This window comes from Tabrizicola sp., from assembly GCF_034366665.1.
Classification (GTDB): Bacteria; Pseudomonadota; Alphaproteobacteria; order Rhodobacterales; family Rhodobacteraceae; genus Tabrizicola.
Genome location: NZ_JAXMMF010000015.1, coordinates 1 through 57,671 on the forward strand (window position 1 = coordinate 1; position 57,671 = coordinate 57,671).

A 57,671-nucleotide genomic window follows, 5' to 3' on the forward strand; every position below is an offset into this window, starting at 1 on the left:
ACACCTCACTCCTAAACGATCTCAATACCGGTTCCACGCACTCCACAGCGCGGAACAACCCTGGCGCGGGGTGGAGCAGCCCGGTAGCTCGTCAGGCTCATAACCTGAAGGCCGCAGGTTCAAATCCTGCCCCCGCAACCATCGTTACTTGCCGAAAGCCCGCACCAACCGTGCGGGCTTTGGCATTTGTGGCCAAGCTCCCGTCACACAACGAAAATATCGCCGCGAGTTCTCCATAGAGCTCGATCGTATGTCCGTGCTGCGCCTCTTGGTCGGGACGCAGGATGACCTTCTCAATCAGGCCGCGCAGGAGATCTGCAGCTTCGGCCCGGGTGCCTTCTTCATTCAGGGCTTCTGCCAGGTCTGACACCTTGCCGGCATAGATCCCGGCGAGGCCGGGATGGAGCGCCACGGGTTCGGGCTCCGGGACTGCGCCGAGGGCCGCTTCCAACCTCGTGCGATCCGCCTCCAGTATGTCCATCTTGGCATTCATCGACGGGTGATACATCCCGTTGGTGATCGCTGTCAGCAAAACTCCGATGCCCTTGCGCACCTTGGTGAGGCGATGCTCGTTCTCTCCCCGCTCCGAAACGGCAGAGAGCCGCTCTTGTTGTATCTCCCGCTGAAACTCGCTGATGAACTCCTTGATCAGATCGGGATGAATCAGTCGCTCCTTCAATCCCCCGAGGACGCGCGTCTCCACATCCTTGCGGGCGATGGTCTTGCGATTGCTGCAGGTGCCTGAGTTGCGGGCAGCCGCACAGCCATAGCGGTCAGCACTGATCATGATGTAGTCCGATCCGCAGCAGCCGCAGTGCAAGAGGCCCGACAGCAGATAACGCGCACGTCGCCCAACCTCTGACTTGGGCGCGTGCGGATTGGCGGTGCGCTCGGTCAGGATTATCCTGCCGTACGGCCCCCTGTCGTTCTTTGACGCGCTGCCACAGCGCGTCGTCGATGATGCGCAGATCCGGGACCTCTTCGGTGATCCAAGCGTCCGGTGGATTTGGCCGCGCCTGGCGTCTGCCGGTCTCGGGGTTTTTGATGAACCGCTGGCGGTTCCAGACTAACTTGCCGATGTAGAGTTCGTTGTTTAGGACGCCGGTGCCGCGCTTCCAGTTCCCCGAAATGGTCGAGAACGACCAGGAAGCAGCTCGTGCGCCCTTGCTCAGGCGGGGGTGGGGCGACACCCTCCCGGTTCAGCTCGATAGCGATGGTGCGCGCACTCTTGCCTCGGGAATAGTCTTCGAAGATCCGGTGGATCGTGGCGGCTTGTGCCGCGCCGATCACGCGATCGCCCGTTGTCAGGGTGCCGTCTGGCAGGATCTGGCGGTCCAGCCGGTAGCCGTAGCTGATACCGCCTGCTGACTTACCGGCTCTTACGCGGCCTTCGAGGCCGCGATGGGTCTTCTGGGACAGCTGGCGCAGGAAGAGTGCGGACATCGTGCCGCCGAGGCCGACGTGCAGCTCGTTGATCTCGCATTCCGACCTGGTGACAATCCTGACGCCAAGATAGGTCAGGCGCTTGTAGAGCCCGGCAATATGTTCCTGATCGCGGGACATACGGTCGAGCGCTTCGGAGACGAGCACATCGAAACCGCCGGCCATGGCGCGCTGCGGCATCTCCTGGAAGCCGGGACGCAAATGTGTGGCTCCGCTGACGGCTTCGTCGGCAAAGACAATCCGCGACCGACCAGCCCTGCTCCTTGCAGTGCCTGCGGCAGAGGCGGACCTGATCCGGAATGGATGCCGTCGACTGATGGTCAGAAGAATACCGGGCGCAGATCGCGGCGCGCATGGTCAAATTCTCATCTTCGAAATCTTTGCTGCCTTCCGGCGCTTAAGCACTATGTCCTGCAGCTCACGCCCGGCCTCGATGGCGCTGGCCTGATTGTAGTGACGCTCGGAGGTGCGGTCCGATGCATGCCCGAGGATCGCCCGAATCCCGCGCGCGTGCTCTGCCGATGAAAGCGCCATCGTTGTCGCGGCGCAATCCCTGAAGAAATGCGGAGGGATCGCCACGCCGATGAGCTGAAACGTCAGTTGTTTGATCCACACGCCCATGTGTCCCTGCTTGTAAGGCGTTCCCCTGTTCGTCAGCCAGAGGCGACGTTCATCTTGCGCGTTCGGCACAAGAAGGCAGGGGCGAACGACATCGACATAGTGCGTGAGGAGGCTGGCCGTCGGCTCCGGGACGCGGGCTTCCCAATACTGCCCGCTCTTAAGGTCGGAGGCTTCCAGCAACACGCGCCAACCACCCGGGCTGCGCTGCACACTCCGACCAAGCTCAAGATTGGTGAAGGGGCGTCGACGCAGATCACCGGTGCAACCAAATCCTTCGGCACCAATACGGTGGTAAAGGGCTTCGATCTGGAAGTGCAGAAGGGCGAGTTCGTCTCGTTCCTCGGTCCATCGGGCTGCGGCAAGACCACGGTATTGCGGATGATCGCCGGATTTGAAACCCCGACGATGGCTACGTCGGCGCGGGCGGGCTGGGGCAGGAACTGCGCACCGCCATTTCGCTGCAGGAATACACCAACCTTTCCGCCCTGTTCCTGATCATCTTCGCCACGGTGATCGTGATCGACTGGGTATCGGAACGCATCCGCCACCGCATTATCGGGATCGTCGCAGCATGACCCCTTCACAATCAGAGATCGACGTACTGAAAGCCCAGATGCCCCTGGCATTCCGCGCCGCCCCCGAGGTGCGCTTTCGCCGCGCACTGGCCTGGACGGTGCTGGCGCTTTTGACAGCCTGGTGCCTTTACACCTTCGACTTCTCGCCCTTGCGGATATGGGAGGGTCTGGCGCGACTGGGCACGGTGCTTTCGTTCATGTTCCCGCCGCACATCCACTTCAATCTGGTTTCACGCCCGCTCAGTGAAACCGCCAGGCCGTTCCCAATCATGTTCAACCCCTTCGTCTGCTCATACAGAACCGATCAAGGAGGGAACCTAATGGACTTAAGTAACACAATTGATGGGGCCACCCGACCTGATTGAGCCGGAACGGCGGGCCGCTGCCTCGCCCCGGTCGGCAAGATCTCCGGCCCTGAGCACGAACTCGTCATCGCCATGGTCGCGCTGGATCACGGCAACGGCCTCGGCGGTGCGCGCACCAGTGTCGAGCCCGATGACCGGTTGGCCCGGCGCTGAGAGATGAAAGCTTGAACTACTACGAACCTCATTCCGCAAGTCCCATCGCCCTGAGGTGGGCAGCCGAAGGAAGAACGCCCTCCTTGCCCCTCAGTTCTAGGATCAGTCGCGGATTTGCGCATGTATGGGCAATGGCGGCAAAGACAGACTGCCACAGGATCGTGCCATGTCCGATCTGCCAGTGCCGGTCGACAAACCCGTCGGCGTCCTGCAGATGGATATGGCCCAGCCGCGACCCAGCACGATGACGGGGGCACGCCTCAGTTTGCCCCGTCGTCCACTCGGTTCCGTGGCTCAGGCGGCAGGCGCGGACGTTGGCTTGCGCTTGCGGCGGGCCGGCTTTGCCGGTGCTTCCGCGAGAGGCTCGGCCGTGGGGACAGCGTCCGTGGCGTCGGTCTCGGCAGCCGCGTCGATCGGGGCCGCGGCCTCAGCGACGGGCGAGTGCTGGGCGACCCACTCCCGCATGAACCGGCGGATTTCGCGCGCGGCGGTGGTGTCCAGTTTGTCGCAGAGCTTAGCGAAAGCGTCACGCTCGCCTTCCTCGATCCGGATCACCAACTGACTGGATTTCTTCTTCTTTTTCTTTCCGTCGGACTTGCCTTTTCGCATCCCCATCTCTCTTTTGCATATGCAAAGTATATGCATTTTTTGCACAAAGAGGCTCTGCAAGTCAACCGCCCGGCATAGTCGTCACAGTCTGACATCGGACCGCAAAGAAACTGTCGTCGAGATGTGACCTACAAGTCCTACCCAGATGTCGAAGATCGCGACTGGTTCCGACCCATGCTCTCCAGGCCAAGTGATGTCTCGCTGCCTCCCCTGTCGCCTCGGCTGTCAGTGGTGGTTCCACTGCATAACGAGGAAGGCGCGATCGACGATCTGGTTGCCGATATCTCGGCAGCCCTGACAACCTGGTCCTACGAACTAATCCTTGTCGACGACGGGTCGACCGACACCACTCGGGCGCGGTGCCTGGCACTGGCGGCGCGGGATGCACGGATCGTGGTCCTTGGTCATCCCAAGTCTGGCGGTCAGTCGGCGGCGCTGCATTCCGGTGTCCTGGAAGCCCGGGCGGCGATCGTGGCAACGCTGGACGGAGACGGGCAGAACCCGCCCGCGAACCTGCCAAGGCTGGTCGCACCGCTGATCGGCCCGACCGCAAGCCCGATCTGCGGACTTGTTGCGGGACAGCGTGTCGGGCGGAAGGACAGCTTGTCGAAGCGGCTTGCCTCGCGGTTTGCCAATGGCCTGCGCGCGACGGTGCTTCGGGATGGGACACGAGACACCGGGTGCGGGCTCAAGGCGTTCCAGCGCGAGGCCTTCCTCGCCCTGCCTTACTTCAACCATATGCACCGCTATCTCCCTGCGCTTTTCGCCCGGGATGGCTGGCAGGTGCAGCTTGTCGACGTCACGCATGCCCCGCGCCGCACTGGCCGGTCAAAGTACGGTAACCTTGACCGTGCGCTTGCTGGCATCCTGGACCTCGCGGGTGTGGCCTGGCTGATCCATCGCCAAAAGCGGGTGTTGGCCGAACGTTTGGCCTCTCAGCCTGCGCACCGGCCGGTCGATGTCCCGGCTGCCCTGACCCCGGCCCTGAAAGGCAAGATCGATGCATGAAACCCTCTGGGCCTGGCTGCATGTCCACAGCTGGACCGAGTTTACCTGGGTCCTGGTCGGCCTGTCCGGCCAGCTTCTCTTCACGGCGCGTTTTCTTGTGCAGTGGATCGCGTCCGAGCGGGAGAAGCGGTCCGTGATCCCCGTGGCGTTCTGGTACTTCTCGATGGCGGGGGGCCTGGTTCTTTTCGCCTATGCGGTCTGGCGGCGGGACCCGGTGTTCATCCTGGGCCAGTCGATGGGACTGGTGATCTACATCCGCAATCTCTGGCTGATCCATGCCGAACATCAGCATCGTCCGGCCAGCGCAAGGAACTGAGCGCAACTGCGGCCCGGCGAATACAGACTAGCCCGACCTGGGCTGCCTTGGTGCACAATTTCAAAGGATATCAGCGAATGACCCTGCAACGCCTGCTCATCGCCTACCTGATGGTCGTTGTCTTGGTGCAGGCGCTGTTCGCGGCCTTCCCGGGGATTGACCTTGCCGTCTCTGCGCTTTTCGCTGACGGAAGCAGGGGGTTCGCCTGGGCCGAAGGCGTTGCACCCACGGTCAATCTGTTGGTGCGCCGAATGGGAGAGCTGGCTATCTTCCTCCTGCTTGCGGGCATCCTCTATGGGGTGATGACCGGGAAGGCGCGTGGCGACGATCTGCGGCTCATGGCCTATCCGCTCCTGTGCATCACCGTCGCCTGCGGTCTTGTGGTCAACTACATTCTGAAGTCCCACATCGGCCGCGCCAGACCCGACACGCTTGCCGAATTCGGCGGCTCGGCGCAATTCACGCCGTCCTGGCAGGTCGTCGCGGAATGCGTGCGCAATTCTTCCTTCACCTCGGGTGAGGCGTCGATGGCCGCAAGCCTGGCCATTCCCGCCGTGGCCATCCTCTGGCCACACCTTTCCCGGACCCGTGGCCGTGTGCTGGCGGTTCTGGTGGCAGCGGCCTATGTCGCCTTCACCTCGGTCCTAAGGATCGGACTTGGCCGCCATTTCCTGAGTGACACAGTCTTCTCCGTCCTTTTCGCTGCGGGATTTGCACTGGCATTGTATCCGGTCCTGGGCATCGCGCGCGCGCGGAAGCACCTGCCCGTTCTCTCCCCCCGTAGACGGGCGCTGGAACTCGCTGAACAAAGGGGTGTCTTTTGACCCTTTCGCTTCCGGCCCGAACCACACAAATCGGCGTGACCAGCGGCTGGCTGGCCCTGATCCTGTTCGCTCTCCTCACGTTCCTGCCAGCTCTGTCCACCCTGCCAGTGGTAGACCGGGACGAGGCGCGCTTCGTCCAGGCCAGTCGCCAGATGGTAGAAAGCGGCGACTATGTCGATATCCGCTTTCAGGACGAACCGCGGCACAAGAAACCGGTCGGGATCTACTGGCTGCAAAGCGCCGCCGTTCTTGTTTGGGGCGAGGGGCCGGATGCCCCGCTTTGGGTTTACCGGTTGCCATCGATCTTGGGGGCCGTCCTGTCGGTGCTATTGCTGGCCGTCGTCGGAACGCCGCTTTTCGGCAGGCAGGTGGCCCTTCTGGGCGCCGCGGTCTTTGCCGCAGGGCTGGTGATCGGCGGCGAGGCGCGGATCGCCAAGACGGATGCGGCACTTCTGGCGACGATCCTTGTGGCGCAGGCGGTTCTGGCGCGGCTTTACCTGCAGCGGACCGGCGGGCCGCAGATCGGCGGGCGCGCCGCAGCCTATGCCTTCTGGCTGGCTATCGGAGCGGGCACCCTGATCAAGGGACCGATCGGCCCCATGGTGCCGGCCTTGACCATCCTGGCGCTGATTGCGGTCGACCGAAAAGCGGACTGGCTGCGCCCGCTCTGGTCGCCCTGGCCGATCATCGTGGCACTTGTCTTGGTGCTGCCCTGGTTCGTTGCCATTACCTTTCGCAGCAACGGGGCCTTCTGGCTCGGCTCGGTCGGGGCCGACCTCTTGCCGAAGATCGCCTCGGGACAAGAGGGCAAGGGCGCACCGCCCGGCAGCTACCTTGTCCTTATGTGGCTTACCTTCTGGCCCGCGACGCCCCTGCTGCTTCTGTCGCTGCAGTCGATCTGGCGGGCACGGACAGACCCTGCCACACGGTTCTGCCTTGCCTGGGCCATACCGGTCTGGCTGGTGTATGAGGCTGTTCCAACCAAGCTGATCCATTATGCCCTACCGGTCTATCCTGCACTTGCCCTGTTGGCCGTGGCCCACCTGCCCGCCGGTCTGGCAGCCCACTCGCGGCTTCTCCGCGGGCTGGCCGCCCTGGCGATCTTGCCGGGACTGGCGCTGGGAGTTGCGGTCGCTGCCTTTGCCCTTCAGCAGGATGCCTTGCCGGCCGCCGGGCTGGCAGGGGCCGGGCTGGCAGGGGCCCTTGTCACCACCGGCTTCGCCGTGCGCTCGGCCCTTGGATCGTCGCCCTGGACGCTGGCCGCACGGGCAGCACTTGCGGGGGCGATCCTCCATGCCGGGCTGATCTCTGCCGCTGCCCGCATTCCCGCCCTCTGGCCCACCGATTCTGCCGTGTCCGTTGCGCAGGAAATTGCCGCCGCACAGGGTTGCGACCACCCGATCGTCTCGGGCTGGGGTTACGGCGAACCGTCGCTTGTCTGGCACGGCGGGCGGGACACGGACCTTTTCCCCGCCTCGGCCTCCGCGTCCGAGGTTGTCCACCTGGGTGCCTGCCAAGTGGTCGTGCACGCCCGCGAATCCGCTACGGCGCCGATCCCGTTGATCCGGGGATGCAGGCCAGCCCGGACCATCACCGGCCTAGTCATTGGGGCGGGCCACTGGGTCACGCTTGACGTGCTGGACTGTCAGGGGGAGCCATGAAGCACGCCGGGTCCCAGGACGCTCTCCTTGCCCGTCTCAATGCGGAAGCCACAGGATTATCCTCGCGCCGGAGGCTAGCTGCCGTGGTCCGGCGGCAGAGCAACCTCTCCTGGCTTGGAACCTTCGCCTGCGCAATTCTGCTGGTTGCCGTCGTGGCGGACGCCCCGGTGCGCGACCTGGCGCGGTCGCTCGACCCGTCGGTCGTTGCGGTCCTGCGGGTGGTCACTCAGTTCGGAAACTCGGCCTGGCCGCTGGGCATTTCGCTGCTGCTTCTCGGCGCCGTTACGGTCGTCGCGCGGCAAAGCAACCCGTTTCCCCCGGATGCGCTGCAGAACCTGCGGTCGGCCCTTATTCTGGTGATCGGGTCGGTGGCCATCAGCGGCACGATCGCGAGCCTGACGAAGAACATGATCGGTCGCGCACGGCCCTCGACAGGCGACCCCCAAGTGTTCGAATTCGCCTTCATGTCCTTCCGCGCCAGTTGGGCCGCCTTCCCGTCCGGCCATGCGACAACAGCAATAGCCTTCGCAGTTGCATTGGCCATCGCGTTTCCCAAACAAGCCATCGCATGGTTATCCATCGGGCTGATCGCAGCCCTGTCCCGAGCCTTCATCGGTGTCCACTGGCTATCTGATTGCCTGGCAGGAATGGCACTTGGGGCCTTGGTCAGCCTTGCCTTGCGCCAAGGCATGGAAAGACACGGGCACGCTTTCCAGACTGAATTGACCCTGTCAGCAAAGGTTCTGGTCAAGGGAGGAATCATCTGTCTTTCCCAGGCATGGCTCGTCGTTACGTCAGTCGTGAGACAGGCAAATGTCAGCGTCCGTCGGCAGTTACTTTCTCGGAAGTCATGACGCCAACACCTCGGCAGACGTTATCCAAAATGCGCAGATCTAAGCGTTTGACCGCCTCCAGCCAGAAACGGCGTCGTGTCGGTGCAAAACTGGTCCACGGCAGACCGTCGCATTGACGTTGAACATACACTGTCGTGTCAGTTTGGACCGACGGTAGTGAAGGTTGGATTCAAGGACTAGCACCGCCAGCAATCGTGGTTGGTGGAGACCACAAGTTATGGTTCAACAAAGCTGCCTTTAACATCCTTCATGCCTACCGTCCGCTATGGGCCGAAAGCAACCCCGCGGGCGCGTCGAGCCAGTTCCCGACTCCCACTTTGCGGGTTGCGAACTGCTTAAACCAACAGCTTTCAGTGGGGGCCGTACTTTACGTCACACAAAGCACTTTAATGTTGGCAAGTTTCGGCGGTTGCATGTCCCCGAAACCAAAAGTGCCGGTGTTATCAAAAACTTCAAAGCCGAGCCCAAAGCTCGGCCTTTGCCGTTTCAAATTCTTGTCAGCCCGCAAGAAAACTGCGAACCCCGCCATTTCCGGGAGATCATTTTGCAGTTTGAAGGCACGGTCAGGCCGACGTGCAGGACTTGCAGCAATGCCTTGGGAAAGGTCCCAGTAAAGGAAGCCCGCCGCCGGGACCTCTTCGCCGGATCGGTCGATGAGGCTGCGCTTCTTGTAGACGGCCGGCCAGCAACGGGAATGACCTCATCCCGAACCAGTCGCTAAGGCCGGCGGAAACTCTCTCAGTCGCGAAGCCGCATCAGCCGATCGAGTTCACGGAAAGCCGAAGGCACGTCCGAGAAGACCAGGTCGATATCCACCAGGTTCCGCAGGCGCTCGGCATCGACGTTTGAGGAAGAGGCGACGCCGATGATGGCGCCGGGCATCACCAGGCGGATCGCAACCACCAGCCGGACCAGAGCACCCAGCCTATGCTCGGTGCTAAAGGAAAGACCGATGATGTGCGGCCGGGTCATTTCGACATGAGCGACAAGCTCGTCATGCTCGGTGCCCGTTTCCAGGTCGATTTCCCATCCTGCCTCGCGGAACATGTCCGCGGCGACCGTGATGCCGACACCGGGCTCTTCGCCCGGAACTGTCGCAAACAGCGCGACCCGGCGGTTGTCGAACTTGTGGTGGGCAAAGGAGATCTCGGACCGCAGCGCCCGCATCAGTGCATATAGGTGGCCGGTTCCGCAGGTGACCTGCAGGAACGAAAGCTCGTCCCGTTCCCAGCGTTCCCCAAGGCAGCGGGCGCCCCCCGAGATGTAGCCGAGATAGACGCCCGACAGCGAAGTGCCCTCGGCGCGGCGGTCTTCGATGAAGCGCAAGGCTGCGTCGGGTTCGGTCTGTATCAACGCATCGCAGAAAGCGACCACGCTTTCTTCAGGGATCGGCCGAGAGTCGAAATCCGGCCCGCGTGTCGTCGCCTGCGCAAGGCGTCGGACGATATCGCTTGCCACGACTTCGACCGCTTCCGGGGGCAAGGCCGCACGCTTGGCCGAAAAGATCGATGCGGTGCGCGCGAATACCTCGGTATCCAGTGAAGCCAGCTGTCGTTTCATGGATGTCCCCCCGCTGCGCAAGAGTAGCTCAGTCAGCCCAGCGATCAAGACGGTATTCCACGGTATTCTGCGTCCGGCGTGCCGCAACGCGCATGCCAAGGGTGGCTCGGAAGGTCAGGCCGACAGTAGCGGCCGAGGCGGCATCGACGCGGATTGGTTCGTCAGGGGAACCAATCCGCTTCATGAGCGTTGCGTCCGGGCATTGATTTACACAACTTCGGGGGGCAGCCATGTCAGACAGGTCGATCAGGACGGTCATCATTCCGGCTGCCGGACTTGGCTCGCGCCTGTTGCCTGCCACCAAGGTCACGGCGAAAGAGCTTCTGCCTGTTTACGACCGGGTGGTGCTGGATTTTGCCATGGACGAGGCGATCGGCCTTGGCGCAGAGCGGATCATTGTGGTGATCAGCGCGGCCAAACGGGCGATCCAGGCCTATCTTTCCGGTCGCGGTCCTCAGGACACTCCCCTTCTGTCGACTGATCCGCAAGAGATCGGCCCCGAGATCGTCTATGTCTTCCAGGACCGTCCGCTTGGCCTTGGGCATGCCGTTCTGTGCTGCCGGGATGTCACTTTGCCCGGCCCGTTCGCCGTGCTGCTTCCGGACGACATCGTCATGGGGCCGAACTGTCTGGCGGAAATGGCATCGCACTACACCCAGGGCCACATGATCGCGGCGATGCAGGTCAGTCCCGAAGAAGCCTCGCAGTACGGGATCTTCCGGCTTAGCGGTCTGCCCAGGGACAAGTGCCTTCCGGTTGTCGGCATGGTCGAAAAGCCATCGTCGGGCACGGCTCCGTCGTCGTTTGGCGCGGTGGGGCGCTACATCCTTGACCCGATGATCTTTGACGTCCTGGAAAACACGGCCAGCGGCAAGGGGGGCGAGGTCCAGCTGACCGACGCCATCACGACGGCCGGGCGGTCCGTTTCCCTTGTCGCCTTCAAGTTCAGCGGGACGCGGCATGACTGCGGCAACCATGACGGACTGCTGGCCGCCGGGGCGGCGCGCCAGGCTGCAGCCCGGCAGGAAAGTGCCGGGTTGGGCTTCGGGCTGGCGCATTCCGCTACCCCGACGGCCCCCGCTCATGCTATAGTGGCGAGATAGGAAGAGTGTTCTGGCTCAGCGAATTTTCGGCTGGCAGACAACGCATCGCCAACCACCAGCGGCGCGACATGCGGCAGGTCCGATCCGGGCCTCCGATCTGCCTGTCATGCAACGATTGCGATCAAAGCGACCGACGTGACGCTACAGAGGGGCCGCGCTTTGGCGTGCGTCCTGCGGTCACGTCCCTCTGTGGGCACTGCCATGACCCCGAAAGGACACGACACATGAAATGGGATCAGATCGAAACCAAATGGGCGCTGATGACACGGCGCATTCGGGCCGACCTGTGTGACGATCACAGAGACGCCGTCAGCGCTCGTTCGCTGAAACGTTCCGACCCGATGCAAGCCACCATCGCGGAAAGCCAGAAGGCCGTCATGAACGACCCAAAGTTCAAGACATCCGCTAAGTGACGGGCTGGAAAGGCAAGCTTGCAGGCCTGCAAGGGTCGGTCCGTGCAGGGTTCACTACGGTCCCCGGCGTCTGGCAGGATAGCGCGCCGATCCGGGGCGACCTTTTCGGAACCGAGCGGCTTGAGCATCACGCCATCAGTCTTGCCGCGGCCCAGCCGGTCACTGCGGGCCCGTCGCTGCGCGTCCAGCCGCTCAGCCGCCGGGTCAATGAGAATGCCGACGTCCTTTTGGCGGCGTATCGGACCTGTGCGGGTGCGCTGCAAGCGGGCCAGGTGATTGCGCCGGCGGCCGAGTGGCTGTTGGACAACTTCCATCTTGTCGAGCAGCAGCTGCGCCAGATCCATGACGATCTGCCGCCCGGCTATTACCGGCAGCTTCCGAAACTGGCCGAAGGGCCCTTCGAAGGCTATCCGCGGGTCTTCGGGCTGACCTGGGCCTATGTCGCGCACACCGACAGCCTGATGTCCGGTCCGGTCCTGCAGCGCTTTGTCCAGGCGTACCAGCAGGTCCAGCCGCTGATGATCGGCGAGCTTTGGGCCGTGGCGATCACGCTGCGGATCGTCCTGATCGAGAACATGCGCCGACTGGCCGAGCAGATCGTCGACGGGCACGCCCTGCGTCTGGAAGCGGACGCCATCGTCGACGCGGTGCTGGGCGATTCCGGCAGTTCATTCTCGGTGATGCAGCGCGCGGTCGCGCGGTACGAGGCTGGCCCGCTGCCCGAAATCGTTGCCAGCCAGATCGCCAAACGGTTGCGGGGCCTTGACCCGTTGCAGACCCCCCTTCTGGGCTGGCTGGAGGACCGCCTCTCCCGTCAGGGCACGTCGGTCGAAGAGGTGATCACCAACACGCAGACCCGGCTTGGCGCGTCGAACGTGACCATGCGCAACATAGTCACCTCGATGCGGCTGGCGTCCGAGATGGACTGGGCCGACTTCTTCGAAGAGGTGAGCCTGGTCGATGCGCGCCTGCGCGACAGCCCCACCTATGCTGCGATGGATTTCACGACGCGCAACAGCTACCGGACCGAGATCGAGATCCTGGCCCAGGACGCGCCGCTGTCCGAAGGCGAAGTGACCGACGCAGTCCTGGCGCTTGCGGCAAGCAGCGACCAGGGGCATCGACGGGACGCAGGCTACTGGCTGATCGGCGAGGGTCGGCGCGACCTGGAGGCCCGGATCGGTTTCCGTCCCCCCGCGCGGCTGGCGCTTTATCGGCAGATCGGCCGGTGGGGATTGCGTGGTTATCTGGCGGCAATCGCGCTGGTGGCCGTGGTCATCTTCATCCCGCCGCTGCTGGTGATGGCGAACGCCGGGGCAGGGAGGCTGAGCCTGCTGTTCCTTGGCCTTCTGGCGCTGTGGCTTGCCGTGGACCTGGCAACGGCGATCGTCAACACTCTGATCACCCGCTCGGTCGCGCCCAAACCCTTGCCGGGCCTTGATCTGGCGAAGGGCATCCCGAACGAGTTGCGCACCTTGGTCGCGGTCCCGGTCCTGCTGACCGGCCCCCACGACATCGCCGAACAGATCGAGCGGCTGGAGATCCATCATCTGTCCAGCGCGGGCGGTGCGGTGCATTATGCCTTGCTCTCGGATGGGCCGGATTCAGCAACAGAGGCGAATGCAGAGGATGCCACGCTTGTCGCGGCCGCGACCGAGGCGATTGCCCGGCTGAACGCGAATTACCCCAGCCAAGACAGCCCGCGCTTCTATTTCCTGCACCGTCGTCGGCTGTGGAACCCGTCCGAGGGCGTCTGGATGGGCTGGGAACGCAAGCGCGGCAAGCTGGTCGAGCTGAACCGCCTGCTGCGCGGCGCGACCGACACAAGCTTTGCCGTGGTCAGCAGCGCTTTGCCGCGCGATATCCGCTATGTCATCACGCTGGACGCCGATACCCGCCTGTTGCGCGGGACCGTCGCGCAGATGGTGGGCAAGATCGCCCATCCCCTGAACCGCGCACGGCTGGACACGGGGTTGCAGCGGGTCACGGGCGGCTACGGCATCCTGCAACCCCGGGTCAGCCCGGCCCTTCCGATCGGTCAGGACGGATCGCTTTACCAGCGGCTCTTCTCCAGCCCCGGCGGGATCGAGCCCTATGCGGCGGCGACCTCGGACATCTATCAGGACCTGTTCGGCGAGGGGACCTTCACCGGCAAGGGCATCTACGACGTCGACGCCTTCGAGACCGCGCTGCACGGGCGTGTGCCCGAGAACACCCTTCTCAGCCATGATCTGTTCGAAGGCACCTTCGCCCGGGCCGCGCTCGCCTCGGACATCGAAGTGGTCGAGGATTACCCCACCCGCCACGACGTCGACATCCGCCGCCAGCACCGTTGGGTCCGCGGGGACTGGCAGCTTCTGCCGTGGATTTTTGGCACTCGGCGTCAGGATCGGGGCGGAGTTCCGGCAATCGGGCGCTGGAAGATGATCGACAATCTGCGCCGGTCGCTGCTGGCGCCCGTGGCGCTGGTGTCCCTTGTTGCGGGCTGGATGCTGCCGCTGCCCCTTGCCCTGATGTGGACGGGCCTGACGCTGTCGATCCTTGCGCTTCCGCGGCTTCTGGCCTTGCCGTTCGGCCTGTTCCCTTCGCGCAGTGGGGTCACGCTCAGCAGCCATTTCGCGGCCCTCGGGACCGATACCCTGATTGCGCTGGGTCAGTTCGTGGTCAGCCTGGCGCTGCTTGCCGATACGGCGGCCACCATGATCGACGCGGTCGTGCGGACCGCGTGGCGGCTTCGTGTCTCGCGGCGGCATCTGCTGGAATGGATGACAGCGGCTCAGATCGGCGGCAGCGCCCGTCCCGGGGTCCTCGGCCAATATGCCTCGATGTTTCCCGGACTGGCCCTTGGCGTTGGCGCCAGTGCCTTGGCCTGGGTCCTGAAACCCGGGGTCTGGCCGCTGCCGGCGATCTTCGGTCTGATGTGGGTCGCGGCACCGGCCATTGCCCGCGCCATCAGCCTTCCGCGCGCGCGACTGCCCGTGGCCGCGCTTTCCCCGGCGCAGGCGCAAGAGTTGCGGCTGATCGCCCGCCGCACCTGGCGCTATTTCGAGACCTTCGTCACCCCGGAGGAAAACTTCCTGCCGCCGGATAACTTCCAAGAGACCCCCCGGCCCGCGATTGCCACCCGGACCTCGCCGACCAACATCGGGCTTTACCTGCTGTCCACCGTCGCGGCGCATGACATGGGGTGGATCGGACGCCAGGCTGCCTTGCAGCGGCTGCGCGACACCCTGCACACGATCCAGCAAATGCCGCGCTTTCGCGGTCACCTCTATAATTGGCACGACACCCGCGACCTCACGGTGCTGGACCCGGCCTATGTGTCCTCGGTCGACAGTGGCAACCTTGCGGGGCACCTGATCGCCGTGGCGCGGGCGTGTCCTGACTGGGCTGCAGACGCAGGATTGCGGGAAGCGGCGGTGCGTCAGGCGATGGGAGACTGCGCCATCCTGGCCCGCCGGTCGCTTGGCATCGATGCCGAGGAGCTGGACCTGATCCGTGCACTTGCGGCGATTGCCGCGGCGGCGGCCGATCCCGCGACGCCGCTTGCCACGCTGACAGGCCCGATGGACAGCGCCGTGGCCCTGACCGGGGACAAGGCGTCGGACGCAAAGTTCTGGACCCTTGCCATGCAGTCCGCGCTTGCCGACCATCTGGCGGACCTGGCCGCCCCGGTGGACACGGCTCTGCTGGACGAAGTCGAGACCCTGTGCCGCAGTCTGGCGCTTGAGATGGACTTCGCCTTCCTGCTGGAACCGGACCGGAAGCTGCTCTCCATCGGCTTTTCCGTCGCCAACAACCGGCTGGATACGAACTGCTACGATCTTCTGGCCTCGGAGGCGCGTCTGGCAAGCCTGTTCGCCATCGCCAAGGGGGATGTCGAAACCCGGCACTGGTTCCGGCTGGGACGCGCGGCAACCCCGGTCGGATCGGGGTCGGCCCTGATCTCGTGGTCGGGCAGCATGTTCGAATATCTGATGCCGTCCTTGGTGATGCGGGCCCCGGCGGGATCGGTGCTGGAACAGACCACCCGCCTGATCGTGGCCAGCCAGCGCAGCTATGCCGCGGCTCTGGGCATTCCCTGGGGGATATCGGAATCCTCGTACAACGCCCGCGATCTGGACATGACCTACCAGTACTCGAACTTCGGCGTGCCGGGCCTTGGGCTGAAGCGGGGCCTCAGCGAAAACCGCGTGGTTGCCCCCTATGCGACCGGGCTTGCCGCGATGATCGACCCGGTGGCCGCCGTCGAGAATTATGCCACGCTGGCAAAGCTTGGGGCCGAGGGGAGGCACGGCTTTTACGAGGCGGTGGACTTCACCCCGGCGCGCGTGCCGTCGGGCGAAAACCAGGTCATCGTCCGCAGCTTCATGGCGCACCATCAGGGGATGACGATCACCGCCATCGCCAACACCCTGCGGAACGGGCGGCTGCGCGACCGGTTCCACGCCGAGCCGATGATCCAGGGCGTCGAGCTTCTGCTGCAAGAGCGTATCCCCCGCGATGTCGCCAGTGCCCCGCCGCGTGCGACCGAAGTGCTGGTGGCACCGGTCGAACTTAACGACGCGCCCGCCGTCCGTGCCTTCGAAGACCCCGCAGCCGAGCCGCCGACCGCGCACCTTCTGTCCAACGGCAATTACGGGGTGATGCTGACCGCGACGGGCGAAGGCTTCAGCCGCTGGCGCGACATGGCCATCACGCGCTGGCGGGCCGAAGCGGCGCAGGCCGCGTTGGGGTCGTTCCTGTTTCTGCGCGACACGGCCTCGGACGAGGTGTGGTCCGCCGGCGTGCAGCCGACCAGGATCGGGCAGGATCGGCACCGGGCGGTTTTCTGCGAACACCACGCCGCCTTCACCCATCAGATGCCGCGCCTGACCACGCTGACCGAGGTCGTCGTCTCGGCCGAAGACGATGCCGAGGCGCGGCGTGTGACCCTGACCAACAGCGGGCGTCGTGACCGCGAAATCGACGTGACCTCTTACGCCGAACTGGTGCTGGCCCCCGCAGCGGCCGATCAGGCGCATCCGGCGTTTTCCAAGATGTTCGTGGTCACGGATTACCTGCCCGAACTTGGCGTCATCATCGCCACCCGCCGCCGTCGATCCCCCTCTGATCCCGAGGTCTGGGCTGCCCATATCGCCGTGGTCGAAGGCGAGGATACCGCCCCGATCCAGATCGAAACGGACCGCGCCAGGTTCATCGGGCGCGGACGGGATGTCGGCTCGGCGGTGATGATGGACCAGCCCCTGTCCGGGACCACCGGCACAGTGCTGGACCCGATCTTCTCGATCCGCCGCCGGGTCAGGGTTCCGGCGGGCGGCACCACTCGCGTGACCTTCTGGACGATGGTGGCCGATACGCCGGACGCACTCTTGGACCTGGTGGACCGCCACCGCGACCCTTCGGCCTTCGCGCGCGCCGCAACTTTGGCCTGGACCCAGGCGCAGGTGCAGTTGCGGCATCTGGGCATCACCCATGCCGATGCAGCCGATTTCCAGAGCCTTGGCGGAATGCTGATCCGCAACGATGCGCGCCTGCGCGCTTCGCCCGGGCAGATCGTGTCCGGCGCGGCCTTGCAGTCCGCGCTTTGGGCGTTTGGGATCTCGGGCGACGTGCCGATCGTCCTGCTGCGGATCGACGATGCCGCGGACATTTCCGTCCTGCATCAGGCGATCAGCGCCCATGAATATTGGCAGATGCACCAGCACGCGGTGGACCTTGTCGTCCTGAACGACCGGACGTCGTCCTATGTGCAGGACCTGCAGATCGCCATCGAAAGCGCCGTGCGCGCCGCGCGGTCCCGGCCCCGGGCCTCGGGCGTGCGCGCCCCGGTCAACGGGACCATCCATGTGCTGCGGACCGACCTTCTGAACATGGGCGCGCGCGAGCAATTGATCTCGGTGGCGCGCATCATCCTGGTCGCCAGCCGGGGGGACCTTGCCAGCCAGCTGGCCCGGATTGCGGTCCGACCGATCCACAAGTCCGCAAGCCCGCTTCCCCTTCCGGTCCCGGCTGCCGCGCCCGCCCTTCCGCAGCTTGAGTTCTTCAACGGGACCGGCGGCTTCGACCTCGACGGGCGCGAATATGTGACCATCCTGCAAGCCGGGCGCACCACCCCCGCCCCGTGGATCAACGTCGTCGCCAATCCGGGCTTCGGCTTCCAGGTTTCGGCCGAAGGGAGCGGCCACATCTGGTCGGAAAACAGCCGCGAGAACCAGATCACCCCCTGGTCGAACGACCCGGTGTGCGATCCGACGGGCGAGGCGATCTATCTGCGCGACATGGAGACCGGCCAGGTCTGGACGCCGACCGCGCTGCCCATTCGGGGTCCCGGGACCTACATCGCGCGGCACGGCTTCGGATATTCGCGCTTCCAGCATGACGCTCACGGCATTTCGGCCGACATGACCCAGTTCGTGCCGCTGGATGCCGCTGCCAAGATCACCACCCTTCGGTTGCACAATGCAGGCCCGACGACGCGCACCCTGTCGGTCACGGCCTATGCCGAATGGGTCCTCGGCACCTCACGCGGGGCGAGTGCGCCATACATCATCACGCGCACCGATCCCCAGACCGGGGCGATTCTGGCGCAGAACAGTTTCGGCACTGCCTTTCCGGGCCGCGTCGCCTTTGCCGATTTTGGCACGGATGTCAGCAGCCTGACCGCCGACCGGGCCGAGTTCATCGGGGCCGGCGGCTCGCTTGCCGCGCCGGCGGGCCTGCAGGGCAGACCCCTGTCCGGGGCGACAGGCCCGGCGCTTGACCCCTGCGCGGCCCTGCAACGCCACCTGACCCTGCGCCCGGGCGAGACGGTGACGCTGACCTTCCTGATCGGCCAGGCCGAAAGCGAAGCCGCCGCCAGCGCCCTGATTCAGCAGCTTCGCGCGGCCGATGCCAAGGACCTGCTTGCCACTGTCACGGATCACTGGACCTCGCTTCTGGGCACGGTCCAGGTCCGCTCGCCCGACCGCGCGATGGATATCCTGCTGAATGGCTGGCTGATGTATCAGACCCTGGCCTGCCGCATCTGGGCGCGAGCCGGTTTCTACCAGGCCAGCGGTGCCTATGGGTTCCGGGACCAGTTGCACGACGGGATGGCGCTGACCTTCTCGCGGCCCGAGATGACGCGTGCCCACCTGCTGCGCGCGGCCTCGCGCCAGTTCCCGGAAGGCGATGTCCAGCACTGGTGGCTGCCGCATTCCGGCCAGGGCGTGCGCACACGCATCTCGGACGACCGGGTCTGGCTTGGCTACGGCGTCGCGCGCTACATCGCCGTGTCCGGGGATGCGGCGATCCTGGACGAACAGGTGGCTTTCCTGCAGGGCCCGCCCGTGCCCCCCGGGGTGCATGACGACTTCTTCCGGCCGGACGTGTCCGAAGCGACGGCCAGCCTCTTCGAGCACTGCGCCCGGGGGTTGGACCAGGCCATCCAGCTGACCGGCGACAACGGCATGCCCTTGATCGGGACCGGCGACTGGAATGACGGGATGAACCGCGTGGGCGAAGACGGCAAGGGCACCAGCGTGTGGCTGGGTTGGCTGTTGATCGCGACCATCGATCTGATGGCCCCCTTCGCCGACAGCCGGGACCCAGGGCGGGCCGCCCGCTGGCGCGCCCATGCGAAATCGGTGACGGAGGCGATCGAGGCGCGGGGCTGGGATGGCACCTGGTATCGGCGGGGCACCTATGATGATGGCAGCCTTCTGGGATCGGCCAGCTCGGAGGAATGCCGCATCGACAGCATCGCGCAGTCCTGGGCGGTCCTGTCCGGGGCTGCGGACCCCGGTCGCGCGCGAACCGCAATGGCATCCATGACCCAGCACCTTGTTCGACCTGACACCGGCTTGGCTCTCCTCTTCACGCCGCCCTTCGACCGGACGGCGGCAGACCCCGGATACATCAAGGGCTATCCGCCCGGCCTGCGCGAAAACGGCGGTCAGTACAGCCACGCCGCGATGTGGGCGATCCTTGCGCAGGCCCGGCTGGGGCAGGGCGAGGCCGCACATCAGCTTTTTGCGATGCTGAACCCGATCAATCACGCCCTGACCGACGCCGATGCGCAGCGCTACAAGGTCGAACCCTATGTCGTTGCCGCTGACGTCTACTCGACCCCGCCCCACGCCGGTCGTGGGGGCTGGACCTGGTATACCGGCTCGGCGGGCTGGATGTATCGCGCGGGCATCGAGGGGATCATCGGGCTGACCCGTGCCGGCAACACGCTGTCCTTGAACCCCTGCCTGCCGCCGTCCTGGCCCAAACTGACCCTGACCATCACGCTTGGAGCCGCACGCTACGGGATTACGGTCCTGAACCCCGACGGAACCGGACAAGGCATCCGCTCGGCCGAGTTGGATGGTGCACCCCTTACGCTGCCCGAGGGCACGTTGTCCTGGCCGGTGCGGGACGGAAGCCATCAGCTTGTGGTCACCCTGGGCCAGCGGGAAGAGCCGTCGCCGACCGGCGCCTCCACCTCTCCCGCCTTCGCCCTGGGGGTGGACCAGTCAGGCTAGACCGACAGAAGCTCGCTGTTCAGTTCCAGGGCGACAGTGACCCCGGTCTTCAGCCAGTCATAGCTCAAGGACCCACCCAGCGCCCCCTCGACCGTGGCGCGCAAAAGCCTGCTGCCGTAGCCCTGCGTTTCGGAGGGTGTCGCAATCTCGGGGCCACCCTGTTCGGTCCAGGTCAGGGTGACGTGCTGGTCGGCCACACTGCCCGACACATCCAGCGCGCCCTCGTTCGAGGACAGCGATCCATATTTCAGCGAATTGGTGGCCAGTTCGTGGACGACCAGGGCCAGGGACCCCGCCGCCCGTTCGCCGATGCCCATGCGTGGCACCGATATCCGGACGCGGCCGGCGAAGGCCCCCTGGTCGTCGTAGGGTGCAAGAAGGACGGTGAAGATATCCCCCAGAAGGGCGGCCGCGCCTTCGTTTCCCGGCAAAGGCCGGACAAGATCATGCGCACGGCCAAGCGCCGTCAGCCGGTTCGTCAGCTGGGCCAGCATATCCTCGATCGAGCTGGACGACCGCGAGGTGATGCGCGCCAGCGAGGACGCGATGGTCAACAGGTTCTTGACCCGGTGGCTCATCTCGCCAGCAAGAAGTTCGCTGCTTTCCTCGGCCTGCTTGCGCCCGGTGACATCCAGAAACACGCCGACCATCGCCCGCTTGACGATATCCTCGTCGCTGCCCCGCCCCCGCGCCGAGATCCAGCGCACTTCGGTCCCAACCAGAGTGCGAAAATCAATCTCGTAGGGGCCGACGACCGCACGTGTCGCAAAGAATGCCGCGCGGACGCGGTCCCGGTCGGCGGGGTGTATCTTGGCCGACAGATGCTCGAACGTCAGAGCCTCGACCGACGAGACGTCCCACAGGGCGAAGCCGCGCTCGTCCATTTCAAACGCATCGGTGTCGACATTCCATTCCCACAGCGCAATTCCGGCCGCGTCGACCGCCCGGCGCAGAGAGTCTTCGCCCCAACGGGCGTGGAAACGGCTGCTGGTGGTCATGAAAGCCTCCACTAACGGAAAAAGTGATAGGGTCGGCCAAGCCCGGTGTATGGGTCTTCAGACCCCCGGGGTCAATGACCCGGCCCGGACGCTGGGCTTTCGGGGCTCGTGCTACCCATGCTGCCAAGGCTGTGACCCCGGCAGGGAACCGTTTGCACTTTGGTTTCGTTAGGTTCTGCATAGTCGCGGATCCGGGGCGCAACCAGCCTGCGCGGTTTTCATGGTTCAAGGGGGACGGGTGTGAGTGGAAAAGGCTGTCCGGCAATGGCGTTTTCCGCGCGGCGTGGCAGTCATTGCCGAACGCCGCACCCCGCAAGAGTGATCGATGTCCACGCAGGGACCTGAGGACGCAAGTGCGTCCCGTGCCAGACTTGTCGGTGCCGTGACCCTGACCAACCTGGACACGCAGCGCCGTTTTCTGGGTGGGCAACCGGGCGTCCGCGTCGTGGATATGTCCGAAGTCACCCAGCTTGACACCGCTGGGGCCTGGGCCATCGCGTCGTTCCAGGCGGCACAGAAGACCAGCGGGCGCGAGGTCGTTGTCGAAAACGCCACCAGCGCGCAGACCCTGCTCTTGCAGACTGTCACCGACGCGATGCCCGCAAGCCGCAAGCGCCGCCGTCGTCTGCCGCACCACGAAGCCCGGGACATGCTGTTCGACGTTGGCAGGTCCGTCTCGGTGTTCGCCGCCGATCTTGGCAAGACCGTCGGCTTTCTGGGCCTTGTCCTCAGCCGTCTTGGCTTGACCGCCCTGCACCCATCGCGCCTGCGCATCACCGCTTTGGTCCATCACATGCAGCAGGCGGGCCTGAATGCCGTGCCCATCGTCGGTCTGATGGGGTTCCTGATCGGGATCGTGCTGGCCTTTCAGGGGGCGTCGCAGCTGAAACAGTTCGGGGCCGAGATTTACGTCGTCGACCTGATCTCGATCTCGATGCTGCGCGAGCTTGGCATCCTGCTGACCGCGATCATCGTTGCCGGACGGTCGGCTTCGGCCTTCACCGCGGCCATCGGGTCAATGAAGATGCGCGAAGAAGTGGACGCGATGCGGGTCCTTGGCCTGGACCCGATCGAGCTTCTGGTCCTGCCGCGTGTCCTCGCCCTGCTGATCCTGCTGCCGGTGCTGGGCTTCGTGGCCAACATGGCCGGTCTTTTTGGCGGCGCGCTGATGGCGTGGATCGACCTTGGGATTTCGCCCGCGATGTTCCGCACGCAGCTGGCCGCCAACACGACCGTCAGCCACGCGCTGGTCGGGCTGTCCAAGGCGCCGGTCTTCGCGATGATCATCGCGCTGGTCGGCTGCTACCAGGGGCTGCAGGTCGAAGGAAACACCGACTCGCTTGGCAGCCGCACGTCGCGGTCGGTGGTCGTCGCGATTTTCCTGGTCATCGTCGTCGATGCCGTGGCCTCGATCTTCTTTTCGGTCTGGGGGGTCTGATGGAGGACGCAGTCATCACCGTGCGCAACCTGACCAACCGGTTCGGCAAGACCACCGTCCACCAGAACCTTGACCTCGACGTGCGACGGGGCGAGGTGCTGGGCGTGGTCGGCGCGTCGGGCAGCGGCAAGTCCGTCCTGTTGCGCAGCATCGTCGGCCTGCAGAAGCCTTCGTCCGGCACGATAACCGTCCTCGGGACCGAGGTGCTGACCGATCCACCCACCGAGACCGAGCCGAATACAGGCGACCCGGCAGCCGTGCAGAACCGGTGGGGCGTGATGTTCCAGGACGGAGCGCTGTTTTCGTCCCTGACCGTGCGCGAGAATGTCGAGGCCCCGATGCGCGAAAAGCTGGCCATCGACACCGTGACCCGCGCCGCGCTGGCGGATCTTCGGATCGCGATGGTGGGCCTGCCTGCGACGGCCGGTGATCTTTACCCGTCCGAGCTGTCGGGCGGCATGCGCAAACGCGCAGGCCTGGCGCGGGCCTTGGCGCTTGATCCGCAGATCCTGTTCCTGGATGAACCCACCGCCGGCCTTGACCCGATCAGCGCGTCCGAGTTCGACAACCTGATCCTCTCGCTGCAAAAGGCCCTGGGCCTGACGGTGTTTCTGGTCACCCACGATCTGGACACGCTGCACGCCACCTGCAACCGGATCGCCGTCCTGGCGCAGAAGAAGGTCCTGGTGACCGGCACGATGGCCGAAATGATGCAGGTCGACGACCCTTGGGTGCGGTCCTACTTCCACGGGCCGCGCGCCCATGCGGCCCAACTGCAGGGGGCGACCTGATGGAAACCAAAGCCCGCTACATTCTGGTCGGGGCCTTCACGCTGGGCGCCCTGGCGGCCCTGCTGGGCTTTCTGCTCTGGCTGGCCCAGGTCGAACTCAACCGTTCGTACGCGCAGTATGACATCGTGTTCGAGACGGTCTCGGGCCTTAGCCAGGACAGCGTGGTGCGCTACAATGGTGTCGATGTGGGCAAGGTCCTGTCCATCGACCTGGACCGTCAGAACCCCCAGTTCGTGCGCGTCAGGATCGAGGTCCGCGCCGCCACTCCGGTACGGCAGGACACGGTTGCGACCCTGTCCTCGCAGGGCGTGACCGGCGTTTCCTTCGTCGCCCTGGAAGGCGGCAGCCCGATGTCCGACCCGTTGGAGGCGATCCCCCCCGCCGAGGTCCCGGTCATTGCCTCGCAGCCCTCGGTCGTGCAGGCACTGACGGACGCCGCCCCCGATCTGCTGGAAGAGGCAATCGCCCTGATCGAGGATGTGCGCCAGTTCACCACCCCCGAAAACCGCGAGGCCATCGCCGCGATCCTGCAGAACGTCGAGACTGTGACCGCCCGCGTCGATGCGATTGCGGCGCGCGCGGAAAAGCTGGTCACGACCGCCGAAGGCACGCTGGCCCGTGCCGATGCTGCGCTGGGCAAGGCGGAAGCGGCTTTCACAAGTGCGGATGCGGTGATCAAGGATGACATCCCCGGTCTTGTCGACGGCCTGAAGGCGACCGTGGCGGATGTGGGGGACACCGCGACTGAACTGAAGGCCTTCGCCCGCTCGGCCCTGCCGCAATACCGCGACCTTGCGGCCGATGCGCGCCAGGTGATTGCGAACATCGGCGCGGTGGCCGACCGCATCGGCCGTGACCCAAGCCGCTTCCTTCTTGGCACGCAAACCCCCGAATACAGGAATTGAACAATGCGCTGGATCGCCACTGCACTTGTCATCGCCCTTTCACCGCTTTCGGGCTGCGGGGCGATCTCGTCCCTTTCCAAGGCCGGGGCAGAGCTTGACGCCTACACCCTGACGCCCGCCCGCAGCACGGGCGCGCCCGCGGGCGGCAGCGCCCATCTGATCGTCGAATTGCCCAGCACCGCCGGGGCGCTGGCGACCGACAGGATCCTGATCAAGCCGGTCCCCTATCAGGCGCAGTATCTACCCGACGGGCGCTGGTCCGAACCCGCCCCCGCCCTTCTGCAGACGCTGCTGGTCGCGTCGTTCCAGAACCTGGGAGGGTTCGGGCTTGTCGGACGGACCGCAAACGGTCTGAAACCGGACTACACGCTGATGACCGAGCTGCAGGATTTCCAGGTGGAACCGGCGGGGCCAGAATTCGTCATCCGGATCAGCATGATGATGACCCTGATCCGCGAATCCGACCGGCGGATCGTCGGTTCCCGGCGCTTCTCCAGCGCCACGACGGTCGGGTCCGACGACACCCGGACTTTGGTCGCGGCGTTCGACAGTGCGATGCAAGGCCTGCTGCAGGATATCGTCCTGTGGACGGCACGATAAGCGTCAACGCAGCGGGTTCAGGTCTGCCCGGTGTGGATTTCACCGGGCAGCTGCCTGTTCAAAGGGGTCAGCCGAAACCCAGGCGCTTCGCTGGGCGTCGCCGGGCCGCGCCTGCCCGTCAGTTCGTCAGCAGGTAGTAGCTGTTCCGCGATCCGCCCATGTTCTGGACGGTGACGTAGAAGTAGCCATCCCAGGCCGGGGTCCAGTCGCAATACAGCTTGTCCGACCAGCTGACGTCATAGCAGATGACATTGCCGTTCTCGTCCGTCACGGCCACGTCCAGGTTCGCGTCGCCGTCGCCCACTACCGCAATCTCGGCGTAGGAGTTGCCATAGTAGGGGATCTCCCAGACGTCGGTCTGACCCGCCGGCAGGCGCGACACCCATTCCACCGCCCCGCCGATCCGCCCGCGGCCGGTCTCTGCCATCGCATCGTCGATCACGCCCAGCAGCGCCTCGTCTTCCGCGGCCAGCTCCTTGGCCTTGGCGAACATCGCTTCTGCGGTGGCCGGGGCCTCGGCGGCGCCCTCATCTTCGTTCGTGGCGGTGAAGAACGTCGCCTTGGCGGCGGCGCGGGGTGTGCCGTCGTTCATCATCGGGGCCGGAGCAGCGGGAACCGGCGACGGGGCGGCCTTCTTGGCGAAGGTTGCCTGATCGACAGTGACCTTCGACGGGTCCAGCGCGGCCGGCTCGGCAGAGGCCACCTCGATGGACGCCGCAAGCTTGGCGGCGGCAAGTACCGTCACCGCATCGCCCTGGGCCACGCCCACGGCGTAAAGCTCTTGTGCCAGGGTCATGGTCGAAGCGGCCCCCGGAGCAGCCCCCTCGGCCGCAGCGCCGACGTTCGGGCCGGACTTGTCCTGTGCCAGAGAGGGAAGGGCAACCGCGACCAGTGCCGTGGTGGCGAGTGCGAGCGAAATTCCTTTAAGTGTCATGTCGGCCTCTATCGGTTGGCCGTCCCGCATCGGGACGGAATGTGCCGATCTTCGCAGGCCTTCACGATCTTGAGAAGGCAGGTATCCATGACAAATTCGGTCATTTGCATCAGTTCCCGACCAGCCGGTAGCTGTTCCGGACCGGACCCGGATTGCGCACCTTGACCGTGAAGAACCCGTTCCGCGCCGGGGTGAACCGGCACAGAGCCGGGGCCTTCGCGGCGGGACGGGCGCAGACCAGCGCCCCGCTCTCGTCGGCAATCGTCAGGCCAAGGTTGGTGTCGCCGTCGCCGATAAGCCCGATCTCGGCGGTGGCTTCCCCAGCCAGCACAAGGGTCCAGCTGTCGGTCTGGCCCGGGTCCAGCGACGCCGGTGCGTTGATCGCCGTCGGTCGCCGGCCATGCGGCAGCTGCGCGTCAAGGTCGTAGACCAGGTCCTGCAGGTCCGGGTCCTCGCCCGCAAGGCCCTGGGCGATAGCGATGGCCTCGGGCCCGGCCGGATCGGGTGCAGCGGTCCGGCCTTCGGGCGCGCCTGCGTCCGGGTCCCCCTCGGTCGTCTTTGTCCAGGCGGCCGGAGCACGCAACGTGACCTCGCGCGCCATGCGGATGGCGCTGATCAGGACGACCGGGTCGCCATTGGACAGCGCCACCTCATAGCTGCGCTGGGCCAGAATCAGCCGGGCCGCGGCGCCTGCCTCTCCGACCTGGTTGGGCGAAAGGTTCGGCGCTTCGGCCCGGGCTGCGGACGCCACGCAAAGCAGCAGGACAAAAGGCAGGACAGGCAGGCGCATCGGGGGCTTTCACAGGGGGCAGCCGCCCGAGTCTGGCAAAGCGGACGGGCAGGAACAAGAGCGGAAAGCTTCCCGCCCGCCGGGTTTCGCGCTAGCAGGGTCCAAACCGCGGAGGGGACAATGCGCGAGATCCTGGAACGCCTGCTTGCCTTTGACACCGTCAGCTCGAAGCCGAACCTGGCACTCATGGAGCATGTCCGGGGCCTGCTGGAAGGCGCGGGGCTGCGGGTGTTCCTGATCCCCGACCCGGCGGGGGGCAAGGCGAACCTCTACGCCTCGACCGGGCCCGAGGGGGCGGGGGGCGTCATGCTTTCGGGTCACACGGACGTCGTGCCGGTCGAGGGCCAGCACTGGACCAGGCCACCCTTCGCGCTGACCGAGGCCGACGGGCGCTACTACGGCCGGGGTGCGGCGGACATGAAGGGCTTCGTCGCCTGCGCGGTCGAGGCGATGCTGCTGGCGTCGCGACGTCCCTTGAAGGTGCCGCTGCACCTGGCGCTGTCCTATGACGAGGAGATCGGCTGCATGGGCGTGCGGTCGCTGATCGACATGCTGGAGGCCGCTCCGGTAAAGCCACGTTTCTGCATCGTGGGTGAGCCGACGGGGATGCAGGTCGCGACCGGCCACAAGGGCAAGGTCGCGCTGCGGGCGACCTGTGTGGGGCGTGAGGGGCACTCGGCCCTGGCCCCGCTGGCCTTGAATGCGCTGCATCTTGCGGGGGATTTTCTGGCGGCGGTGCGGCGGGTGCAGGCCGAGGTGGCGGCGACAGGGCTGCGGGACGGCGACTACGACGTGCCCTACACGACGCTGCATGTGGGGAAGATGTCGGGTGGGGTGCAGGTCAACATCGTGCCGAACCACGCGACCCTGGATTTCGAGATCCGGTCGCTGGCAGGCGAAGATGTGGCAGGCCTGATCCATCGACTTGAAGCCGAGGCCGAGGCGATCATCGCCCCCCTGCGGGCCGAGTTCCCCGAGGCCGCGATACGGGTGGAGCGGCTTTGGGATTACCCCGGTCTGGGCACGCCGTCCGACGCCGAGGTGGTGCGCTTCGTCAAGGGGCTGACCGGCGCGAACGCGACGATCAAGGTGGCTTTCGGGACGGAAGGCGGGCTCTTTGACGCCCGGTTGGGCATCCCGACGGTGATCTGCGGGCCGGGGTCGATGGCCCAGGGTCACAAACCCGACGAATTCGTCGCGGTCGAGCAGGTGGAGCGGTGCCGGGGGATGCTGGCGGCGCTGGTGGATCGGCTGGAGGCGGGAATCTGACAAGGGGCGCACCGCGTGGCGCAAGCCGGACGACCTTTGGAATCAAGGGCTTTTTTGGGGACGTCAGGCCTTTATCAACTGTCTTCTGACCGGTGATTGGCCCGGCAGGTGCGGTTGCTTCGGCGTCAAAGCGCTGCATTTTCTGCAATGCAGCAGATAAGGCCGCCCCGCACCTGTCAATCTGTCTTCACCGCACCATATATGTTGAAGCGGGCCATCCGTCCGCACCAAAGGACTTTCATGAACATTGTTGAAACTGCGGCCGGTAACCCGGCTTTCTCGACGCTTGTTACCGCTTTGACTGCGGCCAACCTGACCTCTGCCCTTGGCGGCACCGGCCCGTTTACCGTCTTCGCCCCGTCGAATGACGCCTTCGCCAAACTGCCTGCTGGCACTGTCGAGGACCTGGTCCTGCCCGCCAACAAGGACAAGCTGGTGGCGATCCTGAAGCTGCATGTCGTCTCGGGCACGCACATGGCGTCGGAGTTCACCGACAAGACTGCCGACATCGCCACTCTGGGCGGCGAGAAAGTCACCGTCACCGGCAAGGACGGATCGGTCCATGTCGGCGCGGCCAAGGTCAGCTCGGCTGACGTCGCGGCATCGAACGGGGTGATCCACGTGATCGACACCGTCCTGATGCCCGCCTGACCTGACGGTCCGGGCCATAAAGAGTGCAGGGGGCCGGTGGCCCCCTTTTTCATGGCGGTGCGGGGGAAAGCCGGGGCAGGCCGCGACCTACTGCAGCGACTTCAGCCGCTCGGCTTCGGCCTTGCCGATGCGGTAGTGGCCGGTCATCGGATAGGCGAACAGGATGTCCTCTTCCTTGGCCCCGGCCCCGATGTTGTGCAGGATCAGCGGCACGCCCGCATCCGTCCGGCGGTCCGAGACGATGCCGATGTGGTCCAGGTTGCCGGGCAGCTTCCAGCTGATGATGTCGCCGGGCAGAAAAGGGGTCGGGCCTTCGTCCAAAGGAACCTCGGCCCCGATGCGGGCGAAGAGGGTCCGCAGGTTCGGCACCCGGCGGTGGTCGATGTTGCGGTCGGGCCGGCTCAGACCCCAGAACGCCGGGTAAGCCGCGAAATCGGTCTTCATGTCCCGGTTCACCGCCAGTTGCAGGTCGATCCCCCAGGCATCCCTCAGCGCCCGGATCACCACGTCGGTGCAGACGCCCCGGTCGCGGGGCAGATCGCCGCCCGGAAACTCCAGCGTCACATAGGCCGGATCATAGGTCATGGTCACGCCAACCTGGTCGCGCGCCGCGGCGGTCAGGCGTGAGGGTTCCGACCCCGCGAAGGCGGGCGCGGCAAGCGCAATGGACAGGATCAGGGCCAGGATACGCATGGGACGAATCATGCCCTGTTCACGCGCCCGTGGGTAGTCCGGATTTCCCGTGATCGGGACGGGCTGGCACCTTTCCGCCGGGGTCGGTAATAGGTGCGTGATGGCGATCACCCTCACCTCTCTGGCCGATCTGGCGACGCATGGCTTCGATGACATCATCGACGTGCGCGCGCCCGCCGAATTTGCCGAGGATCACCTGCCCGGCGCGATCTCGCTTCCGGTGCTGGATGACGAGGAACGGGCGCGGGTGGGCACGATCTACAAGCAGGTCTCCCCCTTTTCCGCCCGCAAGATCGGCGCGGCCCTGGTGGCGAAGAACGCCTCGATCCATCTGCTGGGGCCTTTGGCCGACAAGCCGGGCGGCTGGCGTCCGCTGGTCTATTGCTGGCGGGGTGGCCAACGCTCGGGGTCCTTCGCGACGATCCTGTCCCAGATCGGCTGGCGGGTCGAGACTTTGGTCGGCGGCTACAAGACCTGGCGCGGCCTTGTGGTGCATGAGGTTTATGACACCCCCGTGAGGGCGCCCGTCGTCGTGCTGGACGGCAATACGGGGTCCGCCAAGACTGACGTGTTGAACCTGCTGCCCGGCTTCGGGGTGCAGGTGATCGACCTTGAGGGGTTGGCGAGGCATCGTGGGTCGCTGTTCGGGTCCGTGGGTCCGCAGCCGTCGCAGAAAGCCTTCGAGGGGGCTTTGGCGCTGGCTTTGGCGGGGCTCGACCCCTCGCGGCCCGTGGTGGTCGAGGCGGAAAGTTCCAAGATCGGCAATTGCCGCCTGCCGCCGGAAATCTGGAAGGCGATGGTCGCGGCCCCCCGGGTGGCGATTGCCGCGCCAAGGCCGGTGCGGGCGGAGTATCTGGCGCGGGCCTATGCCGACCTGACGTCGGACGCGGGGCGGCTGGCGGCAACGGTGGGCCTGTTGCGCCCGGCGCATCCGGCCGAGGTGATCGAGCAGTGGCTGGGGCTGGCCGCGTCGGGTCAGTTCGCCACTTTGGCCGATGGGTTGATGGAACGGCACTACGACCCACGCTACGGCAAGCACCGCGACCGGATGGCGGTGCCTTTGGTCGAGGTCGCAGCGCCCGACCTGCGGCCCGAGGCTTTGCCAGGGATCGCCGCCCAGGTGGCCGAGGCAGTGAAGCGGCTGGTCTGAAGCGGCGGAACATGGCAGTATGTTCTGCCTTTGTTCATGCTCGAGTCGCTGCCCGTGCCCTTCGTCGAACTCTCTGCCTTGACGAATTTCACCTTCCTCACCGGGGCATCGCACCCCGAGGAGATGATCTTGCGCGCCGCAGAAATGGGGATGGCGGCGATTGCGGTGGCCGATGTGAACTCGGTCGCGGGGATCGTGCGGGCGCATACCAAGTCGCGCGAGCTGGCGCGGGACGGTGGGCCAAAGGTGCGGCTGATCCCGGCGGCGCGGGTTGTGCTGGCGGACGGGTTCCAGGTGACCTGTCTGCCGCGCGACCGGGCGGCCTGGGGGCGGCTGTCGCGGCTGCTCAGCCTGGGCCGCTTGCGGGCGGTGAAGGGGCAGTGTCGGCTGGAGCTGGCGGACCTGATGGAGTGGGGCGAGGGGCTGGAGCTTCTGGTGCTGCCGCCCGACCAGCGCCTGACGCTGGCTGCGGTGGGCGAGGTGATGGAGGGGCGGCTCTGGCGCGGGCATGTCGCGCGGCTGGCGGCGCGGTTTCCGGGGCAGGTAAGCCTGGGGATGGCGCCGCGCTATGACGGGCAGGACGCGGGGCGGTTCCAGCGGTTGGCCAAGGTGGCTTCGGCGCTGGGCGTGCCCACGGTGGCGACGGCGCTGCCGTTCCTGCACCACGGGCGGCGGCGGCGGCTGGCCGATGTGCTGACGGCGATCCGGCTGGGGGTTCCGGTGGACAAGCTGGGCCGCAAGGCGCTGCCGAACAATGAAGGCCGCTTGCGGTCCGAGGGCGAGATGCTGCGGCTGTTTGCCGGGCATGAGGCGGCGGTGGCCCGGGCCGGTGAGGTCGCGGCGCGGGCGGCGTTTTCGCTGGACGAGCTGCAGTATGAATATCCGTCCGAGGTATCGGGCGGGGAAACCGCGTCCCAGCGGCTGGCCCGGCTGGCCGAGGCGGGGTTGGAGTGGCGCTATCCCGAAGGCCCCCCCGACCGGGCGCGGGCGCAGATGGCGCATGAACTCGCCCTGATCGGGAAGCTGCGGTACGAGCCTTATTTCCTGACGGTGCATGATATCGTGGCCTTCGCCCGGGCGCGCGGCATCCTGTGCCAGGGGCGGGGGTCGGCGGCGAATTCGGTCGTCTGCTATGCGCTGGGCGTGACGTCCGTCAGTCCGGAAATCGGGACGATGGTGTTCGAGCGCTTCATCAGTGAGGCCCGGAACGAACCGCCTGACATCGACGTCGACTTCGAACATGAGCGTCGGGAAGAGGTGATCCAGCACATCTACGAACGCTACGGGCGGCACCGGGCGGGGCTGTGTGCCACGGTGATCCACTATCGCGGCAAGCGGGCGGTGCGCGAGGTGGGCCGCGCGATGGGGCTGTCAGAGGATACCTTGGCCGCCATGTCCAGCCAGATCTGGGGCTGGGGTGGGCCAGGCGCGGTGACCGAGACGCGGCTGAAGGAGATCGGGCTTGACCCGACGGACACGCGGCTGGTCCAGACCATGCAGCTGATCGACGAGATCCAGGGGTTTCCCCGGCATCTGTCCCAGCACGTCGGCGGGTTCATCATCACCGAGGGCCGCCTGGATGAGCTGTGCCCCGTCGAAAACGCCACTATGGAGGACCGGACGGTCATCCCCTGGGACAAGGACGACATCGACACGCTGAAAATCCTGAAGGTGGATATCCTGGCGCTGGGGATGCTGAGCTGCATCCGCAAGGCCTTTGACCTTCTGGACAAGCACCATCACCAGCGGTTTTCCCTGGCGACGCTGCCGCCCGAGGACCCTGAGACCTACCGGATGCTCTGCCGGGCGGACTCGCTGGGGGTGTTCCAGGTGGAATCCCGGGCGCAGATGAACTTCCTGCCCCGGATGAAGCCCCGGTGCTTCTACGACCTGGTGATCCAGGTGGCGATCATCCGGCCGGGGCCGATCCAGGGGGATATGGTGCATCCATTCCTGCGGCGGCGGAACGGGCAGGAGCAGGTGAGTTTCCCCTCGGACGAGCTGGGAAAGGTGCTGGGCAAGACGCTGGGGGTGCCCTTGTTCCAGGAACAGGCGATGCAGATCGCCATCGTCGGCGCGGGGTTCACGCCCGATGAGGCGGACCGGCTGCGGCGGTCCTTGGCGACGTTCAAGAAGCACGGGTCGGTCAGCGAATTCCACGACCGGTTCATCGGGGGCATGCTGGCCAAGGGCTATGACGAGGACTTTGCCCGTCGCTGTTTCGCGCAGATCGAAGGGTTCGGGAGTTACGGCTTCCCCGAAAGCCATGCGGCCAGCTTTGCGCTTCTGGTCTATGCCAGCGCCTGGATCAAGCGGCACCACCCCGGCATCTTCGCCTGTGCGCTTTTGAACTCCCAACCGATGGGGTTCTACGCCCCGGCCCAGATCGTCCGCGATGCGCGCGAACATGGCGTCACCGTTCTGCCGCCCTGCATCCAGGCCAGCCATTGGGACAACCGGATGGAATGGCTTGACCGCGCGGGGCGGTCGCCGGAACTGGCCCTGCGGCTGGGGTTCCGGCAGATCAAGGGCATCGCCGAGGAGGAGGCGCGCTGGATCACCGGGGCGCGGGGGAACGGCTACCTGACGGTCGAGGATGTCTGGCGCCGCGCTGGTGTCGGCCCCGCGACGCTAAGCAGGCTGGCCGAGGCGGATGCCTTCGCCGCGCTGGGCCTGTCGCGCCGCGATGCGCTGTGGGCGGCTGCGGCGCTGGCCAAGGACGAACCGCTGCCCTTGTTCGCCACCGACATCGAGGGCGAGGGGATCATTGAGCCCGCCGTCCGCTTCCGCGAGATGACCACGGGCGAGGCGGTGGTCGAGGATTACGTGTCGATGCGCCTGACCCTGCGGGCGCATCCGATGGCGCTGCTGCGTCCCTGGCTGGACGCTGCCTGAAACGGGGAGCCGTCGTCGCGGCCATCGAGGCCCCGCCAACGGCGCATCCGCGGGACAGGCGGAAACCGCAACATCTTGGGGATAACGGGGCAGGGATCGGCCATATGCGGGGGCATCGGGTTGACTCCTGCCGCCCCTGGCGGGAACATCGCCCACCCGACTCGGAAGTGACCCCTTGCGTCTGACCCGCCTGCGCCTCAACGGCTTCAAAAGCTTTGTCGACCCCACGGATCTGGTGATCCATGAGGGGCTGACCGGCGTTGTCGGCCCCAACGGCTGCGGCAAGTCGAACCTGCTGGAGGCGCTGCGCTGGGTCATGGGCGAAAACCGCCCCTCTGCCATGCGCGGTGGCGGGATGGAGGATGTGATCTTCAACGGCGCCGCGACGCGGGGGGCCCGCCACTTTGCCGAGGTCGCACTGGTGATCGACAACCAGGACCGCCTTGCGCCTTCTGGCTTCAACGACGCCGACCAGATCGAGATCGTCCGCCGGATCACCCGCGACGCCGGGTCCGCCTACCGCTGCAACGCCAAGGATGTCCGCGCGCGCGACGTGCAGATGCTGTTCGCCGACGCCTCCACCGGGTCCCATTCCCCGGCCCTTGTGCGTCAGGGGCAGATCTCGGAACTGATCAACGCCAAGCCCAAGGCCCGCCGCCGGGTGCTGGAGGAAGCCGCCGGGATCAGCGGGTTGTATGCGCGCCGGCACGAGGCGGAACTGAAGCTGTCGGGGGCCGAGCAGAACCTACTGCGCGTCGATGACGTGCTGGAGAACCTGGCGCAGCAGCTGTCGGTCCTGACCCGGCAGGCCAAGCAGGCGGCGCGGTATCGGGAGATTTCCGAGGAGTTGCGCAAGTCCGAAGGCATGCTCCTTTGGCGGCGCTGGCGCGAGGCGGATGAGGCGCGAAGCCAGGCCGAGGCGGCTCTGCGTGAGCGGCTGATCGCCCAATCTCAGGCCGAAGCGGCGTCGCGTGGTGCGGGCAAAGCCCGTGAGGCCGCCGAAGACGCCCTGCCGCCAAAGCGCGAGGAAGAGGCCATCGCGGCCGCCATCCTGCAGCGTCTGGTCCTGCAACGCGACGCGCTGGGCGACCAGGAGGCCCGCGCGCTGGCGCAGATCGATGCCTTGCGCGGCCGGATCGACCAGCTGACTCGCGACATGGACCGCGAGGCCGGTCTGAACCGCGACGCGGGCGAGGTGATCGAGCGGCTGGAATGGGAGATCGAACAACTCGCCCGCGCCCATGACGGGCATGACGAAAAGCTTGCCGAAGCCGTGGAGGCCGCGCGCGAAGCCGGGGCGGTGCTGGCGGAACGCGAGACTGCGCTCTCTGAACTGACCGAAGACGCGGCACGGCTGGTGGCACGGCACCAGTCGACCCAGCGGATGCTGGCGGATACGCGGTCCGTGCTGGAGCGGGCGGAAGATCAGGCCGGAACAGCGCGCGAGGCCGTTGCCTCTGCGGCCGGTGCGCTGGAAGCGGCGGGCGAGGCCTTCGACGCGGCCGAAGAGGCGCAGGAAGCTGCGTTGGCCGAAGGCGAGGCGACCGAGGCGGCGCTGGAAGCGGCCGAAGTGGCGCGCGGCGAGACACAGGGGCGTGAAGCCGAAGCGCGGGCGGCGCGGTCCTCGGCCGAGGGCGAGGCGAATGCCTTGCGGGCCGAAGTTGCGGCTCTGGCCCGTCTGGTGGAACGGGAATCGCAGGCCGGGCATCAGCTGCTGGACCGGCTGGAGGTGGAGCCGGGCTACGAGAAGGCGCTGGGTGCGGCGCTGGCGGACGACCTTCGCGCGCCCGAGGTGACCGCCGACGCGCGGTCGGGCTGGGCGGTGCTTGCCCCCTATGACCAGGCGCAACCCTTGCCATCGGGCGCCGAGCCTTTGGCGATGCATGTGAAAGCGCCTGCGGTCCTTGCGCGTCGGCTCTCGCAGATCGGGTTCGTCAGCCGCGAACAGGGGTTTGTGCTGCAAGCCAGCCTGCGTCCCGGCCAGCGCTTGGTCAGCATCGAGGGCGACCTCTGGCGCTGGGACGGGTTCCGCGCCGGGGCCGAGGATGCCCCCTCCGCGGCGGCGCTGCGCTTGCAGCAGCTGAACCGCCTGGTGCAGATTAAGCGCGACCTTGAAGACGTCGCCGCCCGTGCCGACGGTGCGCGTCAGGCGCATGAGTCCCTGCAAGCCCGGCTGGCCGAACTCGCCACCGCTGACCAGCGCGCTCGCGATGCTCGCCGCGCCGCTGATGCCCGGCTGGCAGAAGCGAATCGCGCGTTGGCCCGTGCCGAGGCGGATCGCTCCATCGCCGGCGGCAAGCTTGAGGCCGCGAAGCTTGCCGTCAGCCGGTTCGAGGACGAAGCGATGGCCGCCCGCGCCCGGCTGAAAGAGGCCGAGGCGGCAGTGGCAGAGCTTGGCGATCTCGACTCCGCGCGGGGGGCCGTCGAGGCCGCGAAGATCACCGTCGAAGCGGCACGCATCACCATGATGACGCGGCGGTCGTCGCAGGACGAAGTGCGACGCGAGGGCGAGGCCCGGACCCGCCGCCGTCAGGAAGCGACGAAGGAACTCTCCGGCTGGAAGCACCGACTGGAAACCGCCTCGAAGCGCACCGAAGAACTGACTGAACGCCGCGCCGAGACCGCCGAGGAACTGGCCGAGGCGATGCAGGCCCCCGAAGAAATCGCAGCCAAGCGCGACGAGCTGGTCGATGCCATTGCCGAGGCCGAAGAACGCCGCCGCAAAGCCGCCGATGCCCTGGCCGGGGCCGAGGGCGCCTTGCGTGAGGCGTCGATGGCCGAACGCGAAGCCGAACGCGTCGCCGGTGAGGCCCGCGAAACCCGTGCCCGTGCCGAAGCCCGCCTCGATGCTGCCCGCGAAGGCGTGGCCCTTGCGGCCGAACGGATCGCCGAGGAAGACGACCGCACCCCCGACGAACTTCTGACCAGCTTGCGCACCGACCCCGACAAGATGCCCGACGCCGAGACGCTGGACCAGGACGTCGGCCGCCTGAAGCGCCAGCGTGAGGCCTTGGGCGCAGTGAACCTGCGGGCCGAAGAGGACGCCAAGACCGTCGAGGCGGAATATGACGCGCTGGCGGGCGAAAAGGCGGACCTGGAAGAGGCGATCAAGAAGCTGCGCGCTGGAATCGCGGGCCTGAACAAGGAAGGCCGCGAACGGCTGCTGACGGCTTTCGAACAGGTCAACGCCAACTTTTCCACCCTCTTCACCCACCTTTTCGGCGGCGGCGAAGCCCGTCTGGTCCTGGTCGAATCCGACGACCCGCTGGAGGCCGGCCTTGAAATCCTCTGCCAGCCCCCCGGCAAGAAGCTGGCGACCCTCAGCCTCCTCTCCGGCGGGGAACAGACCTTGACCGCGCTGGCCCTGATCTTCGGCGTCTTCCTCGCCAACCCCGCCCCGATCTGCGTGCTGGACGAGGTGGATGCCCCCCTCGACGACGCCAACGTCACCCGCTTCTGCGACCTTCTGGACGAAATGACCCGCCGCACCGAAACGCGATTCCTGATCATCACCCACCATGCCGTCACGATGGCCCGGATGGACCGTCTCTTCGGCGTGACGATGCAGGAACAAGGGGTGTCGCAGCTTGTCAGCGTCGACCTCAAGAAGGCCGAAGCGCTGGTCGCGTAAGACGGTATAGGTTAGTTAACCATCCGCCCTTACCCCTGACCCGGCCGCAAACCCTTGCGGTGAACGGAGGTGAGGAAACTGGAGGAAAAGCACTACCGAAAGTGGATGGTGTGGATCGCGGCGGCAACGCTGCTGGTCACCATCATCCGCCTTCTGATCGGGGCCTGACCCTGAAATGAAGGAGACCCGTCGGGGGTGCCACCCCGCCGGGTCGTTTTCAAGGTGAGGACCCTGAAAGATAGTCACTACCGAATGCTTAGGATGATGGGCATTCCTTGCCAAATTGTAAAGTCCGACGCGGGCGCTTGGTTAACTGGTTGGAAAGCAGAATCAGTCAGAACGGTCCGTGAACAAACCGTACCCAAGGGCTGAACATGCAGATGCTCCTTTCCACCACCACGATCCTTGTCCTCTTCGCCTGGGCGCAGGAAGAGGTTGCCAAGCTGCCCCCCGCCTGGTCGCCCTTCTCGGCCATCGAACAAGCCGCCCAGCCCTGACCTCACGTTCGCGCGCCGTGGCGAAAACGGCGGAGCGGATGGCGAAAACCGACGGCATCCTGCGGCCAGACCGGCCTAAAACCGGAGGTAAGCAGGAGAGACCACCGTGCGCTATTCCGGATTTCGCGTTATCGCCGAGGCACTGACCGGCCACAAAGGCTGGAAACCCGTCTGGCGCGACCCCACCCCGCAAGCTGACTACGACTACATCATCATCGGTGGCGGCGGCCACGGGTTGGCGACCGCCTACTACCTTGCCAAGGAATTCGGCCAGGCCCGCATCGCGGTCTTGGAAAAGGGCTACCTTGGCGGCGGCAACGTGGGCCGGAACACCACGATCATCCGGTCCAACTACCTTCTCGATGGGAACGAGCCGTTCTACGAATTCTCGCTGAAGCTGTGGGAGGGGCTGGAGCAGGACTTCAACTACAACGCGATGGTTTCGCAGCGCGGGATCATCAACCTGATCCACACCGATGCGCAACGCGACGCCGCCACCCGGCGCGGCAATGCGATGATGATGCACGGCGCGGATGCCCGGCTTCTGTCCCGCGACGACGTGCGCCAGATGTATCCCTGGCTCAACTTCGACAACGCTCGCTTCCCGATCAAGGGCGCCCTGATGCAGCCGCGCGGCGGCACGGTGCGCCATGACGCCGTGGCCTGGGGCTATGCGCGCGGGGCTGACCAGCGCGGCGTGGACCTGATCCAGAACTGCGAAGTCACCGGCATGCGGATCGAGAATGGCCGCATCCGGGGGGTCGAAACCACCCGAGGCTTCATCGGTGCCAAGAAGGTCGGCGTGGCGGTCGCCGGGTCCTCCTCCAAGGTCATGGCCCATGCCGGAATGCGCCTGCCGATCGAATCCCACGTGTTGCAAGCCTTTGTTTCCGAAGGCCTGAAGCCCCTGATCGACGGCGTGATGACCTTCGGGGCGGGGCACTTCTATGTCTCCCAGTCCGACAAGGGCGGCCTTGTGTTCGGGGGCGACATCGACGGTTACAACTCTTACGCCCAACGCGGCAACCTGCCGGTGATCGAGGATGTGGCCGAGGGCGGCATGGCCCTGATGCCCGCCATCGGGCGCGTGCGGCTTTTGCGCAGCTGGGGCGGGATCATGGACATGTCGATGGATGGCTCGCCGATCATCGACAAGACCCATGTCGAGGGCCTCTATTTCAACGGCGGCTGGTGCTATGGCGGGTTCAAGGCCACCCCGGCCTCGGGCTGGGCCTTCGCGCATCTCCTGGCGAAGGACGAACCCCACAAGACCGCCACGGCCTACCGTTTCGACCGGTTCCTCAAGGGGCTGATGATCGACGAAAAGGGCCAGGGCGCCCAGCCGAACCTGCACTGAAGGCGAATACGAATGATCATTCACCATCCGATCCTCGGCCCCCGCGACGCGCAGGAATTCGTCTATCTCGGCGACGCCTCCCTCATCGACCGGCCCGACGGCATGACCGCCGGGGTCGAGGTCTTCCACGACTACCTCTACAACCGCACCAACCCAGCGGGCGAACACAAAGAGCTGTGGTATCACGAACAGGGCGACCGCTCCTGGCTGGTCGTGACCCGCAACACCGTGACGCACGAGATCACATCGGTCGAACTCGCCCGCGATGTGGCCCGCGAACGGGGGCGCAGCAAATGACCCAATCGCACCGCATCACGGGCGGCCAGATCGACCGCACGAAGACCCTCCGCTTCACCTTCGACGGCATCCCCTACCAGGGCCATCCCGGCGACACTTTGGCCTCCGCCCTCCTCGCCAACGGCGTCCGGCTGATGGGCCGCAGCTTCAAGTATCACCGCCCGCGCGGCCCGATCTCCTCTGGTTCCGAAGAGCCGAACGCCATCGTCGAACTCCGCACCGGCGGCAGGCAGGAGCCGAACACCCGCGCCACGGTGGCAGAGCTTTACGAGGGCCTCACGGCCAACAGCCAGAACCGCTGGCCCTCCCTCCGTTTCGACGCGATGGGGATCAATGACAAGCTCTCCACCTTCTTCGCGGCCGGGTTCTACTACAAGACCTTCATGTGGCCCAAGTCCTTCTGGGAAAAGCTTTATGAGCCGATCATCCGCCGCGCTGCGGGCCTCGGCTCCGTCACGCGGGAGGAGGACCCGGACGAATACGACAAGGGCTTCCTGCACTGCGATCTCCTCGTCATCGGGGCCGGTCCCACCGGCTTGATGGCCGCATTGACCGCCGGTCGCGCAGGCAAACGCGTGATCCTCGCCGACGAAGATTTCCGCATGGGTGGCCGCCTGAACGCCGAGACGTTCGCGGTCGGCGACACCCCAGGCGCAGACTGGGCAGCGGCCACCGTCGCCGAACTGGCCTCAATGCCCAACGTCCGACTGATGACCCGCACGACGGTCGTCGGGGCCTTCGACCACGGCATCTACTCTGCAGTCGAACGCGTCTCCGACCACCTCCCCACCCCTGCTAAGGGCAAGCCACGCCAGATCCTCTGGCGCATCTACACCGGCAAGGCGATCCTCGCCGGAGGTGCCACCGAACGCCCCATCGCGTTCGAAAACAACGACCGCCCCGGCATCATGCTGGCCGGAGCCCTCCGCGCCTACGCCAACCGCTGGGGAGTCAAGGTCGGTGAGCGCATCGCGGTCTTCACCAACAACGACGACGGCATCCGCACCGCGCAGGACCTGAAGGCCAAGGGCGTCGACGTGGTCGCCGTCATCGACAGCCGTGCAGGCGGCGACCTCCTCCCCGGCATCCGCCATTTGCAGGGGGCTGGGGTCATCGACACCTCGGGCAAGCTGGGTCTGACGTCGATCACCATCCGTCAAGCGAACGGTCGTTCGGAAACCATCGCCGTGGACGCGCTGGGAGTCTCCGGCGGCTGGAACCCGAATGTGAATATCCACTCACATCACCGCTCCCGCCCGGTCTATGACTCCAGCATCGCGGCGTTTGTCCCCGGCAAGGACGGCCCCACCGGACTTCTGGTCGCGGGTTCCGCCGCAGGCCAGATGTCCACCCATAGCGCCCTGAAAACAGGCCGCGACGCCGCCATCGCCGCCTTCGACCTCACCACCGCCCTCGACCTGCCGCAGGCAGAGGACGCGCCGACCAGGATCACCCCCCTCTGGCACGTCGCCCACGGCAAGGGCCGCGCCTGGATCGACCAGCAGAACGACGTCACGGTCAAGGACATCAAGCTGGCCAAGCAGGAGAACTTCACCTCCGTCGAGCACCTGAAGCGCTACACCACGTTGGGTATGGCGACCGATCAGGGCAAGACCGGCAACGTCATCGGCCTGGCCGTCATGGCCGAACTTACCGGCCGTTCCATCCCCGAAACCGGCACCACGATCTACCGCCCGCCCTACACCCCTGTCGCAATGGGCACCCTTGCCGGCCGGTCAAGAGGCAAGGAGTTCAAACCCTTCCGCCTGACCCCCAGCCACCACTGGGCCAAGGAACAGGGCGCGATCTTTGTCGAGGTCGGCAACTGGCTGCGCACCCAATGGGTCCCGAAATCAGGCGAAACCGAATGGCGGCAGTCGGTCGACCGTGAGGTCCTCGCCACTAGAAAATCCGTCGGCATCTGCGACGTGACCACGCTGGGCAAGATCGACATTCAGGGCACCGACGCTGGCGCTTTCCTGGACAAAGTCTACGCCAACACCTTCTCCACCCTCGCCGTCGGCAAGTGCCGCTACGGCCTGATGTTGCGCGAGGATGGCATCGTCTTCGACGACGGCACCACGGCAAGGATGGGGCAGAACGAATACGTCATGACCACCACCACGGCCAACGCCGTGACCGTCTTCCGCCACCTCGAATTCTGCCGTCAGGTTCTCTGGCCGGATATGGACGTCCAACTCATCTCCACCACCGAGGCCTGGGCGCAGTTCTCGGTCGCGGGTCCCAACGCGCGGAATCTCCTCGCAAAAATCGTCGACCAGGACATCTCTGACGCCGCTTTTCCCTACATGGGGGCCGCAAACATCACCGTTGGCGGCCTGCGGGCACGCCTCTTCCGGATCAGCTTCTCCGGTGAACTCGCCTACGAAATCGCCGTCCCCACCCGCTATGGCGACGCCCTCCTGCGCGAGATGCTGGCCAAGGGCGCGGAATACGACCCCATCGTTTACGGCACCGAAGCCCTGGGCGTCATGCGGATCGAAAAAGGCCACGTTGCTGGGGGGGAACTCAACGGGCAGTCCACCGCGCTGAACATGGGCCTGGGCAAGATGGTGTCGAAGAAGAAGGACTCCATCGGCATGATCCTGTCCCAACGCGAGGGCATGACCGATGAAAACGGCTACCGCCTTGTCGGCGTCAAACCGGTCGACCCGCAGGCCAAACTGACCGCAGGCAGCCATTTCCTGGAAAAAGGCGCGGCCCCCGTTGCGGCGAACGATGGCGGCTGGCTGACCTCGAAGGTCTATTCGCCGCACCTTGGCTGCGACATTGCCTTGGGCTACCTCAAGGCGGGCGACACCAAGATCGGCCAACGGATGCGGATCGTGAACCTGCTCGCGGGCCTTGATACCGAGGTCGAGATCATCTCGCCCCACATGTTCGACCCGGAAGGAGAACGTCTCCGTGGCTAGTCTCATGGCAATGACCGCGCTTGGGCGGCGGGAACCCACGACCGTCACCCACGGACCGCTGACGATCAGCGAACGCATGGACGTCGCCCTCGCCTCGGTCGCCGCCCGCAAGGGCCGGATGGCTGACGTTGCAAAGGCCGCGCAGGCCGCAGGCGTCCCGCTTCCCGGCCCGGCCACGCACCAGCCGGGCACGCCCTACAGCGCCTTCTGGGTTGCCCCCGAGATGTGGTTCGTCGAGGCTCCCTTCGCCTCGCACGAACTGATTGCCGACCTTCTGAAGGCAGACCTTGGGGACGGGGCCAGCATCACCGAACAGACTGACGCCTGGGTCGCCTTCGACCTGGCGGCACCTGATGTTGCGCTGATCCTGGAACGCCTTTGCAACGTCGATTTCCGTTCTGTGCCAAATGGCTACGCGACCCGCACCGTGATGGAGCATCTGGGCGTCTACCTGGTGAAACACGGCCCAGGCACGGCGCGGGTCTATGGCCCCCGCTCCTCGGCCGAAAGCCTGCTGCACGCGCTTGAGACCACTGCGGCGTCCGTGCTTTAGGGATTATCTTGATACAGGACGTGTTTCCCGGTAGTGAAATCGTAAGTATTGGTTTCACCCGGGATTTTGCCCATGTCTGACGGAGACGCCATCCCCTCGCTGCCACGCGGCAAACCTGCCTTTGATCAGGACCCGCATCGCGTCCGCGAGATCACTGAACGCAACCTTGAAGCCGCCATCGGGCGCGAGGTGCGAAACTTCCGCCGCCAGCAAGGAATGACTGTGGCCGACTTGGCCAATGTCACCGGTCTGTCCATCGGGATGCTGTCGAAGATCGAAAACGGCAACACCTCGCCCTCGCTGACCACGCTGCAGGTGTTGAGCCACGCCTTTTCCGTCCCGGTGACGGCCTTCTTCAAAAGCTATGAGGAACGGCGTGAGGCGCAGCATGTGAAGGCTGGTGAACACGTCGAGATCGAACGCCGCGGCACCCGGGCGGGCCATCAGTACAACCTGCTGGGACATATCGGGTCGAACAACTCCGGCGTGGTGGTCGAACCCTACATCATCACCCTGACCACAGAATCCGACACCTTCCCCGCCTTCCAGCACGAGGGCCTAGAGCTTCTCTACATGCTGGAAGGTGAGGTCGACTACCGCCACGGCGACCAAGTCTACCCGCTCAAACCCGGCGACAGCCTGTTCTTCGACGCCGACTCTCCGCACGGGCCAGAGACGCTGGTCAGGCTGCCAGCGCGCTATCTGTCGGTGATCGCCTATCCGCAGGGCTGACATGCTGACCGCCGACCTTGCCGCCGCCATCGGGTCTGCCCATGTCCTGACCGGCCCCGACATGACCCGCTATTCCCGCGACTGGATGGGGCGCTACGAAGGCCAACCTGTCGCTGTTGCCCGCCCCGGATCGACCGCCGAAGTCGCGGCCTGCGTCCGCATTGCTGCGCAGCATGGCCTGCCCGTCATCCCGATTTCGGGCAATACCGGGCTTGTCGGCGGCACCATGACTCGCGGCGGGCTGATGCTGTCACTGGAACGCCTGAACCGCGTCCGCGAGGTCAAGCGCGACGCCAAGCTGGTGATCGCCGAGGCCGGGGTGATCCTGACCCGGCTGCATGACGCGGCCGAGGCGCAGGGCCTTTACTTCCCGCTCTGGTTCGGCGCGAGGGGTTCGGCGATGCTGGGGGGTGTCCTGTCCACCAATGCGGGCGGGTCCAACGTCCTGCGCTACGGGTCCACCCGTGGGCTATGTCTGGGGCTGGAAGTTGTTCTGGCCGATGGCCGCATCCTGAACCTTATGTCGGAACTTCACAAAGATAACTCCGGCTACGATCTGAAAAGCCTTTTCATAGGGGCCGAGGGCACGCTTGGCATCATTACTGCCGCGGTGATGAAGCTGGTTCCTGCGCCGAAGGCTCATGCTACCGCTACTCTCGCTGCCCGCTCGCTGCCAGATGCGCTTGCCGTTCTCAACCGCATGCAGGAAGCCACCGGCAATCGCGTCGAGGCTTTCGAATTCATGCCCCGCACCTTCAGCGAACGCCTGCGCGGCGCCCGCCCTGATCTTGGCCTGCCCTTCGACCACATCCCCGAAGTCACGATCCTGATCGAGGCCGCCACCACCGTCCCCTCCGAGGCCACCCCCGATGCCAACGGCGATATCCCCCTTGTCGCCACGCTGGAACTGATCCTGACCCAGATGATGGAGGCTGGCCTTGTCACCGACGCGATCCTGGCCCGCAACGAACAGCAGCGCCGGGCCATGTGGGCGCGGCGCGAGGCGGCGGCCGAGATCGGCGTCGGCCTTCACCCCGAGGTCGACACCGACGTCTGCCTGCCGCTGGACCGCGTCGAGACTTTCCTGACCCGGGCCATCCAACGCCTTGAAGCGCTCGATCCGGGTGCGCGCACTATCACTGTGGCACACCTGGGCGATGGCAACCTGCACTTCACCGCCTACCCGACGCGAGACGACAAACAGCTCAAGGACCAGGTCCTTGAAGCCATCGAGGATGTCGTCGCCGATATGGGTGGCAGTTTCTCGGCCGAACATGGGGTGGGGCTGTCGAAGCTTCCCTCCATGTCGCGCCGCAAGGACCCGGTGGCCCTGGACGTGATGCGGACGCTGAAACAGGCGCTTGACCCGCAGAACATCATGAATCCCGGCAAGGTCATCCCGGCCTGACGCGCCATCGGAATTTGCGACGCGTGGCACTGCCGTCCCACCTTGCGGCCCTGCAGTCCACGGGATAGCCAAGGCCCATGTCCGCCATCCGCCTTTGCCTGACCGACCCGGCCTTGCGCGCCGCAGGCCTTGTCATGGCCCTGCAAGGTGCTGTGGTCTGTTCCTTCGGCCCCTATTTCTCGACCCTGGCCGTCAACAGTTACGGGTTCGGTGACACGGGCTATGCGGTGTTGCTGGCGCTCTCCTCGCTCGTCTCGGTCTCTGCCTCGGTGATCGGAGGCATCCGGGCCGACCAGACCGCCAACCGCCGCAAGGTCACCCTGCTGGCCGTCCTGTCCCTGATCCTTGGCACCGGCCTGATGACCCTGAGCCCCGGTCCCTGGGTCTTTGCCCTTGCCGCGGCCCTTCTTATCCCGGTCAGCAGCATCACCTTCGGTCAGGTCTTCGCCCTGGCCCGCCTTGCCGCTACCCCTTACCCCCCCGACCAGCGCGACGGCATCATGGCGGTGATCCGGGCCCTTTTCGCCGCGCCCTTCGTCTTGGTCCTGCCGCTTTGGTCCCTGGCTTTTGCCGCCGGGGCCTCGGTTACTCTGATCTTTCCCGTCGCGCTTCTCCTCTCTGCCGCCATGCTTGCGGCCGTCCTCCGCCTCTGGCCCGCCGACGGCAGCACAGCCTGGGACGACCGCCCCTCGGGCCTGTCATTCCGCGCCGCCCTGGCCGAGATGGGCCGCCTGCCCATCGCCGCCCGCGTCGTGGCGCTTGGAGCGGTCACCGGGGCCTCTACCGTCTACATGGCGATCATCTCGCTGGTCATGATTCCCGAGGTTGCCCGCAGCACCGCCGATGTCGCCCTGTACGTCGGCCTTGTCGCGGGGTTGGAGGTTCCGTTCATGCTCTTTCTGCCCAACCTTACCCGTGGCATCCCGCGCACCCGGCTGATCTTCGTTGGCGCTGCCCTTTACGGCATCCATGTCGCCCTTCTGCCCGTGCTCGCAGGCTCTCCTCTGGTCTGGATTCTCGTGGTTCCGGCCGCAATCGGAGGCGCGGTGACCCTGACGATCCCGATCGCCTATCTGCAGGACCTGCTGGCCGACCGGCCCGGGGCAGGGGCCTCGCTGATGGCGGTGCAACGGCTGGCGGGGGACGTCATCGCCGCCGCCTGCTTTGCCATCGGAACCTCGCTGGCGGGCTATGGCACCGTGGCGCTGCTGGGTGTCGCGGCCTCGCTGATCGGGGCTGCCGCCCTTTGGGTCGCCGACCGGCGCTAGGTTTTCTGCGCAGCAATCACGCAGCAATGCTGCAGAAATGCTGCGCAGCAATGGGCGCGAAATCATTGGGTTGAAGGACTCACTCCGCCGCAACCGTCCGCAGTTCCAGCGACAGGATCGCAGGCCCCGGCCCGGCCTCGTCCGCCTCATCCGTCAGCGCCACCGCCCCCCGCGTGGTCTGCCCGAACCCCGCCTCGGCCAGTGCCTCGCCAAAGGCTGTCCCGCCCACCGCCCGCGTCGTGTCCAGCGCGTCCTGCGCCAGGTAACTCAGGTCCTCGACCGGGCTTTGCGGGCGGGCGGGGGTCACAACGACCAGCATCCGTTCCTGCCCCAAGACATCCGCCGAGATCTTGAACAGACCCTTCTTCAATTCATCCCCCGGCTGCAACCGGCCCGAGAACCAGTGGCTGATCGACCAGTCCGCGCCGATATACAGCACGTTCACGTCCACCGGCCCGTCGCCATTGTTCTTTGCCAGCACATGCACCTCGTCGTCGGGCAGCAAGGTCGGCACCGGGGCAAAGGGCAGGGGGCGCAGCGTCCGGTCCTCGGGCGTGCGGGTCAGAAGCTCGACCGCGACATCGGGGTTCGACGCGCCCACCGCCCCCGCCAGCTTCAGCAGGTTCTGCGCCCGCGCCATCGTCGTCAGCGTATCCGCCAGTACCGCCGCCAGTTCCGCCCCATCCTTGTCGCCAGTGGTCACCGAGGGCGTCGCCCCCCAGTCCTCGGCCAAGCCGGTCGAAGGCAGCACCCAGATCGCATCCGGACGCGGGCTGTCGGGCAGCACCGCCAGCCGCAAATCCGCCTCCTGATCCAGGGCGACGAACCTCAACCGAGGGCCAGAGGCCTCCTCCAACTTCCCGAGCGTCGCAAGCAACGCATCCGCCGGAGCCGTGCCCGCCGCAGGCAGTGCCACCGTCAAGGTGAAATCCAGCGCCTCGTCCAGCTTGCGCAGCACCATGCCTTTCGGCAATTCGGCGGGCAAGACCTTCCCGTCCTTCTCTACCGATCGCGCGGTCGAGGCAAACGTCTCGACCGAGGTGAGTTCGACGAACCCAAGCGCGTCGGCATCTGCCGCCGCCGCTGATTCCATCACGGCCAGCACTGCGCCTTCCGACAATCCATGCAGCGTCCCCGCCGGGATCGTGAACCCCGCGTCCGTCACCTCGGCCTGCCACTGCGAGACCCGGGCGCCGCCCGCGCCGCCAAACACCACCTGATCCAGATCGCCCTCGAAAAGGGGCGTCGACTTCGCCAGGTTCTTTACCGCATAGCGCCGCAGCACCTCTTGCCCGATCTGCCCGTAGGTCGCATTGGGATATTCCGCCAGCGTCTCCATCAGCGTCCAGGTGAACACGCCCTGCGGCTTCCGCCCCGGCTTGCCCTTCGGCAGGTTCTTTTCGGGCGTCACCTCGTTGGTCTGGGCCGCGAAGAAGGCCACGAAAGACCCCTCGCCCGCGCCGCCATCGAACGGAGCCTCCGTCGCGCGCGGATCGACGGACCGCGATACCTCGACGGAATCCAAGTCGATTCCCAACGCCTCCGGAGGCAGTTGCCGCAGCCGCACCTCATCCCCCGACTCGACCGCCCGCGTCGCGGTTCCCGAATGACACGAGTCAAACACCGCCCAGACATTGGCGCCCTTGGCGCGCAGCCCGTCGATCAGCGCCCCGATCTCGTCATCGACCAGAGCGTTCTCGACCGCCCCGATCTGGTCCGACCAGGGCCCGATGTCCACCGGCAGGAACAGCTCGTCCAGCCCGTCCAGCTCGGTCGAGGCGTCCAGTGCCGGGGCCTGCGTGCCGTGCCCCGAGAAGTGCAGGTAGACGAAATCCCCCGGCCCGACCTCGGTCGTCAGTTCGGCAAACGCTGCCCGGATCGCGGCCAGCGTCGGGGCGGTCGATCCGGGCACCCCGTCCGAAAGCACTGTCACGTTCCCGGCCGCAAACGGTACCGGAGCCTGGGTGGTCAGATAGGTCGCGACCAGCTGGACATCATTCGCCGGGCCTTTCAGCCACCAGCGTTCCTCCAGGCTTGGATAGGAATTGGCGCCGATCAGAAGGGCATGGTTCTCGCGCGCCAAGGCGGGCAGGGCGGCCAGGCAAAGGGCAATGGTGAAAAGGGATTTCATCAGTTCGTCATCAGCGCGTAATCGGCCGCCGAGGGGCCCTTGTTCTCGACCTCAAGCGTGAAAGTCCCGGCATTGGCGGGGGTCCAGCCGCAATAGGCAATGTGGCTGATGTCGGTGTCCGAACAGACGAGCCGCCCCTTGTCGTCATAGATCCGCAGGTTCAGGTTGGCCGCCGCCTTCGCCTCCACATAGACCTCGGCATATTCCCCGCCCCGGAATTCGATCGGCGGATAGGTGTCGCCCTTGCCGTTGCCCAAGCTGCCGATGTTGTAGACCGGACCCGAAGCGACACCCTTCGTCGTCTCGACCCTTGCATCCTCGATCAGGCCCAGCACCGCCTCGTCTCCTTCGGCCAACTGTGCAGCCGAGGCCAGCATCTCCTCCCACCCCAGCGGCGCGCCCTGACCCGGCGTGGCGCCCAGGGCCAACCGGTCCCCCGCCACCGGGGCCATCCCCTTGCGCAGCTTTGCCGCAGACAGCACCAGCAAGGGATCGCCCGCCGCCATCCCCGCCGCATAGGCGCGGGCCGACAGCTCGGCCACTTTCACCGGCGATGGCCCATCGGCCCAGGCGGGCAGGGCAAGCGAGATGACACAGACAGCAAGAAAGCGGCGCATGAGAATACTCTTCCGGCTTTTGGTGCGCCGAAGATGGGCCGCGGTTTCCCGCCTGTAAATGCAGGAATTCCAGATGACGGGTTTTGTCACGGGACCCGTCGTCACCGCCCCGGTAGCAAGACCGCATCGAGGCAGACAAAGGTTTCCATCATGCAGGCAAAGTCGGAAAAGCGGCAAAGACCGCTCCATTATATCGAGGCGCTGGCCGCCCTTCTGGTCCTGGCGCTGGTCGCCCTGATCCAGCCCGTCAGCGCCTCGCCGCTTGATGACGCGATGGACAAGGTCTTCACCGTGCGAAGCAACGATGCCGAGGACCGCTTCCTGGGGTCCGCCTTCCTTTGGCACGACGGCACTGTCGCCGTGACCAACGCGCATGTGGTGGGCGAGGCCGACGAGGTTCGTCTGATCGACCGCCACGGCACCGAGATCCCGGCCCTTGTCATCGCCCGCGACCCTGTCCGCGACGTGGCCGTCCTCTCTGTCCCTGAGGGCACACAAGGCCTCCCCCTCGCCTCCAACGCCCCGCAGCTTGGCGACGAAGTCTTCGCCCTTGGCGCTCCTCTGGGGATCGAATTCACCCTGACCGAGGGCCGCATCTCCGCTCTGGCGCGCCAGACCGAGGTCGCCGTGCCGATCCTGATGCTGCAACACGACGCCGCGGTGAACCCCGGCTCGTCTGGTGGCCCGCTGGTCGATGCTGCGGGCCGCATCCTTGGCATGAACTCCCGCATTGCCGACGGCAGCCGGATGTTCGTCGGCATCGCCTACGCCATCCCCACGACCGAGCTGACCCGCATTGTCACCGGCCTGATTGACGAAACCCTGCCGCCGTTCCCGACCCTGGGCCTTACTGCAAGACCCGTCGACCGCCAGATCGCGGAAACCCTTGGCACTGACGCCCAAGGCCTTCTGGTCGACACCGTCGCCCCCGGCAGCCTTGCCGAAGCCGCGGGTCTAAGGGCCGGAGACATCCTTGTCGCCACTGACGAGGTCCCCTTGGTCGCCCCTGGCGATTTCGCCTTCGCCATCGAACGCGCCAGTGAGGCGGGACAGGCAAGGCTTTCGATCCTTCGCGCCTGGGAACCCCTGACTCTGACCCTTCAGTTCACCGCGTCCGAACCAACCGGCTTGCGCACGCGTGAGATCACCCGTGCCCCGACGACCGTTGCCGCCTACTCCCTCGCCGAACTTGGCGTGACGCTGGACCCGGAAGGGGTCGTCACCGCCCTGACCGACAACTCGCCTGCCCTGATCGCGGGGCTGGCAAAAGGTGACCGCATCCTGTCGATCAACGGGACGCAGCCCGACCTTTCGACCTTCGAACTTACCGCCCCCGCTCTGTTCCTGCTTGAAGCCCCCGGCGGAGCGACCCGCCACATCCGCCTCGACCCCTGGCACGCGCCCGAAGGCGTCCGACCCGTCGGCGGCGCAAATGTCCTTGACCCTGACGTGGTGGTGTTTTGAATGGCCGCGATGGACCGCATCCTGATCATCGAAGACGACCCGGAAACCGCCGCCGCGATCCGCGCCGAGGCCGAAGCCCTGGGCTGCGCCGCCGACCACCGCGACACCCTTCCCGCCGGGATCGAAGCCGCCACCACGCAGCCTTACAACGTCATCGTCCTTGACCGCATGCTTCCCGGCGGCGACGGGGTGGACGCGATAGCCCGCATCCGTGCGGGTGGCTCCACCGCCCTCATCCTCATCCTCTCCGCCCTGGGCCGCGCCGCCAACCGCGTCGAGGGGCTGGAGAAAGGCGCCGATGACTACCTTCCGAAACCCTTCGAACCCGAGGAGCTTCGCGCCCGCCTTCGCGCGCTCCTCCGCCGCGGCACCATCCAGGTCCTCGACAACGACCTCCTCGCCTTCGGTGACCTCGAAATCCGGCTGAAGGCCCGCACCGTCCACGTCAAACGCACGCATGTGCCTACCAGCCCGAAGGAATTCGAACTCCTCACCTACTTCGCCCGCAACGCTGGTCAGATCGTGACCCGGATGCAGCTGCTGGAGAACGTCTGGAACCTCCATTTCGACCCCGGCACCAACGTCGTCGACGTCCACGTCGGCCGCCTGCGCCGCAAGCTGGAGGACGCCGGGGCGACCGCGATCCAGACCGCACGGGGCGAGGGCTACATCTTCGCCCCCTTCCCCGCGTGAGCACTTCCAAACCCTTCGCCGCAAAGGCCACCCTGCGCCTCGCGGCGACGATGGCGCTGGCCGTTGCCCTCCTTTCGCTCGCCGCAATGGCCCTGCAATACCGCCTTGTTGAGTCCCGGCTTATGCAGGCCCAGCAAACCCTGCTGACCGCCGACCTGAACGGCCTCGCCGCCCTCTACGACCAGCGCCGCATTATCGCGCTCCGCCAAGCGATCGACACCCGCGCCACGGCCGCCACCGGGGACGAGATGCTCCTCCTCATGGATCGGGGCGGCACAACTCTCGCCGGAACCCGCAAGGACTGGCCCGCAACCCTCGCCCCGGCAGGCGAGACCTTCACCAGCGAAAACCTCACCACCTTCACCGAGGGCGCAACCCGCTGGCTCGCCGTCGCCCGCACCCTCCCCGGCGGCTTCCCCCTCCTCGTCGCCCGCAGCTTGCAGGCCGTGGACGACACCCTCGCCGCCCTAAGACGCGGCATGCTTGCCCTCCTCGGCGCCCTCCTCGTCGCGGGCGCGCTCGTCGGTTGGCTCGCCGCCCGCAGCGTGATGACCCGGATCAACCGCATCAACACCCTCGCCGACAAGGTCGCTGAAGGCCAACTCGACGCCCGCCTTCCCGGCCCCCGCACCCCGGACGAATTCGGCCTTCTGGAAACCCACGTCCACGCCATGCTCGACCGGATCGAGAACCTCAACCGCGCCACCCACCGCCTTTCGGACACCATCGCCCACGAACTGCGCACCCCCCTCAACCGGATGCTCCAGAAACTGAGCAAGATCGAAGGCCAACCCGACCTCGCCGCCGACCTCAAAGCCGAGATGCGCCAGGCCATCCGCATGTTCGACAGCCTCCTCGACATCAGCCGTGCCGAGGCCGACCAGGGCAGCGGTGGCGGCCTTGTCCCCGTCGACCTCTCCGCCGTGGCCGCCGAGGTGTGGGACCTCTACGACCCCCTCGCCGAAGACAAGGGCCTGCGCACGCAAGCGCACATTACCCCGAACCTGCAAATCCTCGGCGACCGCAACCTGATCGCCCAGGTCCTGTCGAACCTCCTCGACAACGCCATCAAATACTGCGCCTCCGGCGACCACCTCACCCTCCAGATCACCCCCGACCAGGACCGCATCCTGATGCGCGTCGCCGACACCGGCCCCGGCCTCCCCGACACCCTCAAGCCCGAAGCCTTCGACCGCTTCACCCGGGCCGAGCGTGACCGCGCCACTCCCGGTCACGGCCTCGGCCTCGCCCTTGTCCGCGCCATCGCCGCCCGGCACGGCGCACGCCTGACCCTTCCGCCCACCGAAAAGGGTTTCTCGCTTGAAATCCGCTGGCCCAGGCTGCAGCAATCGGACTGACCTTCAGGAACTCCGATGCGCCGCGCCCTTCTCCCCCTTCTGATCCTCTTCGGCTGTGCCCCCTGGAACCAGCCGCAGAACCTGGCGCTTCAGAGCGAAAACGCCCCCTTGTCCACCGAGGTCCCCGGCGATGATCTTTACATCGGTCTCGCCTTCTCGGGCGGCGGGATGCGCGCCACGGCCTTCGCCTATGGGATGCTTCAGGAACTTCAGGCCACGAAGACCGGCAGCCCGAACGGCCTCCTCGACAGCGTCCGCCTTGTTTCGGGCGTCTCCGGCGGCTCGGTGATGGCCGCGCAGCTGGGGCTCAAAGGCCCGCAAGGCATGCAAGGCTTCCGCGAGGCCTTCCTGACCACCGACGCCGAGGCCTACATGACCACCTCGGGCCTTAACCCCCTGACCATCGCCAAGGGCATCGCCGGGGGCGTCAACGGCCGTGACACTTTCGGCCGCACCCTCGACGAGACGCTGTTCAAAGGCGCGACCTTCGCCGACCTGCGCCGCTCGCGCATCAAGACCTGGATCAACGCCACCGACATGGCGAACAACACGCCTTTCCTCTTTTCCCCCGAAACCTTCGACGCCCTCTGCTCCGACCTCTCGAAGGTCAAACTCTCCGAAGCCGTCGCCGCCTCTGCCGCGTATCCCCTGGTCTTCACCCCCATCGTGCTGGAGGCCCACCAGGGCAAATGCACCTACCAGGAACCCGACTGGCTCACCGCCGCCCGCTACAACCCCGAGGCCACCGCCGCCATGCGCGCCCACGCCCGCGCGCTGGAAAGCTACACCAACCCGGCCGAGGTGAAGTTCGTCAAACTCCTCGACGGCGGGATCACCGACAATTTCGGCACGACGGGTCTGGCGGTCGAACGCGCCCGCGCCCAGGTCCCCTACGCCCCCCTCACCGCCGAGGAGGCCGTCAACCTGAAGCGGATGCTCTTTCTTGTCGCCAACGCGGGCGTCGAAAAGGACTACGACTGGACGCAAAAGATCGCCGGGCCCGGGGGCGTCAACCTCGCCATGTCCATCGCCACCTCCGCCATGTCCGCCGCCTCCCGCTCTGGCTACGATTCCATGCGGGGCGAGCTGCGGCTCTGGGAATCCGAACTCATCGACTGGCGCTGCGCCCTGCCTTTGGCCGAGGTCCGGCGCTTGCGCGGCACTGCACAGGGCTGGGACTGCAAGGACGTCAAGATCTTCGTCGGCGAGGCCTCTTTCGCTTCCCTCCCCACTGACCTTCGGGACCAGCTTGACGCCGTGCCCACCCGCCTGAAACTCCCTGAAACACAAGTCGACATGGTCATCGCCGCCGGCCGTCAGGCCACCCGGCTGACACCCGAGTTCAATGGCTTCCTCGCCTCGCTCACCGGCAACGACGTCGACACCCGCATCGAAGACGGCATCGCCGCCGGAGGCCGCCGCGTGACGCCGCTGAACTGACCCCCGCCCCGAATTCCACCCACCCTTTCACACTTGCCCAAATATCCCCGCCGGAGGCCCTCCGAGCCGCTTTGCGTTCTTCACGCAAAGCGGCGAGACAAAGGACTTGCGCGTCAGCGCTCGATTCGAAACCCGTCCCAACCCACGCGGGGCCCGCAGATGGTGCGCTCCCACCCACCCGCATGACAAATCCCTTCACCCGCCCGCACCCCACTTGCCCCAAACCCCGTCCGGCGTAATCTGCCGCCATGCGTGCGCCCCTCGCCCTCTTCCTTGTCGCAACCCTCGTGGCCCCCCAGGCCCAGGCCGAGATCCGCGCTGTCGTGGTGGGGGTCTCGGACTACCTCACCCTCGACGCGGATCTGAAAGGCCCGTCGAACGACGCCCGCCTGATGGCCGAGACCCTCATCGCCCGCGGTGTCGCACCTGCAAACATCACCATCCTGGCCTCGGACGCCACCGGTCTGCCCGAAGGCACCGCCACGGGCCAACCCACCCGCGACGAAATCCTGAACGCTCTCGAAACCGCCACCGATGCCTCCGCCAAAGGCGATACCATCGTCTTCACCTTCTCCGGCCACGGCGCCCAGGCCCCCGACCTTTCCGGCGACGAGGGTGGCGGCTATGACGAGCTTCTCCTGCCCGCCGACGCCGCCGGCTGGAAGGGGGCCATCGGCAGCGTCGAGAACGCCCTCGTTGACGACGACCTCCAGGCCTGGGCGCAAGCCACCCTGTCCAAGGGCGTGCAAGTGATCGGCCTGATCGACGCCTGTCACTCCGCCACCGGTTTCCGCGCCGTGGGAGGGCAGGGCGTCGCCAAGGTGATCGACGACGCGCAACTCGGCATCCCCGACGACATCACCTCCGTCGCAGGCTCGCCAGCGCCCCCGCTCGAAGGCAACTTCATCTTTCTCTACTCCTCCCAGTCCGACCAGCGCTCTTTCGAATATCCGATGCCCGACGGCACCTGGCACGGTGAGTTCACCTTGCGGCTTGCACAAACCCTGCGCGACGCGCCCGATGCAAGCTGGGCACAAGTCCTTGCCGCCACAACCAATGCCATGATCCAGGGCCCGGCCCGCCAAATGCCCGACGGCGAGGGTCCACTTCTTTCCGCCGCCGTCTTCGGAACCGGCCCCACCACCGACCGCTTTCCCCTTACCGACGGCAAGCTCGCCGCCGGCCTTCTCGATGGCCTGACCGAGGGCGCTGAACTCACCCTCTATGCCACCCCTGCAGGGGGCGAGCCTCTGGCTACACTGACCCTCACCAAAATCTCCGCCCGCGAGGCCAGCTTCGCCGCGCGCGCCCCCGCCGCCGCCCAATGGGCCGAACTGACCTCTGCCCCGCCACCCGCCCCCCTGACGCTGGCCGCCCCGATCCTTGCCGACCCTGCCGACCCCACGAACTACCGACAATGGACCGAGGCTCTTCCACTCTCCGGTCCAGACCCCGACCTGGTCCCGATCCTGACCGAAGACACCATCGCACTTGCTGGGGCCGACGGTGTCCTTGACCCGACCGGCCCCGGCTCCACCCCCCGGATCATCCGTGAACCCGGCGAAACCAAAGCCCAGGCCGTAGAGCGCGTCCTTGATCAGGCAGCCCACGGTCTTCGCCTGCGCGCCGTCCTTTCCGGGGCCACGGGGCGAAGCCTGACCGGCAAGGCTCCGCTCGACGCAAGGATCGTCCTTCGTCCCGGCAAGGGCGACTGCGACACCACTGGTCCTGTCACCCCATTTCACGCCGACATGAACGTGGCCCCCTGCGACAGGATCATGATCTTCCTGACCAACACCTCGGGCACGGCGCAGGACGTCTCGGTCCTCTACTTCACCGCCGATTTCCGCGTGCAACCGATCTGGCCCGCGCGGAACCTGTCGAACCGCCTCGCTCCTGGTGAAAGCGCCGAGGTCGGCCTGATGATCGAACCCGACAGTGCCGCGGGCCGTGAGGAGATCTGGGTTCTCGCCGTCCCCGCCAGCCCCGACGCCCCCCGCGTCGACCTCACGCGCCTTGCCAGCACCGACACCACCCGCGCCACGCCACCCGATCCGATGACCGCATGGCTGGAGACCCGCCTCGACCCCGACACCACCGCCCGAGGCTTCAGCGTCAAACCCGCACCGCTGACCATGCTGCGCAGGACAATCCGCCTGACCCCCGCCACGCCCGCCCCCGCACCGTAGGAGAACTGAATGTCCCGGCTCCTGTCCGCCCTGATCGCCGCACTTCTTGCCACGTCCGTCATGGCCGAGGCCCCGCAAATCGCCACTTCCGACCCGATGATCGCCTCGCCCTTCGCCTACGCCAAATCCGGTGCCAAGGCTGAACGCGGAAGGTCCGCAGCCGAGGCCGGAGCCAAGGTCATCGGCGGCGAGGTTGCCCCCGACGGTGCCTGGCCCTGGCAGGTCGCCCTTCTGGTCGGTGGCGCGCCCATAAACACCGATGCCCAGTTCTGCGGCGGCAGCATGGTGCTGGACCGCTGGGTCCTCACCGCCGCCCACTGCATCCATATGCCGATCGAGGACGGCAGCTTCGCCGACCTGCGCCCCGACGAAGTGTCGATCCTTGTCGGCACCAACACCCTTACCCCCGGCTCGGGCGACCTGATCCCGGTCGAGACGATCTTCCGCCACCCTTCCTACACCGGCACCCAGTTCGACTTCGACATCGCGCTCATCAAACTCGCGCGCGCGCCGCAGGTCCCCTACCAGACGGTCGAGGTCCCCGACGCCGAATATGGCGACATCCTCAACCGGCAGGGCGTCACCACCATCGTCACCGGCTGGGGCTTGCAGGAAGGGGCGCAACCCTCTCCCCAACTGCGCCAGGCCGAGATCCAGGTCCTGGACCGCCAGCTTTGCAACCAGGCCATGCTGGAAGCCCGCGCCGAGGACGCTGCCGGAGGCTTCGGTTACGCCGTCCAGACCCTTGGCGTGGCCGAAACTGACGCCTATGCGATCTGGGACGAACTTGTCGCCCGCGCCCCCGACGCAGTGTCCGACAACATGATCTGCTCGGGCACCTTCGAGGGCGGCAAGACCTCCTGCAACGGCGATTCCGGCGGCCCGCTGGTCGTGCCGGTCGAAGGTGGCGGCTACATCCAGGCCGGCATCGTCAGCTGGGGATTGTCGGCGACGTCAGGCCACGGCTGCGAGGAGACGGCGCTCTTCTCCGCTTACACCAACATCTCGAAATTCGTCCCCTGGCTGAACGAGGTGATCGAGGGGAATCCCTAAGCGCCACTTGCCGGCGGCCAGGGCAGTTCCCGCCCGCAGCGCGGCAATGGCGATGTGACCTGCCGAGCGCGCAGCCTTTGGGAGGCCGACGCGCCTCAGTCCTCGGGTATGCAGTCGAACTTGGCGAGGACCCGGACCACTATTGCAGAAAGGATTGCCCCCTTTTTGCTGGGCGCATCAAGATCGGCCGCCGAAGCTTCGTCCAATCCGCCAAAGCCCAGAAGCACTGGCAGGCCGGACGGCTTGGCCTTCACGATCAGCCCCGGCCTGGTGGCCGATTCCGGCCGGGCGCAACGCGTCAGGCCCCGCAGCGTCTCCGAGTGATCGAGGGCCCTGAACTCCGCCTCCAGCCGGTCGAAAGCCGCGCGGTCGGGTACGGCAAGTCCGGTATCGGTTGGGCCAGCCGGACCCTTGTCCACGCTCACCGACATCGCATCGCCCTCCGCGTCGCGGATGTGAAGGAACCCCAGGCCAGAGACGGGATCGCGGCATTCCTGGATGGAGTCAACGGCTTTCACCGCCTGCCGACAGTCAAAGCGCGTGAGGTCCAGACGCCCGTCTTCCTGCACCCCCGCGAGAAGCGCACCGACAAGCACCTCCAGCCCCTCCCCCTGCACCGGTCCTGAAAGGCCAAGGGCCACCATCGCTGCCGTGCAGATGTTGCCCGGATGCGCGGTAGAACTGATTAACCGATGATGAATGACCACATCTAACCCCTTGATTGCATTGTAACAGGCCAGGCTGTCCCGTGGACACCCCCCTCAAATCCCCATCCCCACCTTCCGCCCTTCATGGAACGCATAGGCCGCGAGCCTCGGCGCGGCGCAGTCGCCCACCCGGTGCAGAACCTTCCCCGGGATCACCTCCGGCAGCATATCGAACGCCCGGTTCGTCGTCGCCATCACCAGGGCCGAGGCTGCG

At 66.1% G+C, this 57,671-nt stretch carries 47 protein-coding genes, 1 tRNA gene and 3 pseudogenes (1 of these 51 running past the window's edge); 36 read left to right on the plus strand and 15 right to left on the minus strand.

The window, feature by feature from the left end; all coding sequences use genetic code 11:
- The first annotated feature begins 64 nt into the window (after positions 1-64).
- The 3 genes from U1E69_RS01695 (at position 65) to U1E69_RS01705 (ending at position 745) form a co-directional block, all read left to right on the plus strand.
- Positions 65-141 (plus strand) — tRNA-Met (locus tag U1E69_RS01695).
- Between the two features lie 7 nt (positions 142-148).
- Positions 149-367, plus strand: coding sequence for a hypothetical protein (locus U1E69_RS01700; protein ID WP_322242321.1), 219 nt, complete (start codon positions 149-151; stop codon positions 365-367).
- Positions 368-565: 198 nt separating this feature from the next.
- Complete coding sequence (locus U1E69_RS01705; protein WP_322242323.1) at positions 566-745, plus strand: hypothetical protein; 180 nt, start codon at positions 566-568, stop codon at positions 743-745.
- Here the strand turns inward: U1E69_RS01705 and U1E69_RS01710 are convergent.
- The 4 genes and pseudogenes from U1E69_RS01710 to U1E69_RS01725 form a co-directional block, all read right to left on the minus strand.
- Positions 737-787: pseudogene (locus U1E69_RS01710) on the minus strand (hypothetical protein); the annotation flags it as partial. The gene U1E69_RS01705 and the pseudogene U1E69_RS01710 sit on opposite strands and share 9 nt — an antisense overlap.
- The gene (locus tag U1E69_RS01715) at positions 774-1,190 is read right to left on the minus strand and encodes a recombinase family protein (RefSeq protein WP_322242388.1); all 417 of its coding nucleotides are present in this window, start codon (positions 1,188-1,190) and stop codon (positions 774-776) included. The gene U1E69_RS01715 and the pseudogene U1E69_RS01710, both read right to left, overlap by 14 nt.
- Positions 1,191-1,218: 28 nt before the next feature.
- Positions 1,219-1,644, minus strand: a pseudogene (locus U1E69_RS22575) (recombinase family protein); the annotation flags it as partial.
- A 156-nt stretch (positions 1,645-1,800) separates the two neighbouring features.
- On the minus strand, positions 1,801-2,064 hold the full coding sequence (locus U1E69_RS01725; protein ID WP_322242324.1) for a hypothetical protein: 264 nt from the start codon (positions 2,062-2,064) through the stop codon (positions 1,801-1,803).
- Positions 2,065-2,316: 252 nt separating this feature from the next.
- On the opposite strand from U1E69_RS01725, the pseudogene U1E69_RS01730 reads away from it, so the two are divergent.
- Positions 2,317-2,469, plus strand: a pseudogene (locus tag U1E69_RS01730) (ATP-binding cassette domain-containing protein); the annotation flags it as partial.
- A gap of 208 nt (positions 2,470-2,677) precedes the next feature.
- Complete coding sequence (locus U1E69_RS01735) at positions 2,678-3,004, plus strand: hypothetical protein (protein ID WP_322242326.1); 327 nt, start codon at positions 2,678-2,680, stop codon at positions 3,002-3,004.
- Between the two features lie 181 nt (positions 3,005-3,185).
- Here the strand turns inward: U1E69_RS01735 and U1E69_RS01740 are convergent, their stop codons facing one another.
- Both U1E69_RS01740 and U1E69_RS01745 read right to left on the minus strand, forming a co-directional pair.
- Positions 3,186-3,455: a TIM barrel protein gene (locus U1E69_RS01740; RefSeq protein ID WP_322242389.1), complete on the minus strand. Its 270-nt coding sequence runs from the start codon at positions 3,453-3,455 to the stop codon at positions 3,186-3,188.
- Positions 3,452-3,766, minus strand: a complete 315-nt coding sequence (locus tag U1E69_RS01745; protein WP_322242327.1) for a hypothetical protein — start codon at positions 3,764-3,766, stop codon at positions 3,452-3,454. Before U1E69_RS01745 ends, U1E69_RS01740 begins: the two co-directional genes overlap by 4 nt.
- A gap of 231 nt (positions 3,767-3,997) precedes the next feature.
- Between U1E69_RS01745 and U1E69_RS01750 the strand changes: the two genes are divergently transcribed.
- The 5 genes from U1E69_RS01750 to U1E69_RS01770 all read left to right on the plus strand — a co-directional run bounded on the left by U1E69_RS01750 (position 3,998) and on the right by U1E69_RS01770 (position 8,429).
- Positions 3,998-4,774, plus strand: a complete 777-nt coding sequence (locus tag U1E69_RS01750; protein WP_416200247.1) for a glycosyltransferase family 2 protein — start codon at positions 3,998-4,000, stop codon at positions 4,772-4,774.
- Positions 4,767-5,090, plus strand: a complete 324-nt coding sequence (locus tag U1E69_RS01755) for a lipid-A-disaccharide synthase N-terminal domain-containing protein (RefSeq protein ID WP_322242328.1) — start codon at positions 4,767-4,769, stop codon at positions 5,088-5,090. The genes U1E69_RS01750 and U1E69_RS01755 overlap by 8 nt, the downstream gene beginning before the upstream one ends.
- 77 nt (positions 5,091-5,167) lie before the next feature.
- Complete coding sequence (locus U1E69_RS01760; RefSeq protein ID WP_322242329.1) at positions 5,168-5,914, plus strand: phosphatase PAP2 family protein; 747 nt, start codon at positions 5,168-5,170, stop codon at positions 5,912-5,914.
- 35 nt (positions 5,915-5,949) lie between these two features.
- A complete protein-coding gene (locus U1E69_RS01765; RefSeq protein ID WP_322242330.1) occupies positions 5,950-7,575 on the plus strand; it encodes a glycosyltransferase family 39 protein in 1,626 nt (541 codons plus the stop codon).
- Positions 7,572-8,429 carry a phosphatase PAP2 family protein gene (locus tag U1E69_RS01770; RefSeq protein WP_322242331.1) on the plus strand — a complete coding sequence of 286 codons (858 nt, stop codon included), beginning with the start codon at positions 7,572-7,574 and terminating at the stop codon, positions 8,427-8,429. The genes U1E69_RS01765 and U1E69_RS01770 overlap by 4 nt, the downstream gene beginning before the upstream one ends.
- Positions 8,430-9,167: 738 nt before the next feature.
- Here U1E69_RS01770 and U1E69_RS01775 read toward each other — a convergent pair.
- A complete protein-coding gene (locus tag U1E69_RS01775; protein WP_322242332.1) occupies positions 9,168-10,037 on the minus strand; it encodes a cobalamin B12-binding domain-containing protein in 870 nt (289 codons plus the stop codon).
- 182 nt (positions 10,038-10,219) lie between these two features.
- Here U1E69_RS01775 and U1E69_RS01780 point away from each other — a divergent pair, with 182 nt between their 5' ends.
- The 3 genes from U1E69_RS01780 (at position 10,220) to U1E69_RS01790 (ending at position 20,015) form a co-directional block, all read left to right on the plus strand.
- A complete protein-coding gene (locus U1E69_RS01780; RefSeq protein WP_322242333.1) occupies positions 10,220-11,092 on the plus strand; it encodes a UTP--glucose-1-phosphate uridylyltransferase in 873 nt (290 codons plus the stop codon).
- A gap of 224 nt (positions 11,093-11,316) precedes the next feature.
- Positions 11,317-11,505: a hypothetical protein gene (locus tag U1E69_RS01785; protein ID WP_322242335.1), complete on the plus strand. Its 189-nt coding sequence runs from the start codon at positions 11,317-11,319 to the stop codon at positions 11,503-11,505.
- On the plus strand, positions 11,502-20,015 hold the full coding sequence (locus tag U1E69_RS01790; protein ID WP_322242337.1) for a GH36-type glycosyl hydrolase domain-containing protein: 8,514 nt from the start codon (positions 11,502-11,504) through the stop codon (positions 20,013-20,015). Before U1E69_RS01785 ends, U1E69_RS01790 begins: the two co-directional genes overlap by 4 nt.
- Here U1E69_RS01790 and U1E69_RS01795 read toward each other — a convergent pair.
- Positions 20,012-21,013, minus strand: a complete 1,002-nt coding sequence (locus U1E69_RS01795) for a sensor histidine kinase (protein WP_322242339.1) — start codon at positions 21,011-21,013, stop codon at positions 20,012-20,014. The two genes, U1E69_RS01790 and U1E69_RS01795, sit on opposite strands and share 4 nt — an antisense overlap.
- A 382-nt stretch (positions 21,014-21,395) precedes the next feature.
- On the opposite strand from U1E69_RS01795, the gene U1E69_RS01800 reads away from it, so the two are divergent.
- The 4 genes from U1E69_RS01800 to U1E69_RS01815 are packed head-to-tail and all read left to right on the plus strand — an operon-like array spanning position 21,396 to position 24,747.
- Positions 21,396-22,451 carry an ABC transporter permease gene (locus U1E69_RS01800; RefSeq protein WP_322242340.1) on the plus strand — a complete coding sequence of 352 codons (1,056 nt, stop codon included), beginning with the start codon at positions 21,396-21,398 and terminating at the stop codon, positions 22,449-22,451.
- Positions 22,451-23,242, plus strand: coding sequence for an ABC transporter ATP-binding protein (locus U1E69_RS01805; protein ID WP_416200248.1), 792 nt, complete (start codon positions 22,451-22,453; stop codon positions 23,240-23,242). Before U1E69_RS01800 ends, U1E69_RS01805 begins: the two co-directional genes overlap by 1 nt.
- Positions 23,242-24,147 (plus strand): MlaD family protein, encoded by a 906-nt coding sequence (locus tag U1E69_RS01810; protein WP_322242341.1) that lies wholly within the window; start codon positions 23,242-23,244, stop codon positions 24,145-24,147. The genes U1E69_RS01805 and U1E69_RS01810 overlap by 1 nt, the downstream gene beginning before the upstream one ends.
- Before the next feature lie 3 nt (positions 24,148-24,150).
- Positions 24,151-24,747: an ABC-type transport auxiliary lipoprotein family protein gene (locus U1E69_RS01815; RefSeq protein WP_322242343.1), complete on the plus strand. Its 597-nt coding sequence runs from the start codon at positions 24,151-24,153 to the stop codon at positions 24,745-24,747.
- 118 nt (positions 24,748-24,865) lie between these two features.
- Here U1E69_RS01815 and U1E69_RS01820 read toward each other — a convergent pair whose 3' ends face one another.
- Both U1E69_RS01820 and U1E69_RS01825 read right to left on the minus strand, forming a co-directional pair.
- The gene (locus U1E69_RS01820) at positions 24,866-25,681 is read right to left on the minus strand and encodes a hypothetical protein (protein WP_322242344.1); all 816 of its coding nucleotides are present in this window, start codon (positions 25,679-25,681) and stop codon (positions 24,866-24,868) included.
- Between the two features lie 109 nt (positions 25,682-25,790).
- Complete coding sequence (locus U1E69_RS01825; protein ID WP_322242396.1) at positions 25,791-26,471, minus strand: hypothetical protein; 681 nt, start codon at positions 26,469-26,471, stop codon at positions 25,791-25,793.
- On the opposite strand from U1E69_RS01825, the gene argE reads away from it, so the two are divergent.
- Entirely contained in the window at positions 26,385-27,740 is a 1,356-nt protein-coding gene (argE, locus tag U1E69_RS01830) for an acetylornithine deacetylase (RefSeq protein WP_322242393.1), read from the plus strand. The two genes, U1E69_RS01825 and argE, sit on opposite strands and share 87 nt — an antisense overlap.
- 240 nt (positions 27,741-27,980) lie before the next feature.
- The gene (locus U1E69_RS01835; protein WP_322242346.1) at positions 27,981-28,391 is read left to right on the plus strand and encodes a fasciclin domain-containing protein; all 411 of its coding nucleotides are present in this window, start codon (positions 27,981-27,983) and stop codon (positions 28,389-28,391) included.
- 87 nt (positions 28,392-28,478) lie between these two features.
- Here the strand turns inward: U1E69_RS01835 and U1E69_RS01840 are convergent, their stop codons facing one another.
- Positions 28,479-29,084: a DUF1287 domain-containing protein gene (locus U1E69_RS01840; RefSeq protein WP_322242347.1), complete on the minus strand. Its 606-nt coding sequence runs from the start codon at positions 29,082-29,084 to the stop codon at positions 28,479-28,481.
- A 100-nt stretch (positions 29,085-29,184) separates the two neighbouring features.
- Between U1E69_RS01840 and mnmH the strand changes: the two genes are divergently transcribed.
- The 11 genes from mnmH to U1E69_RS01895 all read left to right on the plus strand — a co-directional run bounded on the left by mnmH (position 29,185) and on the right by U1E69_RS01895 (position 45,805).
- On the plus strand, positions 29,185-30,234 hold the full coding sequence (gene mnmH / locus U1E69_RS01845) for a tRNA 2-selenouridine(34) synthase MnmH (RefSeq protein WP_322242349.1): 1,050 nt from the start codon (positions 29,185-29,187) through the stop codon (positions 30,232-30,234).
- A 36-nt stretch (positions 30,235-30,270) separates the two neighbouring features.
- Positions 30,271-33,129, plus strand: coding sequence for an error-prone DNA polymerase (locus U1E69_RS01850; protein ID WP_322242350.1), 2,859 nt, complete (start codon positions 30,271-30,273; stop codon positions 33,127-33,129).
- A 175-nt stretch (positions 33,130-33,304) separates the two neighbouring features.
- A complete protein-coding gene (gene smc, locus U1E69_RS01855; protein ID WP_322242351.1) occupies positions 33,305-36,760 on the plus strand; it encodes a chromosome segregation protein SMC in 3,456 nt (1,151 codons plus the stop codon).
- Between the two features lie 374 nt (positions 36,761-37,134).
- Positions 37,135-37,257 (plus strand): hypothetical protein, encoded by a 123-nt coding sequence (locus tag U1E69_RS01860; RefSeq protein WP_322242352.1) that lies wholly within the window; start codon positions 37,135-37,137, stop codon positions 37,255-37,257.
- Between the two features lie 106 nt (positions 37,258-37,363).
- The gene (locus U1E69_RS01865; RefSeq protein ID WP_322242353.1) at positions 37,364-38,614 is read left to right on the plus strand and encodes a sarcosine oxidase subunit beta family protein; all 1,251 of its coding nucleotides are present in this window, start codon (positions 37,364-37,366) and stop codon (positions 38,612-38,614) included.
- Between the two features lie 12 nt (positions 38,615-38,626).
- The gene (locus tag U1E69_RS01870) at positions 38,627-38,911 is read left to right on the plus strand and encodes a sarcosine oxidase subunit delta (RefSeq protein WP_322242354.1); all 285 of its coding nucleotides are present in this window, start codon (positions 38,627-38,629) and stop codon (positions 38,909-38,911) included.
- Positions 38,908-41,844 (plus strand): sarcosine oxidase subunit alpha family protein, encoded by a 2,937-nt coding sequence (locus tag U1E69_RS01875; RefSeq protein WP_322242355.1) that lies wholly within the window; start codon positions 38,908-38,910, stop codon positions 41,842-41,844. The genes U1E69_RS01870 and U1E69_RS01875 overlap by 4 nt, the downstream gene beginning before the upstream one ends.
- On the plus strand, positions 41,837-42,397 hold the full coding sequence (locus U1E69_RS01880; protein WP_322242356.1) for a sarcosine oxidase subunit gamma: 561 nt from the start codon (positions 41,837-41,839) through the stop codon (positions 42,395-42,397). The genes U1E69_RS01875 and U1E69_RS01880 overlap by 8 nt, the downstream gene beginning before the upstream one ends.
- A gap of 72 nt (positions 42,398-42,469) precedes the next feature.
- Positions 42,470-43,129, plus strand: coding sequence for a helix-turn-helix domain-containing protein (locus U1E69_RS01885; RefSeq protein WP_322242358.1), 660 nt, complete (start codon positions 42,470-42,472; stop codon positions 43,127-43,129).
- A gap of 1 nt (position 43,130) precedes the next feature.
- On the plus strand, positions 43,131-44,537 hold the full coding sequence (locus U1E69_RS01890; RefSeq protein WP_322242359.1) for an FAD-binding oxidoreductase: 1,407 nt from the start codon (positions 43,131-43,133) through the stop codon (positions 44,535-44,537).
- Between the two features lie 77 nt (positions 44,538-44,614).
- A complete protein-coding gene (locus U1E69_RS01895; RefSeq protein WP_322242360.1) occupies positions 44,615-45,805 on the plus strand; it encodes an MFS transporter in 1,191 nt (396 codons plus the stop codon).
- Positions 45,806-45,884: 79 nt separating this feature from the next.
- On the opposite strand, the gene U1E69_RS01900 is transcribed toward U1E69_RS01895, so the two are convergent.
- Both U1E69_RS01900 and U1E69_RS01905 read right to left on the minus strand, forming a co-directional pair.
- Positions 45,885-47,936 (minus strand): caspase family protein, encoded by a 2,052-nt coding sequence (locus U1E69_RS01900; RefSeq protein ID WP_322242361.1) that lies wholly within the window; start codon positions 47,934-47,936, stop codon positions 45,885-45,887.
- A complete protein-coding gene (locus U1E69_RS01905) occupies positions 47,936-48,553 on the minus strand; it encodes a hypothetical protein (RefSeq protein ID WP_322242362.1) in 618 nt (205 codons plus the stop codon). The genes U1E69_RS01900 and U1E69_RS01905 overlap by 1 nt, the downstream gene beginning before the upstream one ends.
- Before the next feature lie 150 nt (positions 48,554-48,703).
- Between U1E69_RS01905 and U1E69_RS01910 the strand changes: the two genes are divergently transcribed.
- The 6 genes from U1E69_RS01910 to U1E69_RS01935 all read left to right on the plus strand — a co-directional run bounded on the left by U1E69_RS01910 (position 48,704) and on the right by U1E69_RS01935 (position 56,750).
- Positions 48,704-50,017, plus strand: coding sequence for a trypsin-like peptidase domain-containing protein (locus tag U1E69_RS01910; RefSeq protein ID WP_322242363.1), 1,314 nt, complete (start codon positions 48,704-48,706; stop codon positions 50,015-50,017).
- 9 nt (positions 50,018-50,026) lie between these two features.
- Positions 50,027-50,710, plus strand: coding sequence for a response regulator transcription factor (locus U1E69_RS01915; protein WP_322242364.1), 684 nt, complete (start codon positions 50,027-50,029; stop codon positions 50,708-50,710).
- Entirely contained in the window at positions 50,707-52,068 is a 1,362-nt protein-coding gene (locus U1E69_RS01920) for a HAMP domain-containing sensor histidine kinase (protein WP_322242365.1), read from the plus strand. The genes U1E69_RS01915 and U1E69_RS01920 overlap by 4 nt, the downstream gene beginning before the upstream one ends.
- 15 nt (positions 52,069-52,083) lie before the next feature.
- A complete protein-coding gene (locus tag U1E69_RS01925) occupies positions 52,084-53,508 on the plus strand; it encodes a patatin-like phospholipase family protein (protein ID WP_322242366.1) in 1,425 nt (474 codons plus the stop codon).
- A gap of 248 nt (positions 53,509-53,756) precedes the next feature.
- Positions 53,757-55,697 (plus strand): caspase family protein, encoded by a 1,941-nt coding sequence (locus U1E69_RS01930; protein WP_322242368.1) that lies wholly within the window; start codon positions 53,757-53,759, stop codon positions 55,695-55,697.
- A gap of 9 nt (positions 55,698-55,706) precedes the next feature.
- A complete protein-coding gene (locus tag U1E69_RS01935; protein ID WP_322242369.1) occupies positions 55,707-56,750 on the plus strand; it encodes a serine protease in 1,044 nt (347 codons plus the stop codon).
- Between the two features lie 95 nt (positions 56,751-56,845).
- Here U1E69_RS01935 and U1E69_RS01940 read toward each other — a convergent pair whose 3' ends face one another.
- A complete protein-coding gene (locus U1E69_RS01940; protein WP_322242371.1) occupies positions 56,846-57,367 on the minus strand; it encodes a hypothetical protein in 522 nt (173 codons plus the stop codon).
- 144 nt (positions 57,368-57,511) lie between these two features.
- On the minus strand, positions 57,512-57,671 hold the 3' end of the coding sequence (locus U1E69_RS01945; RefSeq protein ID WP_322242372.1) for an FAD-dependent oxidoreductase. 1,817 nt of this gene lie beyond the right edge of the window; only the last 160 of its 1,977 coding nucleotides appear in the window; its start codon lies off the right edge, out of view; its stop codon occupies positions 57,512-57,514.

Coding starts and splice junctions, on each gene's coding strand:
- U1E69_RS01890 (WP_322242359.1), top strand. CDS start 43,131: ATGCTGACCGCCGACCTTGCCGCCGCCATCGGGTCTGCCCATGTCCTG.
- U1E69_RS01755 (WP_322242328.1), top strand. CDS start 4,767: ATGCATGAAACCCTCTGGGCCTGGCTGCATGTCCACAGCTGGACCGAG.
- U1E69_RS01835 (WP_322242346.1), top strand. CDS start 27,981: ATGAACATTGTTGAAACTGCGGCCGGTAACCCGGCTTTCTCGACGCTT.
- U1E69_RS01860 (WP_322242352.1), top strand. CDS start 37,135: ATGCAGATGCTCCTTTCCACCACCACGATCCTTGTCCTCTTCGCCTGG.
- U1E69_RS01900 (WP_322242361.1), bottom strand. CDS start 47,936: ATGAAATCCCTTTTCACCATTGCCCTTTGCCTGGCCGCCCTGCCCGCC.
- U1E69_RS01735 (WP_322242326.1), top strand. CDS start 2,678: ATGCCCCTGGCATTCCGCGCCGCCCCCGAGGTGCGCTTTCGCCGCGCA.
- mnmH (WP_322242349.1), top strand. CDS start 29,185: ATGGCGATCACCCTCACCTCTCTGGCCGATCTGGCGACGCATGGCTTC.
- U1E69_RS01885 (WP_322242358.1), top strand. CDS start 42,470: ATGTCTGACGGAGACGCCATCCCCTCGCTGCCACGCGGCAAACCTGCC.
- U1E69_RS01905 (WP_322242362.1), bottom strand. CDS start 48,553: ATGCGCCGCTTTCTTGCTGTCTGTGTCATCTCGCTTGCCCTGCCCGCC.
- U1E69_RS01895 (WP_322242360.1), top strand. CDS start 44,615: ATGTCCGCCATCCGCCTTTGCCTGACCGACCCGGCCTTGCGCGCCGCA.
- U1E69_RS01825 (WP_322242396.1), bottom strand. CDS start 26,471: ATGCGCCTGCCTGTCCTGCCTTTTGTCCTGCTGCTTTGCGTGGCGTCC.
- U1E69_RS01785 (WP_322242335.1), top strand. CDS start 11,317: ATGAAATGGGATCAGATCGAAACCAAATGGGCGCTGATGACACGGCGC.
- U1E69_RS01930 (WP_322242368.1), top strand. CDS start 53,757: ATGCGTGCGCCCCTCGCCCTCTTCCTTGTCGCAACCCTCGTGGCCCCC.
- U1E69_RS01805 (WP_416200248.1), top strand. CDS start 22,451: ATGGAGGACGCAGTCATCACCGTGCGCAACCTGACCAACCGGTTCGGC.
- U1E69_RS01870 (WP_322242354.1), top strand. CDS start 38,627: ATGATCATTCACCATCCGATCCTCGGCCCCCGCGACGCGCAGGAATTC.
- U1E69_RS01915 (WP_322242364.1), top strand. CDS start 50,027: ATGGACCGCATCCTGATCATCGAAGACGACCCGGAAACCGCCGCCGCG.
- U1E69_RS01840 (WP_322242347.1), bottom strand. CDS start 29,084: ATGCGTATCCTGGCCCTGATCCTGTCCATTGCGCTTGCCGCGCCCGCC.
- U1E69_RS01875 (WP_322242355.1), top strand. CDS start 38,908: ATGACCCAATCGCACCGCATCACGGGCGGCCAGATCGACCGCACGAAG.
- U1E69_RS01925 (WP_322242366.1), top strand. CDS start 52,084: ATGCGCCGCGCCCTTCTCCCCCTTCTGATCCTCTTCGGCTGTGCCCCC.
- U1E69_RS01795 (WP_322242339.1), bottom strand. CDS start 21,013: ATGACCACCAGCAGCCGTTTCCACGCCCGTTGGGGCGAAGACTCTCTG.
- U1E69_RS01820 (WP_322242344.1), bottom strand. CDS start 25,681: ATGACACTTAAAGGAATTTCGCTCGCACTCGCCACCACGGCACTGGTC.
- U1E69_RS01815 (WP_322242343.1), top strand. CDS start 24,151: ATGCGCTGGATCGCCACTGCACTTGTCATCGCCCTTTCACCGCTTTCG.
- U1E69_RS01910 (WP_322242363.1), top strand. CDS start 48,704: ATGCAGGCAAAGTCGGAAAAGCGGCAAAGACCGCTCCATTATATCGAG.
- U1E69_RS01780 (WP_322242333.1), top strand. CDS start 10,220: ATGTCAGACAGGTCGATCAGGACGGTCATCATTCCGGCTGCCGGACTT.
- U1E69_RS01745 (WP_322242327.1), bottom strand. CDS start 3,766: ATGCGAAAAGGCAAGTCCGACGGAAAGAAAAAGAAGAAGAAATCCAGT.
- U1E69_RS01850 (WP_322242350.1), top strand. CDS start 30,271: ATGCTCGAGTCGCTGCCCGTGCCCTTCGTCGAACTCTCTGCCTTGACG.
- U1E69_RS01760 (WP_322242329.1), top strand. CDS start 5,168: ATGACCCTGCAACGCCTGCTCATCGCCTACCTGATGGTCGTTGTCTTG.
- U1E69_RS01770 (WP_322242331.1), top strand. CDS start 7,572: ATGAAGCACGCCGGGTCCCAGGACGCTCTCCTTGCCCGTCTCAATGCG.
- U1E69_RS01705 (WP_322242323.1), top strand. CDS start 566: ATGCTCGTTCTCTCCCCGCTCCGAAACGGCAGAGAGCCGCTCTTGTTG.
- U1E69_RS01810 (WP_322242341.1), top strand. CDS start 23,242: ATGGAAACCAAAGCCCGCTACATTCTGGTCGGGGCCTTCACGCTGGGC.
- U1E69_RS01935 (WP_322242369.1), top strand. CDS start 55,707: ATGTCCCGGCTCCTGTCCGCCCTGATCGCCGCACTTCTTGCCACGTCC.
- U1E69_RS01725 (WP_322242324.1), bottom strand. CDS start 2,064: ATGGGCGTGTGGATCAAACAACTGACGTTTCAGCTCATCGGCGTGGCG.